The 56756-nt window shown below is 70.7% G+C and carries 54 protein-coding genes and 1 pseudogene (2 of these 55 only partly in view); 29 read left to right on the top strand and 26 right to left on the bottom strand.

Features of this window, described 5'->3' with window-relative positions:
- A protein-coding gene (locus tag HJD23_RS19110) for a response regulator transcription factor (RefSeq protein ID WP_171109845.1) crosses the window boundary here: on the bottom strand, positions 1–125 show its 5' portion. Its footprint begins 535 nt before the window's first position; the window shows 125 of its 660 coding nt (coding positions 1–125); its start codon is at positions 123–125; its stop codon lies beyond the left edge, outside the window.
- A complete protein-coding gene (locus tag HJD23_RS19105; RefSeq protein WP_171109844.1) occupies positions 122–1318 on the bottom strand; it encodes a histidine kinase in 1197 nt (398 codons plus the stop codon). The genes HJD23_RS19110 and HJD23_RS19105 overlap by 4 nt, the downstream gene beginning before the upstream one ends.
- A gap of 162 nt (positions 1319–1480) precedes the next feature.
- Here HJD23_RS19105 and HJD23_RS19100 point away from each other — a divergent pair, with 162 nt between their 5' ends.
- The 4 genes from HJD23_RS19100 (at position 1481) to HJD23_RS19085 (ending at position 5431) form a co-directional block, all read left to right on the top strand.
- On the top strand, positions 1481–2197 hold the full coding sequence (locus tag HJD23_RS19100; RefSeq protein WP_171109843.1) for an ABC transporter ATP-binding protein: 717 nt from the start codon (positions 1481–1483) through the stop codon (positions 2195–2197).
- Entirely contained in the window at positions 2194–4206 is a 2013-nt protein-coding gene (locus tag HJD23_RS19095) for an ABC transporter permease (protein ID WP_171109842.1), read from the top strand. The genes HJD23_RS19100 and HJD23_RS19095 overlap by 4 nt, the downstream gene beginning before the upstream one ends.
- A 590-nt stretch (positions 4207–4796) precedes the next feature.
- The gene (locus HJD23_RS19090) at positions 4797–5012 is read left to right on the top strand and encodes a type II toxin-antitoxin system VapB family antitoxin (protein WP_020113663.1); all 216 of its coding nucleotides are present in this window, start codon (positions 4797–4799) and stop codon (positions 5010–5012) included.
- Positions 5009–5431, top strand: coding sequence for a PIN domain nuclease (locus HJD23_RS19085; protein ID WP_171109841.1), 423 nt, complete (start codon positions 5009–5011; stop codon positions 5429–5431). Before HJD23_RS19090 ends, HJD23_RS19085 begins: the two co-directional genes overlap by 4 nt.
- A gap of 1000 nt (positions 5432–6431) precedes the next feature.
- Here HJD23_RS19085 and HJD23_RS19080 read toward each other — a convergent pair.
- Both HJD23_RS19080 and HJD23_RS19075 read right to left on the bottom strand, forming a co-directional pair.
- On the bottom strand, positions 6432–7361 hold the full coding sequence (locus tag HJD23_RS19080) for a M48 family metalloprotease (RefSeq protein ID WP_171109840.1): 930 nt from the start codon (positions 7359–7361) through the stop codon (positions 6432–6434).
- Positions 7358–7729: a BlaI/MecI/CopY family transcriptional regulator gene (locus HJD23_RS19075; protein WP_171109839.1), complete on the bottom strand. Its 372-nt coding sequence runs from the start codon at positions 7727–7729 to the stop codon at positions 7358–7360. Before HJD23_RS19075 ends, HJD23_RS19080 begins: the two co-directional genes overlap by 4 nt.
- Positions 7730–7844: 115 nt before the next feature.
- Here HJD23_RS19075 and HJD23_RS19070 point away from each other — a divergent pair, with 115 nt between their 5' ends.
- The 4 genes and pseudogenes from HJD23_RS19070 to HJD23_RS43905 all read left to right on the top strand — a co-directional run.
- Positions 7845–8462 carry a DedA family protein gene (locus tag HJD23_RS19070; RefSeq protein WP_171109838.1) on the top strand — a complete coding sequence of 206 codons (618 nt, stop codon included), beginning with the start codon at positions 7845–7847 and terminating at the stop codon, positions 8460–8462.
- An 8-nt stretch (positions 8463–8470) separates the two neighbouring features.
- Positions 8471–9085 carry a phosphatase PAP2 family protein gene (locus HJD23_RS19065; protein WP_171109837.1) on the top strand — a complete coding sequence of 205 codons (615 nt, stop codon included), beginning with the start codon at positions 8471–8473 and terminating at the stop codon, positions 9083–9085.
- Positions 9082–9828, top strand: a complete 747-nt coding sequence (locus tag HJD23_RS19060; RefSeq protein WP_171109836.1) for a phosphatase PAP2 family protein — start codon at positions 9082–9084, stop codon at positions 9826–9828. The genes HJD23_RS19065 and HJD23_RS19060 overlap by 4 nt, the downstream gene beginning before the upstream one ends.
- Positions 9822–10009: pseudogene (locus tag HJD23_RS43905) on the top strand (DNA-binding response regulator); the annotation flags it as partial. The gene HJD23_RS19060 and the pseudogene HJD23_RS43905, both read left to right, overlap by 7 nt.
- Before the next feature lie 81 nt (positions 10010–10090).
- Here the strand turns inward: HJD23_RS43905 and HJD23_RS19055 are convergent.
- A complete protein-coding gene (locus HJD23_RS19055; protein ID WP_171109835.1) occupies positions 10091–11023 on the bottom strand; it encodes an alpha/beta hydrolase in 933 nt (310 codons plus the stop codon).
- Positions 11024–11119: 96 nt separating this feature from the next.
- Between HJD23_RS19055 and HJD23_RS19050 the strand changes: the two genes are divergently transcribed.
- Positions 11120–11734, top strand: a complete 615-nt coding sequence (locus HJD23_RS19050) for a TetR/AcrR family transcriptional regulator (protein ID WP_171109834.1) — start codon at positions 11120–11122, stop codon at positions 11732–11734.
- A 257-nt stretch (positions 11735–11991) separates the two neighbouring features.
- Here the strand turns inward: HJD23_RS19050 and HJD23_RS43900 are convergent, their stop codons facing one another.
- The 4 genes from HJD23_RS43900 to HJD23_RS19030 form a co-directional block, all read right to left on the bottom strand.
- Entirely contained in the window at positions 11992–12192 is a 201-nt protein-coding gene (locus tag HJD23_RS43900) for a DUF3105 domain-containing protein (protein ID WP_277347806.1), read from the bottom strand.
- A 601-nt stretch (positions 12193–12793) separates the two neighbouring features.
- Entirely contained in the window at positions 12794–13003 is a 210-nt protein-coding gene (locus HJD23_RS19040) for a hypothetical protein (protein ID WP_171109833.1), read from the bottom strand.
- 1057 nt (positions 13004–14060) lie between these two features.
- Complete coding sequence (locus HJD23_RS19035) at positions 14061–14546, bottom strand: MSMEG_6728 family protein (protein ID WP_171109832.1); 486 nt, start codon at positions 14544–14546, stop codon at positions 14061–14063.
- Positions 14547–14609: 63 nt separating this feature from the next.
- A complete protein-coding gene (locus HJD23_RS19030; protein WP_171109831.1) occupies positions 14610–15062 on the bottom strand; it encodes a DUF4383 domain-containing protein in 453 nt (150 codons plus the stop codon).
- 426 nt (positions 15063–15488) lie between these two features.
- Here HJD23_RS19030 and HJD23_RS19025 point away from each other — a divergent pair, with 426 nt between their 5' ends.
- On the top strand, positions 15489–15764 hold the full coding sequence (locus tag HJD23_RS19025) for a hypothetical protein (RefSeq protein ID WP_171109830.1): 276 nt from the start codon (positions 15489–15491) through the stop codon (positions 15762–15764).
- Between the two features lie 1000 nt (positions 15765–16764).
- Here HJD23_RS19025 and HJD23_RS19020 read toward each other — a convergent pair.
- The 6 genes from HJD23_RS19020 to HJD23_RS18995 all read right to left on the bottom strand — a co-directional run bounded on the left by HJD23_RS19020 (position 16765) and on the right by HJD23_RS18995 (position 20805).
- Entirely contained in the window at positions 16765–17187 is a 423-nt protein-coding gene (locus HJD23_RS19020) for a nuclear transport factor 2 family protein (RefSeq protein WP_171109829.1), read from the bottom strand.
- 5 nt (positions 17188–17192) lie between these two features.
- The gene (locus HJD23_RS19015) at positions 17193–17999 is read right to left on the bottom strand and encodes an MBL fold metallo-hydrolase (protein ID WP_171109828.1); all 807 of its coding nucleotides are present in this window, start codon (positions 17997–17999) and stop codon (positions 17193–17195) included.
- A 59-nt stretch (positions 18000–18058) separates the two neighbouring features.
- Positions 18059–18679, bottom strand: a complete 621-nt coding sequence (locus HJD23_RS19010; RefSeq protein ID WP_171109827.1) for a DsbA family protein — start codon at positions 18677–18679, stop codon at positions 18059–18061.
- A 165-nt stretch (positions 18680–18844) separates the two neighbouring features.
- Positions 18845–19375: a MarR family transcriptional regulator gene (locus HJD23_RS19005; protein WP_171109826.1), complete on the bottom strand. Its 531-nt coding sequence runs from the start codon at positions 19373–19375 to the stop codon at positions 18845–18847.
- A gap of 183 nt (positions 19376–19558) precedes the next feature.
- On the bottom strand, positions 19559–20212 hold the full coding sequence (locus HJD23_RS19000; protein WP_171109825.1) for an NAD(P)-dependent oxidoreductase: 654 nt from the start codon (positions 20210–20212) through the stop codon (positions 19559–19561).
- 83 nt (positions 20213–20295) lie between these two features.
- Complete coding sequence (locus HJD23_RS18995; protein WP_171109824.1) at positions 20296–20805, bottom strand: hypothetical protein; 510 nt, start codon at positions 20803–20805, stop codon at positions 20296–20298.
- A 125-nt stretch (positions 20806–20930) separates the two neighbouring features.
- Here HJD23_RS18995 and HJD23_RS18990 point away from each other — a divergent pair, with 125 nt between their 5' ends.
- Complete coding sequence (locus HJD23_RS18990) at positions 20931–21368, top strand: MarR family transcriptional regulator (protein WP_171109823.1); 438 nt, start codon at positions 20931–20933, stop codon at positions 21366–21368.
- A gap of 287 nt (positions 21369–21655) precedes the next feature.
- On the opposite strand, the gene HJD23_RS18985 is transcribed toward HJD23_RS18990, so the two are convergent.
- Together HJD23_RS18985 and HJD23_RS18980 are read right to left on the bottom strand one after the other, a co-directional pair.
- The gene (locus HJD23_RS18985) at positions 21656–22537 is read right to left on the bottom strand and encodes an aldo/keto reductase (RefSeq protein WP_240980746.1); all 882 of its coding nucleotides are present in this window, start codon (positions 22535–22537) and stop codon (positions 21656–21658) included.
- Between the two features lie 338 nt (positions 22538–22875).
- A complete protein-coding gene (locus tag HJD23_RS18980; RefSeq protein WP_240980745.1) occupies positions 22876–23529 on the bottom strand; it encodes a TetR/AcrR family transcriptional regulator in 654 nt (217 codons plus the stop codon).
- 157 nt (positions 23530–23686) lie between these two features.
- Between HJD23_RS18980 and HJD23_RS18975 the strand changes: the two genes are divergently transcribed.
- Entirely contained in the window at positions 23687–24760 is a 1074-nt protein-coding gene (locus HJD23_RS18975) for an alpha/beta fold hydrolase (protein ID WP_171109822.1), read from the top strand.
- A gap of 324 nt (positions 24761–25084) precedes the next feature.
- On the opposite strand, the gene HJD23_RS18970 is transcribed toward HJD23_RS18975, so the two are convergent.
- Positions 25085–26500: an aminotransferase class I/II-fold pyridoxal phosphate-dependent enzyme gene (locus HJD23_RS18970; protein WP_171109821.1), complete on the bottom strand. Its 1416-nt coding sequence runs from the start codon at positions 26498–26500 to the stop codon at positions 25085–25087.
- Positions 26501–26658: 158 nt separating this feature from the next.
- On the opposite strand from HJD23_RS18970, the gene HJD23_RS18965 reads away from it, so the two are divergent.
- From HJD23_RS18965 to moaA, 7 genes are all read left to right on the top strand, one after another.
- On the top strand, positions 26659–27147 hold the full coding sequence (locus HJD23_RS18965; protein ID WP_171109820.1) for a MarR family transcriptional regulator: 489 nt from the start codon (positions 26659–26661) through the stop codon (positions 27145–27147).
- A 1029-nt stretch (positions 27148–28176) separates the two neighbouring features.
- Entirely contained in the window at positions 28177–31335 is a 3159-nt protein-coding gene (locus tag HJD23_RS44740; protein ID WP_171109819.1) for a S8 family serine peptidase, read from the top strand.
- A 408-nt stretch (positions 31336–31743) separates the two neighbouring features.
- Positions 31744–32421 (top strand): (2Fe-2S)-binding protein, encoded by a 678-nt coding sequence (locus HJD23_RS18955; protein ID WP_171109818.1) that lies wholly within the window; start codon positions 31744–31746, stop codon positions 32419–32421.
- Between the two features lie 12 nt (positions 32422–32433).
- A complete protein-coding gene (locus tag HJD23_RS18950; RefSeq protein ID WP_171109817.1) occupies positions 32434–33414 on the top strand; it encodes a xanthine dehydrogenase family protein subunit M in 981 nt (326 codons plus the stop codon).
- Complete coding sequence (locus HJD23_RS18945) at positions 33411–35621, top strand: xanthine dehydrogenase family protein molybdopterin-binding subunit (RefSeq protein WP_171109816.1); 2211 nt, start codon at positions 33411–33413, stop codon at positions 35619–35621. Before HJD23_RS18950 ends, HJD23_RS18945 begins: the two co-directional genes overlap by 4 nt.
- Before the next feature lie 139 nt (positions 35622–35760).
- Positions 35761–36912: an XdhC/CoxI family protein gene (locus HJD23_RS18940; RefSeq protein ID WP_171109815.1), complete on the top strand. Its 1152-nt coding sequence runs from the start codon at positions 35761–35763 to the stop codon at positions 36910–36912.
- A 29-nt stretch (positions 36913–36941) separates the two neighbouring features.
- On the top strand, positions 36942–37931 hold the full coding sequence (moaA, locus tag HJD23_RS18935; protein ID WP_206352701.1) for a GTP 3',8-cyclase MoaA: 990 nt from the start codon (positions 36942–36944) through the stop codon (positions 37929–37931).
- A 175-nt stretch (positions 37932–38106) separates the two neighbouring features.
- Here moaA and HJD23_RS18930 read toward each other — a convergent pair whose 3' ends face one another.
- Complete coding sequence (locus HJD23_RS18930; RefSeq protein WP_171109813.1) at positions 38107–38994, bottom strand: helix-turn-helix transcriptional regulator; 888 nt, start codon at positions 38992–38994, stop codon at positions 38107–38109.
- A 22-nt stretch (positions 38995–39016) separates the two neighbouring features.
- On the opposite strand from HJD23_RS18930, the gene HJD23_RS18925 reads away from it, so the two are divergent.
- Positions 39017–39664, top strand: coding sequence for an SDR family NAD(P)-dependent oxidoreductase (locus HJD23_RS18925; protein ID WP_240980987.1), 648 nt, complete (start codon positions 39017–39019; stop codon positions 39662–39664).
- A gap of 83 nt (positions 39665–39747) precedes the next feature.
- On the opposite strand, the gene HJD23_RS18920 is transcribed toward HJD23_RS18925, so the two are convergent.
- Entirely contained in the window at positions 39748–40311 is a 564-nt protein-coding gene (locus tag HJD23_RS18920) for a hypothetical protein (protein ID WP_171109812.1), read from the bottom strand.
- 34 nt (positions 40312–40345) lie between these two features.
- Entirely contained in the window at positions 40346–40798 is a 453-nt protein-coding gene (locus HJD23_RS18915; RefSeq protein ID WP_171109811.1) for a hypothetical protein, read from the bottom strand.
- 598 nt (positions 40799–41396) lie between these two features.
- On the opposite strand from HJD23_RS18915, the gene HJD23_RS18910 reads away from it, so the two are divergent.
- Positions 41397–42110, top strand: coding sequence for a hypothetical protein (locus HJD23_RS18910; RefSeq protein WP_171109810.1), 714 nt, complete (start codon positions 41397–41399; stop codon positions 42108–42110).
- Between the two features lie 84 nt (positions 42111–42194).
- On the opposite strand, the gene HJD23_RS18905 is transcribed toward HJD23_RS18910, so the two are convergent.
- Positions 42195–42548, bottom strand: a complete 354-nt coding sequence (locus tag HJD23_RS18905; protein WP_171109809.1) for a hypothetical protein — start codon at positions 42546–42548, stop codon at positions 42195–42197.
- A gap of 485 nt (positions 42549–43033) precedes the next feature.
- On the opposite strand from HJD23_RS18905, the gene HJD23_RS18900 reads away from it, so the two are divergent.
- From HJD23_RS18900 to HJD23_RS43875, 3 genes are all read left to right on the top strand, one after another.
- A complete protein-coding gene (locus tag HJD23_RS18900; protein WP_171111620.1) occupies positions 43034–45091 on the top strand; it encodes a SpoIIE family protein phosphatase in 2058 nt (685 codons plus the stop codon).
- A gap of 156 nt (positions 45092–45247) precedes the next feature.
- Positions 45248–46360: a substrate-binding domain-containing protein gene (locus tag HJD23_RS18895; RefSeq protein ID WP_171109808.1), complete on the top strand. Its 1113-nt coding sequence runs from the start codon at positions 45248–45250 to the stop codon at positions 46358–46360.
- Between the two features lie 183 nt (positions 46361–46543).
- On the top strand, positions 46544–47011 hold the full coding sequence (locus tag HJD23_RS43875) for a hypothetical protein (protein ID WP_197973597.1): 468 nt from the start codon (positions 46544–46546) through the stop codon (positions 47009–47011).
- A 310-nt stretch (positions 47012–47321) separates the two neighbouring features.
- On the opposite strand, the gene HJD23_RS45030 is transcribed toward HJD23_RS43875, so the two are convergent.
- Positions 47322–47780: a DUF4232 domain-containing protein gene (locus tag HJD23_RS45030; RefSeq protein WP_332112403.1), complete on the bottom strand. Its 459-nt coding sequence runs from the start codon at positions 47778–47780 to the stop codon at positions 47322–47324.
- Between HJD23_RS45030 and HJD23_RS45025 the strand changes: the two genes are divergently transcribed.
- Both HJD23_RS45025 and HJD23_RS18880 read left to right on the top strand, forming a co-directional pair.
- A complete protein-coding gene (locus tag HJD23_RS45025; RefSeq protein ID WP_332112402.1) occupies positions 47770–48093 on the top strand; it encodes a hypothetical protein in 324 nt (107 codons plus the stop codon). The genes HJD23_RS45030 and HJD23_RS45025 overlap by 11 nt on opposite strands.
- Positions 48094–48314: 221 nt before the next feature.
- The gene (locus tag HJD23_RS18880) at positions 48315–49694 is read left to right on the top strand and encodes a helix-turn-helix transcriptional regulator (protein ID WP_232108225.1); all 1380 of its coding nucleotides are present in this window, start codon (positions 48315–48317) and stop codon (positions 49692–49694) included.
- Between the two features lie 80 nt (positions 49695–49774).
- Here the strand turns inward: HJD23_RS18880 and HJD23_RS45020 are convergent, their stop codons facing one another.
- Together HJD23_RS45020 and HJD23_RS18870 are read right to left on the bottom strand one after the other, a co-directional pair.
- Positions 49775–49960 carry a transcriptional regulator gene (locus HJD23_RS45020; RefSeq protein ID WP_332112405.1) on the bottom strand — a complete coding sequence of 62 codons (186 nt, stop codon included), beginning with the start codon at positions 49958–49960 and terminating at the stop codon, positions 49775–49777.
- Positions 49961–50220: 260 nt separating this feature from the next.
- Positions 50221–51186 carry a CPBP family intramembrane glutamic endopeptidase gene (locus tag HJD23_RS18870; RefSeq protein WP_171109805.1) on the bottom strand — a complete coding sequence of 322 codons (966 nt, stop codon included), beginning with the start codon at positions 51184–51186 and terminating at the stop codon, positions 50221–50223.
- 101 nt (positions 51187–51287) lie between these two features.
- Between HJD23_RS18870 and HJD23_RS18865 the strand changes: the two genes are divergently transcribed.
- From HJD23_RS18865 to HJD23_RS18855, 3 genes are all read left to right on the top strand, one after another.
- On the top strand, positions 51288–53327 hold the full coding sequence (locus HJD23_RS18865; protein ID WP_206352700.1) for a histidine kinase: 2040 nt from the start codon (positions 51288–51290) through the stop codon (positions 53325–53327).
- A 61-nt stretch (positions 53328–53388) separates the two neighbouring features.
- On the top strand, positions 53389–54030 hold the full coding sequence (locus HJD23_RS18860) for a response regulator transcription factor (protein ID WP_171109803.1): 642 nt from the start codon (positions 53389–53391) through the stop codon (positions 54028–54030).
- Positions 54031–54499: 469 nt separating this feature from the next.
- Complete coding sequence (locus HJD23_RS18855; protein ID WP_171109802.1) at positions 54500–55687, top strand: type III polyketide synthase; 1188 nt, start codon at positions 54500–54502, stop codon at positions 55685–55687.
- Between the two features lie 57 nt (positions 55688–55744).
- Here the strand turns inward: HJD23_RS18855 and HJD23_RS18850 are convergent, their stop codons facing one another.
- Positions 55745–56756 carry the 3' end of a SpoIIE family protein phosphatase gene (locus tag HJD23_RS18850; protein ID WP_171109801.1) on the bottom strand. Its footprint extends 1148 nt past the window's final position, so the window shows 1012 of its 2160 coding nt (coding positions 1149–2160); its start codon lies beyond the right edge, outside the window — the gene reads right to left on this strand; the stop codon is at positions 55745–55747.

Here is a 56756-nt window from a genome sequence, read left to right as displayed (position 1 = left end):
GCGGCGCCGTCGGCGGCCTCGCCGACCACCTCGATGCCGGGCTGGGCGCCGAGGATCAGCCGGAAGCCCATGCGGACCAGTTCCTGGTCGTCCGCGATCAGTACGCGGATCGCCGTGTCGTTCACGCCGGTGATCCTGCCACAGCGGCCAGCACCGGGAAGGCGGCGGTCACTCGCCAGCCACCGTCGTCGGTGGGGGCGGCGGTCAGGTCGCCCTCCACCGCTTCGACGCGTTCGCGCAGGCCGACCAGGCCGAAGCCGCCGCGCCCGCCGACCGGGACGGCATGCCGTGCGGCCGGTGCCGTGTTGTGCACCTCGACCCGCAGCCGGGGCCCGTCCACGTCGACCCGTACGGCGACCGCGGCGCCGGGCGCGTGCCGGCGCACGTTGGTCAGCGCCTCCTGCACCACGCGGTGCACGGAGGTCGCCACCTCGGGGGCGAGCCGTACCTCGCGGGCCGCCGCGGCGACGTGCAGTTGGACGTGCGCTTCGTCTTCGGAGAACACGGCGACGAGGCGGGCGAGTTCTGGCCACACCTCGCCGGGCCGGACGCCCGCGTGGTCGTCCTCGCGCAGGACCCGTACCAGGCGGCGCATCGAGTCCAGCGTCTCCGATCCGGATCGGCTGATGTTCTCCAGCAGTGGTCCGACCTGTTCCGGTGCGGTGTGCTGGAGGGTCAGTGCGGCGTTGGCCTGGACGATGATGCCGGTGACGTGGTGGGCGACGAAGTCGTGCAGGTCGTGGGCGAGCTCCAGGCGCTGGCGCTGGCGTACGGCGGCGATGTCGCGGGCCCGCTGCTCCTCCAGCAGCCGCGCGCGCAGGCCCCAGGCGAGAGCCAGGCCGACGGCGAGCGTCATCAGCAGGGACCCGGTGATGGAGGTTTGGCGGCCGTAATGAATGTCCGTCGGCAGCAAGCGCACCGGGGTCGCGATGGCCGCCACAGCCAGTGCGGCCGCCACGGCCGCCGCGGTCCTCGGGCGCGGCACCGTCCGCACCGCGCGGGAGAGCAGCACCAGCAGAGCGGCACTCTCCAGCACCCCGAACGTACCGTCCCTGTCCGGGCTCGCCCACGTGGCCATCACGGCCGTGAGGACCAGCGAGCCGCCCACGACGAGCACGGCGCGTACCTGCACGCTCGGCCGACGAGCGGGCCACAGCAGCGCCAGGCAGGCAAGCGGGCCGGACACCATCGGCAGCAGGCTCGTCCCGTGGTAGTCGGGCACCCCCTTGACGAACACGTCGAGCAGCCCCAGCAGGCCGAGGAGGACCCAGCCGGCTGCGGTCAGCGTCCGGCGGAGCAGCGGAGTTTCGGAGTTCACGCCCGGCAGGATACGGAAGTGGCGATTCCCGGCGGCCTCGGCCGAATGGCCGATGTCCGGCCCTCACAACCGGTCGTCCGGCCGAGACAGCCGGTCGCCGCGCACCCCGAGAGTGGACGGCATGCACCAGCTGAACACCGCTTCCCCCGGGGAGACCACCCGATGAACACCTCCTCCGCCGTTGTGACCGGCACCGGCCTGTTCAAGTCCTACGGCATGGCCCGCGCCCTGGCCGGCGTCGACATCGACGTGAAGGCCGGCGAGTCGCTGGCCGTCATGGGCCCGTCCGGCTCCGGCAAATCCACCCTGCTGCACTGCCTGGCCGGGATCGAACGGCCCGACTCCGGTGAGGTCCTGCTGGACGGCAAGCGGATCGACCAGCTCCGCGAACCGGCCCGCAGCGAGCTGCGCCGCACCGCCTTCGGCTTCGTCTTCCAGTCCGGCCAGCTGCTGCCGGAACTGCCCGCCGACGAGAACGTCGCCCTGCCGCTGATGCTCGGCGGCACGGCCCGTCGGGCGGCCGTCGAGCAGGCCCGGCAGTGGTTCGGACCGCTGGGCCTGCGGGGCCTGGAGGACCGGCGGCCCGGGCAGCTGTCCGGAGGTCAGGCGCAGCGGGTGGCCATCGCCCGCGCGCTGGTCGGCCACCCGAAAGTGATCTTCGCCGACGAGCCGACCGGCGCGCTCGACCAGGCCACCGGCATGGAGGTGATCCGCCTGCTGGTGGAGGTCAGCCGCCGCCAGGGCGCCGCCCTGGTCGTCATCACCCACGACGCGAACGTAGCCCGTTGGTGCGACCGCACGGTGCACGTCCGCGACGGGCGGCTGGCCCAAGCGCACCCCGAGACGGGCACCGAGGCGAAGGCGGGGTACCGGCGATGAGGGCACTGGACCGCACCACCTGGACGCTGACCTGGCGGCTCACCCGGGCCGGCGGCCGCACCGGCCTGCTCGCCACCGGCCTCGCGGTCGCGGCGGCGGCCGTGTCCACCACCCTGCTCCTGCTGTGCGTCGCGATGAACCTCGGATTGCAGCACCGCGCGGACCGCACCGACTGGCGCACCCCGGTGAAGTCCTCCCACCCGGTGGCCATCGAGGCGGTCGGCACCACGTTCACCCGGGGTGAGCCGGTCACCGTCGTGGACGTCGCACAGCTGCCCGGACGCACCGCTCCCGCCCCGCCCGGCCTCGACCGCTTCCCCGCCCCCGGCGAACTGTGGGTCTCTCCCGCGCTCGGCGCCCTGCTCGACCGGCTGCCCGCCGACCGCCACCCGGTCCCCGGTACACCCGCCGGCACCCTGGGCCGCGCGGCGCTCGCGCACCCCGGCGAACTCGTCGCGGTGATCGGACACCGCCCCGGCGACCCGGCGGTCACCGCCGAGCGCGCGCCCGATCCGCGCCGGGTCGGCGACATCGCCACCCCGACCCGCGTCGCATCCTTCACCGGCAGGCCGCTCACGGACGGCACGGGCATGACGTACGAGTTGCTGGCCCGGGTCGCCACCGTCCTCGTCATCGTTCCGCTGCTGGTGCTGGCGGCCTCCGCCGCGCGGCTGTCGGTCTCCCGCCGCGACCAGCGCCTCGCGGCACTGCGCCTGATCGGCGCCACGCCGGGCCGCATCGCCGGGCTGACGGCCGCCGAAGCGCTGCTGACCGGGACGGCCGGAGCGCTGCTCGGTGCCGTGGGATACGCCGCCCTGCTGCCGGTGGCGGCGAGTCTGCCGCTCGCGGGTGGCTCCTGGTACGCGGCCGACCTGTGGATCGGCGCACTACCACTGCTCGCGGTGACGGCCGGAGTGATCGCGCTGGTCGTCATCAGCGCGCTCGCCGGGCTCCGTCAGGTGGTCGTCGGCCCCCTGGGCGTGGCACGCCGCTCCCGCAGCCGGGGAGCGAGCGCCGTGCGGGCGGTGCTCTTCGTGGCCGCCGTCGCCGTATACGGCTGGGTCACCAGGGAGTACGGCAGCGCCGACGTCGTGGCGCTGTACGCGTTCGCCGCGGTCTTCCTGGCGCTCACCGTGATCGGGCCCTGGGTGGTCCGGACGCTCGGCAGGATCGTCACCGCCCTGGCCAAGCGGCCGGCGACACTGCTGGCCGGGCGTCGGCTGCTGGACGACCCGAAGGCCGCCTGGCGGATCGTCTCCGGCCTCACCCTGGCCGGTTTCGTCGCCGGGTTCTTCGCCCTGCTCACCCTGAACACCGCTCCCCCGTGGGGAGGACGGCCCGACCAGCTCACCATCGCCGCCCCGCCCGGCAAGGTGGCCCAGCTGCGGACGCAGGCCGAACAGCGCCTGCACGCCGCCGGAGTGAGCGCCGTGGTCGGCGTGGACGACGGCTTCGTGGCCACGGCCCCCTACGACGAGAGCCGCCAGATCACCGCCACAGTCTCCGGCGGCACAGCCGAACTGGACCGCGCCCGCACCGCGCTGACCGGCCTGACACCCGACCAGTACCCGCTCACCACCACCGACGTGAACTGGTCCGAGGCACGCTTCACCCGGGACTTCACCACCATCACCCGGGTCGTGCTCGTGGTGACCTTCACCGTCGCCATCACCTCCGCCGGGATCACCGCCGCCGCCAACGTCCTGGACCGCCGCCGCACCTACGCCCTGCTGCACCTGGCCGGGACTCCCCTGCCCGTCCTGGACGCCGCCCGCAACCGGGAGACCCTGATCCCGGTCACCGTGCTGGCGGGCGGGGCCGTCGCGACCGGGCTTTTGTGCGGGGGCTCGATGACGCTGGCAGGCGGCGACTCGTCGTTCGACGCCCGCGGCCTGATCGTTCTCGCCGTGTGCTGCGCCGCCGGGGTCGCCGGAATCCTGGCGGCCGGCGGACTGAGCCGCCCCCTGCTGCGGACCGTCACCCGGCAGGCGGGGGCACGGGGAGAGTGAGCGCTGTGCCCACGACCACTGCCGAAACCATCCCACCGACGGTCTACGCGAACTCGATCCGGACAAGGACCCAGCCGCGACGGCCATCCGCTGACCAGCGCCGCGAAAGTGACGGACAACAGCCCGAACTACCGGTTCCGCGCCTGCGGTGGCGGGGGCGGCCAGGCGGTGCAGTGCACGGACTGGTGGTAGCACGAGCCTTCCTAACCGTCGGTGATCCGAAGGAAACGGCCTGAGCCCGTGTGGCGGCGGCCGTACTCCTGAGAGCATCCGGCCGCCGCCCCTTCCCCCGTTCGGCCGGGTACTACTCGATGGTCCAGCCGACGCTCCCGCCACCCGTGCTGTACCAAGCACAGGTGGCGGCGTCCTACCCCGCGCGCCCTCTACGCGGAGCGAAGCCCTCGCTGGCACACCGTCAAGGCGATCACCATGGCTCTGGCCGGGCTCCGCACTCCGTCCAGGGACGCAGAGGCCGAGGGTCTTTTCGGAACCATAGCCCCATCGCCCAGCACGTCGTGCCATGATGCCGACCCTCATGCATGGACATCGATATACTCGATGGCACTATTGATATCGGTGGAGGTGCACTCATGAGCCGAACCGTGATCGACCTGGATGATCAGCTGGTCGCCGACGTGGCCAAGGCCCTCGGTACCAGCACCAAGAAGGAGACGGTGAACACCGCGCTGCGCGAGGTGCTGGAGAACCGGCGGCGGGCCCTGGCGCTCACCCGTCTTCGGGCGTCGGCGGAAGAGGGCGCCTTCGACCTCGACCTCTTCGAGGACAAGGGGAACTACCGCCGGTGAACGCCGCGCAATTCCTGATCGACACCAGTGCGCTCGCCCGCATGCTGCGCGGCGACGCCGAGCAGTACGGATGGGACCAGGCGGCAGCCGCCGGGCTCATCGCCACCTGCCCCATCACCGAGCTGGAGTTCTTCTACAGCGCGCGTTCCCCTGCCGACCGCGCACAAGGCATCGAAGACATGCGCCTGCTCTTCGGCTGGGTGCCGGTCGACGACCGCGCCTACGACCGCGCCTGGCGGGTCCAGGAGCTTCTCACTCAGCGCGGACAGCACCGCAGCGCCGGGGCCGTCGATTTGGTGGTGGCCGCCACAGCCGAGTTGCAGGGGCTCACTCTGCTGCACCGCGACCGGGACTTCGAGTGCATCGCCGCCGTCACCGGCCAGGCACTCCAGTGGTACGGCCCTGAAGCCGGCAAGTGAGCCGGCCGGGTGCGGGCGGGACGCTTTGCTGGATGGCTCCGCACTCGCGGAAGCGCTCCCCGGGCTGGACTGCGAGCCAATCGAGCCGAGAGAGGAGCCCGTTCACTCTGGCACTCGGCCCGCCGCGCTTCAGAGCCGTGCCCACAGCGTGCCCGTAAGAGCGGACAACCACGGTCAACAGCGGTGCGAACCAGTTCTCGCGAGGCGGCAGCTACGCCACATATGCGCAGGTCAACGATCACATGATCTTCCAAGCGCCGTCGCTTCCCCAGCTGAGAGCGCGAGTTCGATTCTCGTCACCCGCTTCATGAAGAAGGCCCAGGTCAGAGATTTGGGCTCTTTTGCTGTCCGCTGTGATCACTGGCCGCGTGCCAGATCCCTGCCAGAAGGCTTCTCAGCGGCCTTCTGGGTAGCCTCCTCGCGAGCCTTCCGGACAGTGGCGTCGAGGCCAGCGGCAGCCTTCTCCTGGCGCTCCTCGTCGGAGTGCTGATAGATCAGCGGTCCAGAGAGCATGAGCCTCCAGCGAACACCACCGGGGCACCGGCCTGATCATCCGGCGCCGCCGCGACCACGGAGAGGCCGAATCCGCGGCCGGGCCAACTCCCGTCCGTAGTGACGAAGTGCGACCTGAGTGCGGCAGTGTCCCGCGACGGCCACCTCGGCATCCAAGCGTTTTTCAGCCCATGGGGACGCCCAGGAAACCGCAACTGGCATGACCTGCACAGGGATCGACGTAGAAATCGCTTACCGCCTACGGTCCTCCCGGAATCCCGGACACCTTTCGGTATCTCGAACGCCTGGCGTCGGTACGCCCTACGAGAACAAGGAGTCGAAGCGGAATGGCAACGGCGCGCACAAGACGTCCCAGCCCTACCTGAGGTCGCGCGGCAACCAGCCGCGCTACATGGTCGACCAGACCGGCGCCTGGGAGGTCGGTGAGGACGCGAGCGGCGACAACAAGTTCCCTTTGGTACCTGAGGTTCTGAATGTGATGGCATGGTCAGCGTGGCGCCTCGCCCTGTGCCACCTCCACCTCGTGGTGGAACGTGATCACTCCGGTCACCGCGGCACAGGCCGAGAACGCCGTGCAGGCGGCGAGGAGCAGGGCGATCCAGGAGGTGGTGCGGGGGCGGTGTGCGGGAGGCGCGAGGAGGGCAGCGACGCGCTGAGGGACGGGGCCGCTGGTCGCTGCTGCGGCGAAGTCCGGGCGGGCGGAGGGCGAGGAGTGGGTCGCGAGGGCGGCGCGGGCGATGGCCCGCGCGGTCAGGTGCCGGTCGCCGACGGCGGCGGCAGCGGCCTCGTCCGCGGCGCGTTCCGCGGCGAGCCGGATGGCGTCGCGGACGCGGCGCAGGCCGGGGTGGCAGTGGGGCGCGAGTTCCGCGGCGAGCAGGAAGCGGTGGTGGCCGCCCGCGATGTGGGCCCGCTCGTGGGCGAAGAGGACCTCGCGCTCGGCGGGGGCGAGGGCGCGCAGCATCGCGGTCGTGACGACGATGCGGTGCGGCCGGCCCGGCAGGGCGTACGCGTCCGGGTGGGGCGAGTCGACCACGCACAGGTCGCCCGCGGTGAGGCTGCGGTCGGTCTGTGCGCGGGCGATGCGGAAGGCACGGATCTGGCGCAGGCCCGAGCGAAGCAGGGTCCAGGCGCTGACGGTGAGGGCACCGGTGGCCGCCGCGGCCGCGGGCAGGGTCAGGATGTCCGGCGGCGTGGGCAGGGGGTGGACGAGCTCGCCGAGCGCGGCGAACAGGGGCAGCTTGAGCAGGCCGGTCAGCACGAGTGCGCCGAGCGCGGACACGGATGCGCCGGCCAGCACGAGCGCGGCGAGGGTGAGCGCCCACAGCGCGGCGAGGGGGTCCAGGCGGTCGAGTGCGCGCCCGGCCAGCGGAGGGGCCGCGAACGGCAGCAGGAGCGGGACCAGCAGCACGGCGGTCATCGCTCACCCGATTCCAGCAGTTCCCGCAGGATCCGCTCGTCGTCCGAGCTGAGCCGGGCGACGAAGCGGGCCAGGACCGTCTCACGGTCGGTGTCCCGGTCGAGTTCGCTGTACATGCGGCGGGCGGTGAGGCCGGGGGCGTCCTCGACGGGAAAGTACGCGTAGCCACGCCCCTGCCACTCGCGCCCCACGACACCCTTGTCGTGCAGGCGGGTCAGGATCGTCGTCACCGTGGTGCGGGCCAGGTCCACGGCGAGGTCGGCCTGCACCTGCCCCGGTGTGCGCGGCCCGTCGGCGGTCCACAGGGCGGCCATGACACTGGCCTCCAGCTCGCCCGCCGGTCGGCGTTCGTCCTTCTTTTCGGTCATGGGAACGATCCTCACCCCTTCGTCGTCTACAGTGCAGTAGACCGTCTACAGGATTGTAGTCATCCGGGAGTCGTGTCCGCGTGCTTCCGTCCGTTCAGTATGAGAGGACTCGCCCATGACAGGGCTGACAGGGCTGACAGGGCTCGCGACCATGGACGCGCCCGCGGCATCGCAGCCGGCGGTGCATGTCCTCTTCTTCCTGCCTGGTGACTCCCTGCTGTGCACAGCCGGTTTGCTGTGCGCAGGTACGGCCGGCGGCGTGCGCCTGTCCCTGGTGCCGCTGCTGCTGGTCGCCGCGGCGGATGCGCTGGCCGGATCGCATTACGGCTACCTGATCGGGCGGAGAGCGGGTGGGGCGCTGCTCGACAGCAGCTGCCCGGACCGACTGCACGGGGGAGTCCGGCGTGCGGAGCAGCTACTGGAGCGGTACGGGCACGCCAAGGCGATCGTGCCGGCCCGCTTCGTGCCGGTGGTGCGTACGGTGCTCAATCCCCTGGCGGGCGCGCTGCGGGTGCCGATACGGACGTACACCGTGTGGCAGGCGGTCGGCGGTCTCGTCTGGAGCCTGGGCCTCGTCCTCGCCGGATACGCCCTCGGCTCGTCCGTCCCGAACATCGACCGCTACCTGCTCCCGATGGTCGCGGTGGTCGTCGCCCTGTCGCTGGCCCCCCTCGGCGCCGAGCTGTACCGCTCCCGCCGGGCGGCCACCGGGCAGAAGGGAGCTCAGGGGTGAGGCCGGGGATGACGCCTGCTCACGGGCTCGACGGTGCCGCGCTCGACGGCTCCGCCTACCTCCACGTCGTCGGCCTGGCCCACCGCTCCCCCGCGTGGCTGGACGGCCTGGTGTCCGCCTGGTCGACGTACGGACTGGCGGTGTTCGCCGTGCTCATGGCCGTCGCCTGGTGGCGGGCGCGGCAGGTCGGCGCCGCCGGTACGGCAGTGGTCGCGCTGGCCGTGCCGGTGACCGTCGTCGTGGCGTACGTGGTGAACGACGCGCTGAAGCTGGTGGTCCGCGAGGACCGTCCCTGTCAGAGCCTGCGCGTGACGACACTGGAGGCGTGTCCGGCGCCGGGTGACTGGTCGTTCCCCAGCAACCACGCGGCCATCGCCGCCGCGGCCGCCGTCGCGCTCCTGTTCGTCTCCCAGCGTCTCTGTGCGGTCGCGGCGGTGGCCGCCTTCGCGATGGCCGCATCCCGGGTCTGGGTCGGCGCGCACTACCCCCACGACGTCGTGGCCGGCGTCGCGGTCGGAACTCTCGTCGCGCTGCTGATGATGTCGGCGGTGCGCCGCCGGCCCGACGCACTGGCGCGGCGGCTTACGGCGACGCGGCTGCGACCGCTGGTGGTGGCGCCGTGAACCGCGGGGAGGTCGCCGACCTGGCCGGCTGCACCGGGGTGGGCGCCCTGACCGCGTTCGGTGTCCTGGCCCTGGTCGTTGTCGGCGGCGACGGCGCCGTACTGTTCACCGACGAGGACCTCCATTCCTGGCCCTTGACGCACCGCCCGGCCGTCGCGGTGGCGCTGGCCCGTGGCCTCACTGCCACCGGTACCGGGGTGATCCCGTACGTGCTGGCCGTACTGGCGGGCGTCGTCGCCGCACGCGCCTTACGGAGCCGCCTGATCACCGTCGCCCTCTGCGTCACCTGCCTCGGGGCCGGACAGGCCGCCCGGTACGGCGTGATGCAGCTGATCGCCCGGGCCCGCCCGCCGCACGCGGACTGGGCGACGCACGCCTCGGGGTGGTCGTTCCCCTCCGGCCACGCCACCACCGTCACGGTCACGGTCGGGCTGCTCGTCATCGCGGTGTCCGTGCGCGCCCCGCGCGGCCGAACCCCGCTCGCCGTCGTCATCGGCTGCTGGGGGGCGCTGGTCGGACTGACCCGCGTCTACCTCGGGGTGCACTGGTTCACCGACGTCCTCGCCGGCTGGTTGTTCGGCGTCGGCTGGCTGGGGCTGTGCCTCGGCGCCGTGGCCAGGTGGGCGCCCCAGCAGGTCATCGCCGGTCCGCGCGACACGGCAGGAATCGGCACCAGACCCACGACAGCAACCGGTACGAGGAACACGACGGAGGAGGTGGCGGGCCATGCTCCAAGATCTTGATCGTCGAGGACGAGCACGCCGAGCGTGACGTACTGCTGCGCGACTGTGCGACGGAGGAGTTCGACCCCGTGCCCGCGCGGACGGTGCCACCGGCCTGCGGCTGGCCACCGCCGAACTCGCCGCGGCCGTACTCGACGTCGGCCTGCCCGACGCGGACGGGCGGACGCGTGCACGCGCGGTGCCCCGCGCTGATCACGCCCCCTGCTCGGCCGCGAAGCGGCGGACCCGGGAACGCCGAGCCCGCCGGCGTGCGTCCGGCGTCCTATGCGCCCCCCGTGTGGTGCAGGATCTCGTCGGCCAGGCGGCCGTCCAGTGCCGTGGGCAGGGTGTGGCCCATGCCCTCGATCATGACCAGGCGGGCGCCGGGGACGGCGGCGGCGGTGGCTTCGGCGTGCGCGGGCGGGAACATCGGGTCCTCGGTGCCGTGCAGGACCAGGGTCGGCGCGGTGACGGAGGCCAGGTCCGCTGTGCAGCCCGGGCCGGTGGCTCCGGCCAACGTGTGGTTGAGGGCGGCCCGCAGATCGCGCGCCCGCTCGTACACCCGCTGCTCCATGGCGCGGTACTCGTCCGTGTGGAACGGCAGCAGCGGGCCGTGCAGGATCCGCCACAGCGGCAGCCGGGCGGTGAGGTACGCCTCCAGGCCCGCCTCCGGCTCGGGGAAAGCCGAGGCGAGGGCGGCCAGCAGTTCGGGTGTGGGTGGAGGCAGTTCGCCGGGGAGCGGAGGCGCCCCTTCCAGGACACGCTGCACGGCCGCCGCCGTGTCCGTGCCGAGGGGCTGGGACGACAGGCTCGTCAGGGTCAGTACCCGGTGTGGGTGTGTGACAGCCAGCCGCTGGGCGATGACGCCGCCGAGGGACGCGCCCACCAGGTGAGCCTCTCCGGCCCCGAACGCGTCCAGGACGGCGAGCGCGTCGGAGGCCATGTCGGCGACGGTGTAGGGCTGGGCGGCGAAGTCGACGGTGGAGGAGCGTCCGGTGTCGCGGTGGTCGTAGCGGATGACCCGGCGGCCCCCGTCGACCAGGCGGCGGACGAGGCCGTCGTTCCACTGGATGCCCTGTGCCTGCGCGCCCATCACCAGCAGTACCGCCGGGTGGCCCGGATCCCCGAAATCCTCTGCCCACAGATCCAGGTCGTCCGCACGGACGATCCGCTCGCGGCCCGTCAGGTCCGCGCTCTTCGATTCATTTTCCTGCATAGTCATTCAAGATAATGGTTCGGTGCGGGTCCCGCACGGGTTTTCCCGACAGGTGCGAGTTGGACGCCGCGGCACCCGCCGGGCACCCTGATCTCCATGGCCGGAGTCAAGGGACAGGTGCAGAAGCGGGGCGTCGAGCGCCGCCGAGCCATGGTCGACGCGGCGATCGAGCTGTTCGCGCGGCAGGGGGTGCGTGGCACTGGAGTGGCCGCTATCGCCGAGCGCGCCGGTGCCACCCCCTCCGCCGTCATCCACCACTTCGGCAGCAAGGACGGACTCGTACAGGCCGTGTTGGAGGAGGCCGACCGGCGTGCCCTGGAACGGCTGTCCATCCCACCGGGCGTTGAACCCACCCTGGACCAGGCGTTCGGCTGGTTCGTGCGGGACGCCGTGCACACCGCCACCACCGAGCGCGAGCTGGCTGCCCTGCACACCACGCTCACCGCAGAGAACCTGGAGCCCGGTTCCGTGCTTCACACCTGGTTCCGGGACCGTGGCCGGTTTCTGCGGGCTCGTCTGGTCTCCCTGTTCACGCGCGCCATGGCCGAGGGTTCGGCCCGTGCCGACCTGGACCCGGCAGTACTGGCCGCGGAGACGGCCGCGTTCATCGAGGGAGCCCACCTGCTGTGGCTGCTGGACCCCGAACAGGTGGACCTGACGGTCATCCACCGCAGCTACTTCGAGGGCCTGGCCTGTCGGCTTCGGCCATGACCAGGGCGGCTTCGGCGACAGAAGTCGTCGCGCGCCGAGCCGGGTTCGCGTCCGGTTGAGTCGGCGAATCCTCTTTGATCTGCGCTGATGTCGTCACGCTGATGCCTCGCCATGGTTTGGGCAAGCCACTGTTAAAGGCCCAGGTCACAGACCCGGGTCCTTGTGCTGTCCGCGGTGATCACTCACCGCGTGCCGGATTTCGTGCGCTTCACGACGGCCTCCGGACAGCGGCGGCTCGAGCCTTTTGGACCGTGGCGTCAGTCCACGTAGCTTCGAGAACGCGGACCGCTACCGGGGATGGGCATGGCCACGTACCGTTTGAACTGGCCATGGCGGCTGCGCTGGACGTAGGCGGTGATGAACTGCTCGACGCGCGGGTCGGAGGCCGTGTCGACACTGAGTGGGTGGTCCCATGCGGACAGCGTGATCGTCCAGGATTGTCGTGTGACGGGGTTGATCAGGCGTGCAGGGCTTCCGGGCCACGGCGTTCTCGTTGCGGATCGTCTGGAGGCAGACGGTTCTGCTGAGCGGAGCAGTTCCTGTGTGCGGGCCTCGCGCGTTGCTGTGGCCGCCCTTGCTGTTGCGGCCTGGTTCAGCTGTTGCAGATGCTCTGTCAGGCCAACGCCCCCTCCACCGGGGGCGGGACCCTACCCTCGTGATCGGGTCGCTCCCTACGGCGCGCACCACGGATCTGGTGTGTCACACCTGAGCCGCCAGGCGGGACATGCAGCCATGTGGAGGCGGTTACTGCCTCTCGGGCTGGTCGGCTTCTCGGCCTTGCCTGCTTGTCTCCTGCGGTCTGCGCCAACTGCTCGGCGCAGTACGCGGCGACGCCCCTTCTCCCCGCCCGCGACCTCGACGAGCCGCTGCCGGGCCGTCGCGTCCAGCACCCTGCCCGGCCCGGTGAACAAGCACTCGAAGCTCCTGGCGTCGGCGTGATCTTGGTCAACACTCCGTGGACGCCAGGAGCTTTCACCTTCCGTAGCGCCTGTTTCCGCCAACTCCCCAGTCATATCACCAGGTTGGCGGGGAGCCACCGACTAGCGGTCGGACTGCAGGTCAGAGGGAGGCGCTGATGCTGACGTGGTTGTACTGGCCGGCGGCGCCCAGGACCTCGTTCTGGGCAGCGCCGAGCTGGGCCAGGACATCCGTGCTGCTGACCGCCGTGGGGCCGACGACGAGGCCGGCGTGCGGGTTCAGGCCGCCGGAGACGTTGTCGAGCTCGGCGTCGGAGATCTCAACGGTCTCAACCTGGGGAGCGGAGTTCATGATGAAACTTCCCTTCGTATGGATGATCCACAAGGGGGGGTCCGCCGGGGACGGACAGCGGGCCTCAGCCGCAGGCACGCGACACCCGTTTTGGTGGCTTTCGCGCGGCCTCCTGCGGTGTAGAGGATCAAAGCACGGAGCACACCGGGCGACCAATCAACCGGGATACGCATCCAGGAAGTTGAACCAACAGGCTGCGCATCCGTGCAGGCATGTGCACGACTTGGGGGCGATTTCTCTACATCCCGCGCGACAGGATGCGACCGATATTGCTACGAGGATTCCGAACCGGACACTCCGCACCAACACGGCGGCATCCGGCATGCCCTTGCATAGATGCCCCGCACTCCGTGAGGCGGTTGCGCATCCGACGTGCAGATTCACTGAAGTCGGATTGCCACTCCGCCTCGGACACTGACCGGTCCCATCGGGTGACAGACAGTGGGACCGACTGCAGGGCGGGGTGGCGTGCCGCCGCCTCGCGGGAGTTGTCCCGCGCCTGCTCCCGGCGGTGGTGTGCTGCCCATCGCCGAGGTGTCGGGCTTCCCCGGCTGTGACCTGCGGAGTCGCGAACTACGCTCGCCTACACCTGTTCGCGGGACGCGACCCAGGGCGGCGTGCGACGAGTGCGATGACGGGCCCTGCGGCGGAACAAGGTGGCCTGTTCCGAAGCACTTCCCAGGTGAAGAAGAGTGTCGGGTCCTACCCGCGTGTCCGCGTCGAGGGCGGCGGCCGTTCGGTGGTCTCCCAGGCCGGGGCCGCGCTGCTGGTGGAGAGGCTCCGCAAGAGCGGTCTGGATCAAGCGATATCCGGGGCCCCCGCGGCTGCCCAGGCTGGTCACCACCGGCCGCCGCCGCATCCTCCGCCTCGCCGAGCACTGGCCCTGGGCGCATGTGATCAGCAGCGCGCTCGCCCGGCTCGATGCCCTGCCGAACCCTGGCTGACGAGCAGCGTCCCGTCCCTACGAAATCGCCGCCGACGCGCCGGAAGCTTGTGGGGCCGTGATCACTCGCGCCGAGCAGCTCCAGCCCAAAGCCGCTCCACCGACCTTCCCCTTTCACGCCTCGGAAAGTGGGTCGCCCGAACGGTCCGACGTCGGCCAAATATACGGCAGATCGTTCGGCACATCGGGGAAGAGTGGGGCGTAGCTGTTCGGGTCCTTGCGCACCAGCGCCGACCGGTGGCTGCGGTGAAAGGCATCGTCGCCGAGCCAAGGAGGCAGTTCCCCGGCGGCCGCGAGTAGCACCTGATGGCGAACTGATGCACCGGGACGGAATGCGAGGAGATCAGCGACCAGTGTGGCCGCACAGCCGTCCTGATGGCCCCGTTCACGCCACACCTTGCAGACTTCCAGGCCATATCGGACCAGCGCTTCCTCGTATCCCGCCCACATCCGCACTGCTGGATGGTGGCGCCACCCGTAACCCGGCACGACGAGGCCACGAAGGACCTGCAATGCCTCGACCCGCTGTTTTCCGAGTCGGCGACGGTCCAGGACCAGCGCCGAGGATCTGAAGTCGGGGTAGGGCAGGAAAGTCTGCATGCCGTCGCCCCTGTCAGGCAGGGACCTCCCTGTAGGGCGAAAAGTCGCTGCCCGACTCGGCCTTTATCGATCTTCGGTGCCAGGGGTACGTCGGCCGAGGAGGAGCGCAAGACCGACCATGGCGACGCCCAGCACGAAATGGAGCCAGTCATCGGCGGTGTTGAGGGGCACGAAGTTGGCGTCACTGTCCTGGCTGACGGCCAAGCCGTAGATCCACAACACTAGGTAGATGGCCCCGCCGACCAGCAGATAGTTATATGCAGCGGAAGCGGTACGGGCCAGTGCCAGACCGGCAACGCCGAAAGCCAGGTGGACCAGATTGTGCAGGATGGAAATCTGGAAGATCCCGAACAGCTTGGCACCCGACTCGTGGGAGGCGAATTCCATCGCGCTGTAACTCGTGGTGATCCCGGGGATGAAGCCCAGTATGCCCACCAACAGGAATACGGCACCCATCAGCCGGGCGGCCTGCTGCACGGGGGTGCGGGCGGTCACGTGGCGTGTATGTGTGGTCATGATTTGTCGATCCTCACTGTCTTTCGGAGACGAGCAGGAAAAAGTCGAGTACCACGCCTGGTGCAGGAACCACCTGGTTGAGACAGGCATCGGCGCGCGCAGCCGCTCCGGCCCGGTCGAGCTGCTCGGCATGTTGAGCCGCAAACAAAGACGTGGCTGCCGATTCGTCGGAGTGCGGTGTTGCTCAAGAAAATGGGCACTCTGGTGTAGTCAGCGTCTGCTGAGGTTCTGGCCACTGCTGGGATCACGAGCACGTTCTCATCGTCATCGCCTCTGCCACTGCCCGGCACGTGCAGGCGAGAGGACGACGATGGCGACGTCTCTGGCATTGTCGACGGGCTCAGGCGCGCCCCGGCGTAAGACACCCCATAGCCAGACCGCAGGAAACAGACCCCACTACCGACCTAGAAAGAGCGGGAGAACACCGTGATCGTCAAAAAAATGCACGAGGCGGGCATCCGCAGCGAGCACGCCTACATGGCCGCCTTCACCTCCATCGGCCTGACCGTTGCCGCCTGGATGACCAGCCTCAAAGCCGAACCCGGCACCGGGCTCGCCCGCGCCGACCGGTGGGGCATCTTCGTAGGCGAGTGGGCCCCCACGTTCTTCGGCCTCGGCCTCGCCCTGTCCCACTACGAACAGCACGACGGCACCCTCACGGCCAGCGTCCATGAATTCCGGGAGCGCAAGGCAGCTGGCTGAAAAGGGCCTCCCCGGTGGTGCCTGCCCGGGCGGGCGCCACCGCCCTGCCATCAGCCACTCTGGAAGATCATGAACGCTTACAACAATGGGCCCGACCCGGCCCATCTGCGCCTCGAGGGCCTTGCTCTGATCACATTGGACAGGGCCTGTTGCCTTTATCATCAAAAGCGGCCTTGACGTTGGCGGGGCACCCGTGGACACACCGCAATGCCGCACTACTCCATTCCCGAGTGCATTCACCGAGTTGCGCGCGTGCGCAGGAACTCTCGCTCTGCCCTGCCCAGCGAGGTCACGAAGGACGTGAAGGCGTCGGAAAAGGGCTTTTGTCGGCACTGTCCCGCTGGCCGTGCTGCTCGACCGGGCGATGGGTGCGTTGGGAAGTAACCGCGCCCGCCGCCCCGTCGGCGCCTTTCCATGCTCGCTCTGCCACGGCGGAAAGTGGCTGCTACCGCACCGAGTGCGCGCGCAGCCCTCGCGGCAGCCCGTCCATCACGACTGAGAGCATCGTCTGGCTGATGGCTGTGTCCGTGAGTCCCACAGAGCCGTGGAACCCCGGGTATAGGTGGAACTCGGTGGTGACCCCCGCCGTCGTCCGGCTCGTCCCGAACGCCACCCACTGCGCCATGCAGAAGGCCCAGGAAATCGTCCCCTGGAGCCTGCGGTGGCTCCGCGACCAGCTGGTCTGACCGCGCCCACCACCAGGTGTTCCCCTGACCGGAGCACCAGCCCCTGCCTAAGCAGCACCAACCGCCGTCGGCGTCCGCCTCCGTGCCGAAACCCCGGAGCCGATCCGGCGAACGGGACGCGCACCTGGTGGATATCGTGCGCGGCGGGCGTCCCGACGAAGAGACGCGGGAAGGATCACAGCGTCCGGGTCCCTGGGAAATCCTGCAACACCTCCACTCAGCGCGGAGATGGAATCGCGCTGCCAGGCCAATGCCCGGTGGCGACGCCCATGAATAGAGTCGCGGCCCGTCCCGGGGAAGGGTTGGACGGACGCCTAGCCGCGCATGGCGTCGCGGACGAGGGCGGTGTCGGCGAACTGCTCGAAGCGGACGATCAGGCCGCCGCGGACCACGAAGTGGTGGGCGACGCGTACGTCGATCGGCTTGCCGGTGGCCTTGTTGGTCGCGGTGTAGCGGGCGAGGACGACGACGTTCTCCCCCTCGACGACATAGGTGTCGTCGTGCGCGGTCCAGTCGTCCCACTCCTTGCCCAGCTGCTCCATGACATGGGAGGTGACCCCGTCGGGGGTGCGGTAGGTGCCGGCGAGAGGGAAGCCTGCCATCTCCTTCCACTCCACGTCCGGGGCGAGGGTGGCGCGCAGGGCCTTCAGGTGGCCGGCCGCGGAGGCCAGGTACTGGCGGCGGACCACGTCGGCCGGGGCCGTGGAGGTCGCGAAGTCGGTGTGTTCGTACGTCATGGCACTCAGCCCCACTTCATCTCGCCCTTGGCGACCTTCGCCCCGATCTGGGCGGCGATCAGCATGCCGTTGTCCGGGTAGCGCTGGACGAGTGCCTCGGTCAGGGCGGCGCCGTCGGCCGCCTTGCCGAGTTCCTCCTCGAAGGCGACGAGGTAGTCGCGGGTGGCGGTGATGGCTGAGGCGTCGGCCGCCGTGCCGGGCAGGCGGTGGCCGGGGACGACCAGCTGCGGGTCGAGGGCGGCCATCTCGTCCAGGAGGTCGATCCAGGCGGAGCGGTCGTCGGGGGTGGGGGTGTCGGCGACCCAGACGTGCTCCTGCTGGAAGAGCAGGACGCCGCCGAGGAGGGCGCGATGCTCGGCCTGCCACAGGTAGTGGCGGTCGGGCAGGCCGGCCGGGCCGCCCTTGAGCTCGAAGCGGTGGCCTTCGAGGGTGAGGTCGCCGGTCAGCGGGGTGAGATCGACCAGGCGGGTGGGCAGGTTGGGGCCGAGGGCCGCCCACGCCTTGAGTTTGCCCTCGTAGGAGTGCTGGATGTGCTCGATGACGATCGGCGTGGCGACGAAGGTGGCGTCGGGGAAGGCGTCGGCGATGACCTCGGCGCCGAAGTAGAAGTCGGGGTCGCCGTGGCTGACGAACACGGTGGTCAGCTGCTTGCCGGAGTCGAGGATCTCGGCGGTCAGGCGGTGGCCGTCGGCGCGGGTGAAGGCGGCGTCGACCAGCAGCGCCTCCTGCTCACCGGTGACGAGCGTGGCGGTCTTGTTCTTGCTGCCGGCCGGGAAGTCGAGGTCGATGACCTTGAAGGAGAGGGTGCTCATGCGGGGCCTCCTGGGGGGACGGGGATTCCGTGGGTGGGGCGGTGGTCAGGGCGCGGTGATCAGGGCGCGGTGGTCAGGGCGGCCAGTCGCCGGTCGATCTCGTCGGCGGTGGCGTGGCCATGGGCCAGGGAGACGACTCGGTCGCCGTCGATGGCGAGCAGGGTGGGGAAGCCGGTGACCCCCAGCTCGGCGGAGCGGTGGAAGTCGTCCGCCGCCGCGTTGTGCGCCTCGGGCGCGTCGAAGGCGGCGACGACGGCGTCGGCGTCCAGACCGGCCTCCTCGGCGACCTTCCGGTAGGTCGCGGGGTCGGAGAGGCTGAGGCCGTCGACGTAGAAGGCCCGCTGGAGGGCGCCGGCCAGTTCCGCCGCGCGGTCGGGGGCCACCCGGCGCAGGGCGACGACGCCGCGCGCGGCGGCCTCGGAGTCCATCACGAACGATCCGTCGGCGATCAGCCGCTCGTAGCCCTCGCCGAACTCGGCGCCGGTCAGCTCGGCGATCTGGGCGTTGGCGCCCTGGACGTAGCCGAACTCGCGGATCGGCACCCGGCGTGGCCCGGTGAACAGCCCGCCGGAGACCACCTCGACCGGCAGTTCGGGATGACGGGAGACGGTCTCGCGCAGAGTTCCGGAGAACCCGTGCGACCAGCCGCAGTAGGCGTCGAAGACGTAGACGAGCTTCATCGAAGACCCCAGCAAAGGTGTGGCGCCCGCCGAACGCGAGCGGTTCGTCTGAGAAAACAGTAACTGACGCCTCAGATATTTCTTCGTTCGTGTGACGACGGCCACACCGGCAAGCGTCATGTCAGTGCATCAGTGAAGCCGCACGGCCGCAGCAGGAGGGGCCGTTCAGGGCAGGCGGGGCAGCTCGTCCCGGGCGGAGTGGCTCAGGATCCGCAGGTCCTCGGCGAACCGCTCCCGGTCCTCGGGAGGCAGGGGCGCCAGGAAGTAACGCCGGATGTTCTCCACGTGCACCCGGGACGCCCGCACGGTCGTCTCTTCCCCCAGCCGGGTCAGCCGTACCAGCCGCCCGCGCCTGTCACCGGGATCCTCGGCGCGCTCCACCAGTCCGGCCGCCTCCATCCGGTCCACCAGACGCGTCGCCCCGCCTGTGGTCAGCACCTGCTCCTGGGCGATGGCCCGCATCGACAGCCCGGGATCGCCCGCCCGTCCGAGGATGAGCAGCACCTCGAACATCAGATGGCTGATGCCGCACTCCAGCTCCAGCGACCGCCCGAGGATGTACTCCAGCCGGTTCGCCGCCCCCTGCAACCGCCCGAACGCCAGCACCAGAGCATTGTCCGCGGCCTCCTTCGGCGACGAGATCTCCGTCGGCTCTTCCACGTTCCCACCGCCCGACTGGTCCTCCACACCATGCATCCACTGATCATGCCTGGTGCGGCCTTGGGCGCTCACCTTGCCCACAGTGAAGGGGCTAAGTGCCTGCCGCGCAGAGGACCCGGCCGAGCGAGAGCGGCGGGCGCTTCACATCGGCCTTGCTCGCGTCGCCTTGGCACTGCCGGTCGGCCTGACGTCGAAACGGACGTCCTCGAGCGACGTCCGTCAGTACGCGACGGTGATGCGGCGGCGGATCGCCGTGCTCTTCTCGGCCTCGTCGACCAGGGCGACCGCGTAGTCCTCGGCGCTGATGAAGCTGGTGCCGTCCTCCGCGATCAGCAGGTCGTCGCCGCCGAGGCGGAAGGTGCCGGTGCGCTCGCCGGGGGCGATCTCGTCGGCCGGGGAGACATACGTCCAGTCCAGGTCGTCGCCCACTTCGCCGCGCAGCAGGCGCAGCACCTCACGCTGGGCGAGCGACTCGGCCTTGTACATCGCGGGGAAGTCCGGGGTGTCGACCCGGTCCTGGCCCGAGGCGGTCTTCAGGCTGCCCGCCCCTCCGACCACCAGCAGGCGGTGTACGCCCGCTGTGCGCAGCCCCTCGACCAGGGACTTGTACGTCGCCAGCAGCGGGGCGGCCGGGTCGGAGCCGTCGCGGGGCGGGGAGACGGCGCAGATGACGGCGTCGTGTCCGGCAGCGGCCTGGGCGACCTCGCCCGGCGCGGTGGCGTCCAGGGCGAGGGCGGTCAGCGCCTGGTGCTCCGGCAGCCCGTCCGCACGGCCCGAGCGGGTGGCAGCGGTGACTTCGTGGCCGCGGCCGAGCGCTTCCGCCGTGATGCGGGAGCCGATCATGCCGGTGGCGCCGATCAGGAGGAACTTCACAGGTGACTCCGTTCGTACTCGTTCTCGTTGCGTGTGCGTGTGCGTGTGCGTGTGCGTGTGCGTGTGCGTATGCGTGGGTGTGGTCAGCGCTGGATCTCGAAGGTGACCTTCGCCCGCTCCACCGTCTCCTGCAGGACGCGCACCTCTCCGGAGGCGTTCTGGTACTTGCCGGTGCCGCCCGTGATGGCGAACCGCTCGTCGAAGACGGGTCCGGAGGCGGAGAGCTTGGCCGTGCCGGCCGTGGTGATCTTGCCGCCGGGCAGCTCGTAGACGAAGGTCAGCAGCTCTGCGGTGCGCGGCTTGGCGTCGGTGGAGACGCCCACGAAGCTGCTGGTGCCCAGCTTGCGGCCGTCGCGGCCGATGAGGTCGCCGGTCCCGATCAGCTGGTCGCCGAGGGCGGAGTCGGCCGGGGCGACGTCGACCATGTTGATCGCGGTGCCCTTCTCGACGGCCTCGATGGTGATCGTGCGGTGCCCGCGCGAGGCGGGGGCGGCGTCCGCCGAAGCGGGCGCCAGGGACAGGCCGAGGGTGAGGGCGCCGGCCGTGGCGGCGGCGACACCGAACGCGGGGAGGGTGCGCTTGCGCTTGCGCATGATCGGGCTCCACATCTGTGGGGGCGTACAGAGAAAAGTATCTGCCGAGGCAGACAATATATCTGCCGATGCAGATACTGCAACAGAAGCTTCTTCCGCTCTCGGCTTTCTGCCATCCTCGTGGGGTGAACGAGCAACTGCTGAATGACGACGACGTGACGCTCTACGGACTGTTCGTGGAGGCGTTCGCTCGCCTCAAGCCCCTCGTGCACCGCGATCTGGGAGTTCCGGACACGTGGTTCGAGGTGCTGCTGCGGCTGGGCCGCACGCCCGGGCACCGGCTGCGCATGACGGACCTGGCGGAGGCCGTGTCCTTCAGCTCGGGCGGCTTCACGCGGCTCGCCGACCGCATGGCGAAGGAGGGGCTGATCCGCCGCGACCCCGACCCCGCCGACCGGCGGGCCGCACTCGCCGCGCTGACCGACCAGGGCGCCGAGGCGCTCGACCGCGCCCTGACCGCCCATGTCCGCCATCTCCGCAGCCACGTCACCGGACCGCTCTCGTCCGAGGACCGCCGCCACCTGGAGCGCATCCTGCGCACGCTCCGCGACGCGAACGAATGAAGTTCCGTGCGGACGCGCATGCCCTCAGCGCAGGATGGGCCGGGTCATCAGTCACCTGCCCAGTCACCGAGCGGGTTCTTCTACAGCGCACGCTCCGCCGCCGACTGTGCACAGGGCATCGAGGACCTTGCAGCGCAGAACGGGCTTCACCCAAGCTCTGTGCACGCGCGAAGTCATCCCAACCGGACGTCCGACCGGGCCCAGCCGAACACAGTGCCCGTTCGTGTGCGCGCTCTGCCCACCGGCCTTCGTCGCCCTGCGCACGATCACGCCCGCGCCGGACAGGCTCAGACGGCGTCGGCGAGGGACTGATAGGCGCTGTCGGAGAGCCCGATCCGAGCGGCGCCGATGTTCTCCTCCACGTGGGCCACCGAGGACGTGCCGGGGATCGGCAGCAGCACCGGCGAGCGGCGCAGCAGCCAGGCCAGCGCGAGCTGCGACGGCGTCGCCTCGTACTCCTTGGCAACGGCATCGAGAGGGCCGCCCGGCCTGGCCAGCTGTCCGGTGGCGATGGGGAACCACGGGATGAACCCGATGCCGTTTGCCTCCGCGTATGCCAGCACGTCCTCGGACCTGCGCTCGGCGAGGTTGTACATGTTCTGCACCGACACGATCTCGGTGATCGCCCGGGCCTCCTCCAGTTCGGCCACGGAGACTTCCGACAGGCCGATGTGCCGGATCTTGCCGGCGTCCCGCAGCTCGGCCAGCGCGCCGAGCTGGTCGGCGAGTGGCACCTGCGGGTCGATCCGGTGCAACTGGTAGAGGTCGATCCGCTCCAGGCCGAGGTGACGCAGGCTCAGTTCGACCTGCTGGCGCAGGTACTCCGGGCGGCCCACCGGCAGCCACGCGCCGGGGCCCGGCCGGGTCAGGCCGCCCTTGGTGGCGATGACCAGGTCGTCCGCGTAGGGGTGCAGTGCCTCGCGGATGAGTTGCTCGGCGGTGAACGGGCCGTAGGAGTCGGCGGTGTCGATGAAGGTGACGCCCAGTTCGACCGCACGGCGCAGCACGCGCACGGCCTCGGCACGGTCGGCAGGCTCCCCCCAGACTCCGGGGCCGGTCAGGCGCATGGTGCCGAAGCCGAGGCGATTGACCGGCAGGTCGCCGCCGATCCGGAAGACTCCGCTTTCGACTGCGGGACGGACGGCGGTTCCGTTCGTGTTCGTGATCACGCGCGGGTCCTCTCAAGGCTGAACTGGTTGCGAAAGTGAAGTGTTCGTGTCTGCCGAAAAACGCCGGACCCTGCCCTGACTTGACGGAGGCGAAGCGGATGGGCGTTGCAGACGTGGAGGGATGGATCAGAGGGCGCCTGTCGGCCGATCGCGCCGGTGATCTCGGATCATTTATAGCGCCGCCAGTACATGCATGCACCGGCGGTGCACATTCTTTGCTCGGCCTTGACGTGCGGGCGCGCGGCCCGGTCGGCATGCCGGCCGCGGCGGGAGGCGGATGTGACGTGTCGTCGGCCTGAGGTCCCCCAGTCCTGAGGTCCCCCAGTCCTGAGGCGCCGTCAGCCCTGCGGTGCCGTCAGGCCGTCAAGAAGGAGGTCGAGTTTTGCCCGAAGGGCCGGGCCGAGAGGGAACGGCTGGTCGGTGTGCTGCTGCGCCTGGAGCCAGCGGTGGAGGGTTTCGGTGTACACCGCACTGAGGATTTCCGCGACGGTTTCCGGGGCCACGGAGGGACGGAAGTCGCCGTTCTCCTGGCCGAGGCGGACGCTGTCGAGGAACGAGTCGAAGACCGGGAAGGGGCTCTCGAGAGTCCCCAGCTCGCTCAGCCAGCCCAGCGAGAGGACACGGGCCATTCTGGGGTTCTCCTCGTTCACCTTGGCCAGGGCCTCCATCTGGAGCTCGAGCCGGCGGCGGGCGGGGGCCCGGCGGACGCCGCCGTCTACCAGCCGGGCGGCCACGAGATCCCGGCGCTCGACCCTCCAGGCATCCAGCATGTCGCGCTTACGAGGGAAGTGATTGAAGACGGTTCGGCGGGCAAGGTCGGCACGCTCCGCGATCTGGTCGATGGTCGTCGCGGCGTAGCCCTGTTCGGCGAACAACTCCAGGGCGGCATCCAGGATCGCGGAACGGATCCTCTGCCGCTGCCGCTCCCTGCGGCCCATCGGCTGCTCGGTCGGGCCTGCGGGGCTCTTGGCTGCCGCGGGTGAACGGGTCACGTGTGTTCCCTCGCCTGGACGTCACGGTTGGTGTACTCGATTGCCACTGACGCCATTCTATAGATGCATCGCTGGTGCATACATGCATCATGGTGCACGCTTGTGCGGGGAGAGGGGACTCACTGTCCCGCCGTCACGCTCACTGGAGGACCGCACCATGCCGTTCACCTTCGCCGTAGACCCCGCCGAACTCATCGAGGAGCGCGCGCCCCAGTGGCGGTTCGGGGGTATCGAGGACGCTGTCCTGGAGGAGATGTCCCGTCGCATCAGCGACCTCTGGGCCGAGGGCCCCGGGGGCTGGGCGCACGAGTGGTCGATCCTTGCCGAGCAGGCCGAGAAGGACGGTGATCTGCTGAAGGCCAGCCACCTGTACGGGATCGCCAAGTTCCCGGTCCTGGGCGGCAACGCGGCGCACACCCGGGCTTATGAGAACCACATGCGCACCTTCCTGGACGCCTCGTCCGGCTTCGAGGTGCCCTTCGAGCGTCATGTGATCGATGTGGACTTCCGCGGAGAGACCGTGCAGGTGCCCCTTCACCTCTACGTCCCCGGGAACCTGCCTGCGGACGCCCCGATCGTGCTGGTCTTCAGCGGCGTGGACACCTGGAAGGTCGAGGTGCATGCCACCGCGCTCGCGACGGCTCGTCTGGTCGGCGCGCGGGTGGCCACCGTCGACATGGCCGGCACCGGGGAATCGCCGGTCGCCAACGGACCCGACGGAGAGCTGTACGTCGGCGACGTCCTCGGCTGGCTGCGCCGCCGCTTTCCCGAGGCGCTCAAGGTGGGCACCGTCGGCTTCAGCTTCGGCGGGCACTGGACGATCAAGCTGGCCCTGCGCCGGATGGTCGACGCCGCGGTGAGCATCGGTGGGCTCATCGACACCGCCTTCACCCCCGAGGCCGTCGCCCGGCTCCGATTCGGCATGCCCGGCATCTTCGGCAACTCCCTGCGGCTGGACGCCGAGCCGAGCCTCGCCGAACTCCAGGCCGCCATGGCCGCCTTCTCGCTGCGTACCCAAGGGCTCCTCGACGACTGGGGCAGCGACCCCGTGCCGCTGCTGTACGCCAACGGAGACCGGGACCAGCACGTCCCGGCCGACGACTCCAGGCCCCTCGAGTCCCGCCCGAACACCGTCGTCCGGCTCGTCCCGAACGCCACCCACTGCGCCATGCAGAAGGCCCAGGAGATCGTCCCCTGGAGCCTGCGGTGGCTCCGCGACCAACTGGCCTGACCGTGCCCACCACGCCGATCAGGTGCACCGCAAGCCGAACTGGAGACGGCCGCCGAGAAAGGCTTCACCGCCGAGGTCGTGATCAGCAACGGCATCGCGACCACCATCCGCGACGGCCACTGAGCCGCAGGCCGGCCGGAATGCGCCGCGCTGGATGCGGCGCAAGAAAGTCCGGGGTGTCGACCCGGCCCTGGCCCGAGGCCGTACGTCGTCACAGCGGGGCGGCCGGGTCGGAGCCGTCGTGGCTGAGAGCGCGAGTTCGCTCCTTGTCACCCGCTCTGCAACTTCAACGGCGATCGCCCGATGCGCGGGCGGTCATCGCCCTCAGGATCGGGTAAGCCGTTCCACTTGGTGGTGGATGTGCTCCACGTGGTGCTCGGATTCCGGTTTCATCAGCACGCTGCGGAGGATGCGCGCGCTGTCGGCGTCCGCGGTGATTTTGGGGTGGCGCGCGGTGAACGCCTCGCGGTCGGCTTTGAGGGTGCTCAGGAACACCGGGTCGGGGCTCGTCATGCCGTCCGCCAGGATGCGGGCGGAGGCCGTGTCGATGCCGCTGAGGGTGGCGGGGTCGACGACGGGGAAGTAGCTGACGATGTCCAGTTCCGGCTGTTGGTAGAGCTCCAGGTGGTCGGAGGCGGTGATCAGCTGTGCCCACTTCAAAGCGGCCCGGCGGCCCGCCGCCAGCACCCGGCCCAGGCCGTCGGCGGTGGGCGGGAGGAGCTGGAAGGTGAGCCACAGGGCGGCGGCCGAGGCTCCGGCGCGTGAGCATTCCAGGCTGATCTCGCCGAGGTGGAGCTCGCTGGAGGTGAAGTAGGTGTAGGGCGAGTCGTGGAGGTAGAAGCGCCCCACCTCGGGGTCGCGGAAGAGCACGGCTCCGCAGCCGTAGGGCTGGAGCCCGTGTTTGTGCGGGTCGACGACCACCGAGTCGCACCCGGCGATCGCCTGCCAGGGCTCGGGCGCGAGTCCCTCGGGCCCGTCGACACCGGCCAGCAGGGTGAAGAAGCCGCCGTAGGCGGCGTCGACGTGGAGGCGGACGCCGTAACGCTCTTTGAGGAGCAGGGCTTCGTGGATCGGGTCGATGGCGCCCAGCCCGGTGGTTCCGGCGGTGAGTACGACCGTGCCCACCCGGCCGTCGCGCAGCAGGTCCTCCAGCGCGTCGAGCTCCATACGTCCCCGGTTGTCCGTGGGGACCGCGTGTCCCTCCATCCCCAGCACACGGCACATGCGGCCGTGGGTGTAGTGGGCGTCCGCGCTGTACGCGACACCTCGACCGGGGTGGAGTTCGCGGGCGACGAAGAGGGCCTCGAGGTTGGCGATCGTGCCGCTGGTGGTGAGGTGGCCGAGCGGAGCGTAGTCGGAGCGAATGGGGGCACCGCCCGCGCCCGAAGGGCTGTGGGGGAGGGTGTCGTAGCCGAACATGGCGGCCAGCTGAGCGACGGCCTCGCGTTCCATCCGGGCGGTGGCGGGGCCGCCGTCCAGGGCGTGGTTGTTGGGGTTGATCAGCATGGCGGTGAGGTAGCCGACCGTCGCGGCGGGGTGCGGGGGCTTGAGCATCTGCCCCGCGTAGTGCGGGTGGAAGAACGGGTAGTTCTCCCGCAATCTCCCCGTGAACTCCTCGAAGGCTGTGGCGAAGCGGTCGTCGTCGACCTGGAGTGATGGGTGCGGCTGGTAGGGGCCGAAGGTGTCGGCCCAGTCCTGTATCGCGCGGGTGGCTCGGCCGAGCCAGTGCTGCAGGTCCATGGATGTCCCTCTCTCCGATGGGGCCGCCTGCGGGATGGGCGTCCACCATAGGATTTCGTTGAGCAGTCAGCAATTGCGTGCTCAGTAATTGAGACATCAGTAGGTGATGTAGCAGTAAACTTGAGGTCAGGACCGTCAGGATGGGAGGACCTGGGCAGGTGAATGCCGCGACCCGGCGGGGCGACCAGGCCGCCCGTGCCGCCAACAGCCAGTTCGTTCACGACTTCGGACTGCTGATCAAAGCCGCGACCCGCCTGGAGCAGCGGATCGACACCGCCCTGCGACGGGAGTGCGGGATCAGTCACACGATGTTGGAGGTCCTCATCAGGCTGTGCCGCAAGCCGGGCGAGGAGGTCTCCCAGCGCCGGCTCGCCGACGACCTCACCCTCACCAGCAGTGGCACCACCCGGCTGATCGACCGGATGGAAGAAGCCGGCCTGGTCCGCCGCGTCCCGTCACCGGAGGACCGCAGAAGCGTCCTGGTGGAACCGACCGATCACGGCCGTACCGTGTTCCTTCAGGCCGCGACGGTTCACTCTCATGTCGTCGAGCGGTACTTCGTCACGCCCGTGGCCCGCGACGACTACACCCGGCTGACCGGCGCGCTGAGCGATATCAACGAGGCGCTGCGCGACGCCACCGACTGACATCGCTGCCCCATGGCGGTTTCCGCTGCGGGTGGTGCGCCGACAGCGCTGCGCCGGGGCGGAACCCGGTGGCCGGGCGACCGCGGTGACCGGCGCTCCGCCCGCGTACGTCGGGGTCCGGCACCGGATGGCGGTGCTGTGCCGGTGGGGAGCCGGGTGCGACAGGCGGTGCGGTCGGTACGGTGGCTGAGCCCTGCCGGAGGGCGAGCAGTACCAGCGCGCGGAGGACCGCACCTGAGGCGGACATCGCCCACCTTCCTCGCGGGATCCCGCGCGCCTCGGCCATTCGGCCACTGTTGAGGCGGCCCGCGCTCGGGCGGCGATGGCCGTTCGGCCGATCCCGCCGGCCGCAGGACGCCTACTCCGGCGCCGTGAACCTTTTGCCCGTGATCGACGGACCGGCCGTGCCAGGCGGCCGACGGCGCAGAGGGCTGCGCGCGGTCGGCGTGGCCCTGACGATCCTGGCGGCCGGCACGGACCTGCTGGAAGCGGGCCTGTTGGCGGCACTGGGACCGCAGGACGGGTACAGCGTGACGCCGTGGCTGCAGCCCGCCACCGTGCTGCCGCTGTGCCTGGCCGCAGCTGCGCCCCGTGCTGCGGAACATCGGGTCGGCCGGATCCAGAGCGTGCGGTCACCGACTCGGCTCTCTCTGCACCCCGCCATGGCTCCACCGACCCGACGGGTCGACCGCTCTGGCTGCTACTGCCGGACGTACCAACGGCAGTTGTACTCACCCGAGTCGTACGAATACTGCCCGCTCGTTCGATCGTCCCGCGTACCTCACAGTGAATGCCGTGCCGCACCGAAGACCTGGTGAGCCGGCTGCCGACCGAATGCAGCCAGGAACGCCACACTCCTGGGCCGACGGCTCGTCTGCCCGGTCCCGCGGATCAACTGCTCCAGCCGCCGCAGCAGTAGCGGCGCTGCGCATCAGCCATGCCATGCAGTCCGCTTTGCCATGCAGTCCGCGAATGGCGCCGGTGAGAAGCAGCACCTCACCCCCGACACCCCCCACCGTAGGAAGAAGCATGAAAGTGCCCAGAAAAGGCAGAAGTCATGGCTCCGGCCGCAGAGCAGTCGCCTCCCTGCTGGTCCCGGCGCTCGTCTCAGGCCTGACCCTCGCCTACGGCGTGTCCGCGCAGGCCGCTCCCGCCGCCCCGCCACCGGAGCAGCCTACGGGCGCGGCTCGGCAGACCTATTCCGCCGGCACCTACCTCATCCAGCTCTCCGGCGACCCCGTCGCCGCGCAGCCCGAAACCGCGCCGGAGCCCGGAAAGAGGCTGAACACGCGGTCCGAGGCCGTACGCGACCACGTCCGCCGCCTGGAGCGGGCGCGTGACCAGGTGCTGGCCGAGGTGCCGGGTGTCCGGCCGCTGTACAGCTACCAGTACGTACTCAACGGATTCGCCGCTGAACTGACGGCGAGTCAGGCCACGAAGCTCGCTCGCGCCCCGGGCGTCGCCTCGCTGGTGCGCAACGAGATGATCCGGCCGACCGGCACGGACGAAGCCGTTGGTGCCGGCAGTGGTGGCGCGACCGCTGCCCGTGCCGCCGTCTCCGGCCCCGGCAGGGCGTACGGTGCGACCGGCGTGCTGCCCGCCGCCGACACCGCCAAGTTCCTGGGCCTGAAGGAGCGCGGGGGCCTGTACTCCAAGTTCCGCGGTGGGCAGCGGAACGCGGGGGCAGGCGTGATCATCGGTGTCGTCGACTTCGGGATCGACAACACCAACCCGTCCCTGCGGGCCCTCCCGGAGCCCCGTCCCGACGCCGAGGCCATCGCCAGGAAATGGAAGGGCGTCTGCGACCCCGGTGAGGACCGTGCGCACCCGTACACCTGCAACAACAAGCTGATCGGCGCCCGGTACTTCAACAAGTCGGTACCCGAGCTCGCGGAAGACGACACGCCGTCCCCGGTCGACGACGAGGGGCACGGCACCCACACCTCGACCACCGCGGCCGGAAACTACGGTGTGCCCGCGTCCGTGCCCGGCACCGGCATTTCCCGCACCCGGATATCCGGGATCGCCCCGGCCGCCCGCGTCGCCGCCTACAAGGCCTGCTGGAAGGGCTCCGGCTGCTGGACGGCGGACGTCGCCGCGGCCATCGACCAGGCTGTGGCGGACGGCGTGGACGTCATCAACATCTCCCTCGGCACGGGTGGCGATCCCGCCGACCTCACCCGTCCCACCTACACGGCCATGTTCAACGCCGCCAAGGCCGGCGTCTTCGTCTCCGGCTCAGCGGGCAACGACGGGCCGTCCAGGGTCGTCAACAACGCTCCGTGGATCAGCACCGCGGCCGCTTCCACCCACGATCTCGGCTACCGCACGAGGGTCGTCCTGGGCGACGGCACCTCGTACACCGGAACCGGCCTGAACGCCTCGCCCGTTCCGTCCGCACGGTTCGTCGACGCGGCCGGGGCGGCCCGCAGCGGCGTGGACGCCGCCCAGGCGGCGCTGTGCCGGCCCGGCACCCTGGACCCGGCGAAGGTCAAGGGCGCCATCGTGCTGTGCGAGACGAACGGCGACGGCACGGGCGCCCGCGCCGGCAAGAGCGCGCAGGTCGAGGCGGCCGGCGGCGTCGGCATGGTGCTGTACAACTCCCGGGCGCTGCTGGACACACGGGGCGACGTCCACTCCGTCCCCGCCGTCCACGTCGACAACGTCACCGGCCGGGCGGTGAAGGCGTACCTCGACCGAGCCGGCGACCGCGCCACGGCCCGGCTCGGCGCGGCGCGCGCCGTACGCCAGGAGGCACCGGCGATCGCCGCCTTCTCCTCGGGCGGCCCGGACGTGGCAAGCGGCGGCGACCTGCTCAAGCCCGACATCGCGGCCCCTGGCGTGGATGTCGTCGCCGGTGCCGTCCCCGGCGGCAACGGCGGCACCTTCAGGGGCCCGCAGGGCATCGCGTCCGGCACCTCGATGGCCGCCCCGCACATCACCGGACTGGCCGCGCTCCTGCGCTCCCTGCACCCGGACTGGTCGCCCATGGAGGTCAAGTCGGCCCTGATGACCACCGCGGCGACCAAGACCGACGAGGGCAAGGAGATCCGGCGCATCGGCGCCGACGGGCCCGCCACCCCGCTCGACTACGGCGCCGGGCAGGTCGCCCCGAACGCCGCCGACGACCCCGGCCTGGTCTACGACGCCACCTCCGCCGACTGGACCGCGTACCTGTGTGCCCTCGGTCAGCGCCCGGTGACCGGCGACGGCGGTGACGCCTGCGCCACCGCCCGGAAGATCGATCCGAGCGACCTCAACTACCCGACGATCTCCATCGGTGACCTGGCAGGCAAGCAGACCGTGACCCGCACCGTCACCAACGTCGGCGACACCACCGGCGTCTACACCGCCACGCTGCGGACACCGCGCGGCTACCGGGCGACGGTCTCACCGAAGCGGCTGATCGTGCCGCCCGGCCGGTCGGCCACGTACCGGGTGACCTTCACCCGCACGGACGCGGACTACGGCAAGTGGGCCTTCGGATCGGTGAGTTGGGGCGACAGGGACGGACACCGGGTGCGCAGCGCCATCGCCCTGCGTGCCACGCAGATCGCCGTCCCCTCGCAGGCCGACGGCACGGGCGCCACAGGATCCCTCACCCTCCAGGCGAAGACGGGCTGGGACGGCAACCTCACCACGACCCTGAACGGCCTGTACTCGGGCACGGTCAGGACCGGGACCCTGACGGGCACCTGGACCGACAGCTTCACACCACCGCCGTCGCCGCTCCCGGCCTCCGCGGCCCGGACCGAGATCACCGTTCCCGAGGGCACCGCGCTGGCCCGGGTCGCGATCCGCTCGTCCGACTTCCTCGCCGGCAGCGACATCGACCTGTGGGTGTACGACAAGGACGGCAACCGGATCTCCTCCCCCACCGGCAGCAGCGACGAGTACCTCGACCTCACCGAGCCGGGTACATACGAGGTGTACGTGAACCAGTTCGCCCTGCCGGAGGGCGCCACCAGCCAGACGTACACCCTCCACACCTGGCTGATCGGCCCGGACTCCCGTCCCGACCGGCCGGCCACCGTCACCCCGGCCGAACAGCGCGTGGCCCTGGGCGGCACCGCGGACGTCACCGTCTCCTGGCGCGACCTCCCGACCGGCCGTACCTATCTCGGCCTGGTCGGCTACGACGACGGCACCGGAACCGTCGGCACCACCCTCCTGACCGTCACGCCGTAGTTTCCCGTTCCGCCACTCGATTCCGGACCACGGCGGCCGTACGCGAACGTACGGCCGCCGTGTCGGCATGCCCGGCTGCCGGCGATGACGTCGTGAAGACCACCACCGACGGTCGGACCGCTCTGCCTGCTACTGCCAGACGTACCAACGGCAGTCGTAGCTACCGGAGTCGTCCCAAAACTGCTTGCTCGTTGGATCGCGCCGCATGCAGCACAGTGGATGCCATGCCACACCGACGGCCTGGTGAGGCGGCTGCCGACCGTGTTCGACCTCCGGTCGCCGCCATCCTCGCGGGCCGAGGGCCCGGCTCGTCCACCGCGGCGTGAACCGTCTCCCGTGCTCACGCCGATTCGTGCACATGACGGTGGTCGGTACGCCATCCGTCTTCCGTCGACCAAGAGAGTGGGCATGTCCATCGAACCCCCCGAGACAACTGTTTCTCCCTCCGAGAGTTTTCCCGAGAGTTTTCCCGAGGGATTTCCCGAGGGATCTGCGTCCGACCCGTCCCGGCGCACGTTCATCGCGACCACGGCCGTCGGCGGTGCTGTCGTGGCGGGTGGCCTGATAGGCGGGCCGTCCGTGTTCGGCGCCGAGCCGGTGGACGCCGCCACCCAGGCGCCGCCCAGCAGCCGCGTCTCCGTGACCGTCAACGGCGAACGCCGCACCGTCACGGTCGACAACCGGACCTCGCTGCTGGACCTGCTGCGCGAACACCTGGGGCTGACCGGCTCGAAGAAGGGCTGCAACGCCGGTGCCTGCGGTGCCTGCACCGTCCTGGTCGACGGCCACCGGGTCAACTCCTGCCTGACGCTGGCGGTCCGGCTGGACGGCGCCGAGGTCACCACCATCGAGGGCCTGGCCAAGGGCGAACGGCTGCACCCGCTGCAGCAGGCGTTCATCGACCAGGACGCCTTCCAGTGCGGCTACTGCACCTCCGGTCAGATCATGTCCGGCGTCGGCTGCATCGACGAGGGTCACACCGGCTCACCGGAGGAGATCCGGGAGTTCATGAGCGGCAACATCTGCCGCTGCGGCTGCTACGTGAAGATCGTGCGGGCGGTCGAGCAGGCCGCGCACGGGAAATGAGGCACAGCCCCCATGTATCCCTTCTCCTACACCAGGGCCACCGACACCCGGCAAGCCCTCCACGCCGGCCGTGACGGCGGCCGTTACATCGCCGGCGGCACCACCCTGGTCGACCTGATGCGTGAGACCGTCGAACGACCCCGCACGCTGGTCGACATCAGTGCCCTGCCGCTGCGCGACATCATGGTCACCCGGCGCGGGGGCCTGCGCATCGGCGCGCTGGTCCGGATGTCCGAGGCCGCCGCCCACCGGGGGGTGCGCGCCCTGTACCCGGTGATCTCGCAGGCGCTGGAGCTGAGCGCGTCGGCGCAGCTGCGGAACATGGCGACCATCGGCGGCAACATCATGCAGCGCACCCGCTGCACGTACTTCCGCGATGTGACGGCCGCCTGCAACAAGCGTGAGCCGGGCTCCGGTTGCGCGGCCCTGCACGGCGTCAACCGCACCCACGCGATCCTCGGCACCTCCGACGACTGCGTGGCCACCCATCCCTCCGACGTGGCCGTGGCCTTCGCCGCCCTGGAAGCGACCGTGCATCTGCTGGGGCCGGACGGCGAGCGCACCGTGCCCTTCGCCGACTTCCTGCTCAAGCCGGGCAGCACCCCGAATCGCGAACAGGCCCTGCGTCCGGGCGAGTTGATCACCGCTGTCGAAATCCCGGCCCCTCCGCGCCCGCTGAAGTCGGGCTATCTGAAGGTGCGCGACCGGCAGTCCTACGAGTTCGCGCTCACCTCGGCAGCCGTCGCCCTGCACATCCGGCACGGGGTGATCCGTGAGGCGAAGGTGGCTGCCGGAGGCGTGGGCACCGTGCCCTGGAAGCTCACCGCCGTCGAGCGGCAGTTGATCGGGCGGCGGCCGTCCGACGCCCTGTGGACCACGGCTGCCGAACACGCCGCCGACGGGGCCCGGCCGCTCCAGCACAACCGTTTCAAGGTCGAGTTGCTCAAACGGACCGTCGAGCGCCAACTGCGCGTCGTAGGAGGTGGCAAGTGAGCCCGCAGCCGCAGGCAGCCGTCGGAGCGCCGCTGTCCCGGGTGGACGGACGGCTGAAGGTGACCGGCCAGGCCAAGTACGCCGCCGAGCACGACATCGACGGGGTGGTGCACGCCGTCGTCGTCGACAGCAGTATCAGCCGCGGCCGTATCACCGGTATGGACACCCGCGACGCCGAAGCCCAGCGCGGCGTGCTGAAGGTCATCAGCCACCGCAACGCGCCCGAGCTGGCCTACCGCGAGTTCCCCTTCATCCCCTTCCCGGGCGAGCGGCTGCACGTCTTCCAGGACGACCGTGTCCGGTTCTTCGGCCAGCCGGTCGCGGTCGTGGTGGCCACCACACTGGAGGCCGCGGAGCACGCCGCGAGCCTGGTGAAAGTCACCTACGACGCCGAGAAGGCCTCGACCGACCTGACCGACGCCCCGGCCGAAGCCGGACCTCTGCCCTTCGCGCGGCCCTACTCGCGGGGTGACGCCGAGGCAGCGCTGGGCTCCGCGGACGTCCGGATGGAGATGACCTACCGTCTCTCCCGCAACCACCACAATCCGATGGAGCTGCACTCCACCATCGCCCGCTGGGAGGGCAACAAGCTCACCCTGTGGGACAAGACCCAGCACGTGATCGGTGTACAGAACGAGCTCGCGTCCGTGTTCGGCATTCCACCGGCGGACGTGCGTGTCCTCACGCCGTTCATCGGCGGCGCCTTCGGCAACGGACTGCGGCGGTGGCCGAACACCACCATCGCCGCGCTCGCCGCACGTGAGGTGAAACGCCCGGTCAAACTCGTCCTGACCCGCAGGCAGATGTACTTCAGCGTGGGGTTCCGGCCCGCGTACGAGTACAAGCTGCGGCTGGGCAGCAACCGGCGCGGGCGGCTGACCGCGATGACCCACGACTTCAAGTACGAGACCTCCAGCTACGAGCGGTTCTGGGAGGCCAACCTGGCGCTGGGGCGGATGCTCTACGCCGTGCCGAACGTCAGCCAGACGCCCCAGACCGTACCGCTGGATGTCGTCACCCCGATCTGGATGCGCGGCCCCGGTTACTCCACTGCCAGCTTCGCCATCGAGTCGGCGATGGACGAACTCGCCTACAAACTGGGCATGGACCCGATCGAGCTGCGGCTGCGCAACGAACCCGACGAAGACCTGTCGAGCGGACACCCCTTCTCCACCCGGCGGCTGCGCGAGTGCTTCAGCGTCGGCGCCCGCGAGTTCGGCTGGCACCGGCGCAACCCCAGGCCGCGCTCCACGCGTGACGGCGACTGGCTCATCGGCACCGGCGTGGCCACCGGCTGCTACGACGTCTTCCAGAGCGAGGCCCATGCCCACGCCCGGCTCGACGCCGACGGCACCGTGGTGGTCCAGTCCGCGACCCATGACGTGGGCACGGGCACGTACACCTCCATGAGCCAGGTCGCCGCCGACGCCCTCGGCCTGGCGGTGCGCCACGTCACCTTCCAGCTCGGCGACTCCAGGATGCCGCCGGCCCCGCCGCAGGGCGCCTCGCAGACCATGGCCAGCGTGGGCTCCGCCGTCCAGGACACCTGTGACAAGCTGCGGCAGCAGGCCATCAAGCTCGCGGTCGAGGACGAGCGCTCACCGCTGCACGGCGTCGACGCTGACACCATCGTGGTCCGCGGCGGCCGGATGCATGTGAAGGGCAGCCCCGCGCGGGGTGAGACCTACCGGCAGCTCCTCGCCCGCAACAACCGCACCCACCTGGAGGCACGCGGGTCCTACTCCCCGGTGCCGGAGCAGGACAGGCGGTTCTCGATGTACGGCTACGGCTCGGTGTTCGCCGAGGTCGCCGTCGACGCCCGCCTGGGTCTTGTCCGGGTGCGGCGGATGCTCGGCGTCTACGACGCGGGCCGGATCATCAGCCCCAAGCTCGCCGACAGCCAGGCCTTGGGCGGGATGATCGGCGGCATGGGCCAGGCCCTGCTGGAGCACACGGTCACCGACCACCGCGACGGCCGGATCACCAACGCCAACCTCGCCGACTACCTCGTGCCGACCCATGCCGACATGCCCGACCTGAAGGCCATCTACCTCGACGGAGAGGACTACAAGGCCGACCCCATCGGCGTGAAGAGCCTGGGCGAGCTCGTGATGGTCGGCGTGGCGCCCGCCATCGCCAACGCGGTCTTCCACGCCACCGGACGCCGCGTCCGCGACCTGCCCATCACCGCCGAAGCCCTGCTCTGAACCCCGGGCGGCAGGGGCCCCTCCCGCCACCCGGGCGGGGCCCTGAGAGCCGTCCCCCTGATCGGCCCGCCGCCGTGCCTCCGGTCCCCCATCCGGCGCGGCGGCGGGCTTCCCAACCACTCACCGAAGGACACCTCTCATGCTGAACATCGCGGACACGCTGTACCGCTGGTGCCGCGAGGACCGCCCCTTCGCCCTCGCCACCGTGACCCGGGTCAGCGGCAGCGCACCTCTGCCGCCCGGCACCGCGCTGGCCGTGGGCACGGACGGCGAGGCGGTCGGCAGCATCTCCGGAGGATGCGTGGAAGGCGCCGTCTACGAGCTGTGCAGGCAGGTGCTGGAGACGGGCGAACCCCCGATACGGGCCTCGTTCGGCTACTCCGACGACGACGCCTTCGCCGCGGGCCTGACCTGCGGCGGGGAGCTGGAGGTCCTGGTGCAGCGGGTCGACCCCGCCGACCAGCCCCACCTCGCCACCGCCCTGGAACAGGTGTCGGCCGGTGTGCCCGTCGCCGTGGCACAGGTGATCGACGGGCCGCAGCACCTACTCGGCCGCACCCTGTCCGTCCTCGGGGACGGCAGCGCGTACGACGGGACACTGGGCAACCGGCAGCAGGACCGTACGGTGGCCACCCGGGCCGGCGCGCTGCTGCGAGCGGGCCGGACCGCCCGCGTCGAGGTGGGCGGGGACGCCGACACCTGCCCGGAGAAGCTGACGCTCCTGGTCCACACCCACGCGGCCCCGCCCCGCATGCTGATCTTCGGTGCCGTCGACTTCGCCGCCGCCCTCAGCCAGGCCGGACGGTTCCTCGGCTACCACGTCACCGTCTGCGACGCCCGCCCTGTGTTCGCCACGCCCGCCCGCTTCCCGCACGCCGACGAGGTCGTCGTCGACTGGCCCCACCGCTACCTGGAGGCCACGGAAGTCGACGCCCGTACCGCGATCTGCGTCCTCACCCACGACGCCAAGTTCGACATCCCGCTGCTGCGCCTGGCCCTCGGCCTCCCGGTCGGCTACATCGGCGCGATGGGCTCCCGGCGCACGCACGAACACCGCCTGGAACGTCTGCGTGAGACCGGCGTTCCCGAAGAGCACCTCGCGCTCCTGCACTCGCCGATCGGACTGGACCTCGGCGCCCACACCCCCGAAGAGACGGCGATCTCCATCACCGCCGAGATCATCGCCCACATCAACAACGGCACCGGCCTGCCCTTGTTCCGTGTCCCCGGTCCCATCCACGGTTCCGTCCCGGTGGCCCCGATGTCACCGGCCTCGGTCCTGGCCGCATGACGGCGCGACATGCAGGGAGGAGAGGCCCCGTGCTCATCGACACCCACGGCCGGGTGGCCACCGACCTGAGGGTCTCACTGACCGACCGCTGCAATCTGCGCTGCACGTACTGCATGCCCGAGGAGGGCCTGCGGTGGCTGGCCAAGCCCGACCTGCTCACCGATGACGAGATCGTCCGCCTCGTCGGCATCGCGGTCCGTGTCCTCGGCGTCACAGAGGTCCGTTTCACCGGCGGCGAGCCGCTGCTCCGTCCCGGCCTGGTCGGCATCGTCGAGCGCGTCGCGGCCCTGGCCCCCCGCCCCCAGATGTCGCTGACGACGAACGGCATCGGCCTCAAGCGCACCGCGTCCGCCCTGAAGGCGGCGGGCCTGGACCGGGTCAACGTCTCCCTGGACACCCTCCGCCCGGACGTCTTCAAGACCCTTACCCGCCGCGACCGCCACAAGGACGTCATCGAGGGCCTGCACGCCGCCCGCGAGGCGGGCCTGACCCCGGTGAAGGTCAACTCGGTCCTGATGCCGGGCCTGAACGACGACGAGGCCCCGGACCTGCTGGCCTGGGCGGTGGAGCACGACTACGAACTGCGCTTCATCGAGCAGATGCCCCTCGACGCCCAGCACGGCTGGAAGCGCGACGGCATGATCACCGCGGGCGACATCCTGACGTCCCTCCGCACCTGCTTCGACCTGACCTCCGAGGGCGAGGAGAAGCGCGGTTCCGCCCCGGCCGAGCGCTGGCTCGTGAACGGCGGCCCGCACCGCGTCGGCGTGATCGCCTCGGTCACCCGCCCCTTCTGCTCGGTCTGCGACCGCACCCGCCTCACGGCCGACGGCCAGGTACGCACCTGCCTGTTCGCCCGCGAGGAGACCGACCTGCGTGCCGCGCTCCGCTCGGGCGCTCCCGACGAGGAGATCGCCCGGATCTGGCGTGCGGCGATGTGGGGCAAGAAGGCGGGTTCGGGCCTGGACGATCCCTTGTTCGTACGGCCGGAGAGGCCGATGTCGGCCATCGGGGGCTGACCCGGTGGCAGCCCACGAGCACCCCGGTGAGCAGCGCACCCGCAGCCGATCGGGCTGATCGCGATACGACGGACACGGATCTGCCTGGACGAGGTGTTCCAGGCCGTCGGCGACGAGGCGGCGGGCGGGCGGGTCGGCGCGCAGCTCCGTCATCGGCTCCGGCCGGCTCCACGTCTCAGCGCAGCCGCTCCGTCTCCCAACCGGCCAGCATCCGCAGAGCATCCTCCGAGCGGGAGCCCGGCTCGGCGTGGTAGGTCATCAGCCGCATCGGGGCACCGCCGGGCAGTGCCATGGGTTCGTGGACGAGGTCGAACTCTCCCACCAGCGGGTGCCGCATCCACACGGTCTCGCCGACGGTCCCGCAGCTCACCTCGTGCCGTGCCCACAACTGCCGGAACTCCTCGCTCTTCTGCGACAATTCCTGGATCAGGGAAGAGAGGTGCGAATCCGCGGGGCTTTTGGCGGCGTTCACGCGCAGAACGCCGACGACCCTCAGCGCCACGCGCTCGGGGTCGGCGAAGCAGTCGCGCGCCGCGGGCGAGAGGAAGATCAGCCGGGCCACGTTGCGCTCCTCGGGCGGCAGCAGGGCCCAGTCCCCGAAGACGGCGGTGGCGAGCCGGTTCCACCCCAGGATGTCCAGGCGCCGGCCGACGACGTAGGCGGGCACGCCGATCGTGTCGAGGAGGTGCTGGACGGTGGGCCGCAGCCGCTGCGGCGGGGGCACGGCCTGCGTCGTGCTCTGCCGCTCGGGCTGGGCCAGCCGGATCAGATGGTCACGCTCCTCCTCGTTCAGGCGCAGGACGCGGGCGACGGCGTCCAGCACCTCGGCCGACATGGTTTCGCCGTATCCCTGCTCCAGGCGTGCGTAGTAGGCGTACGACACCCCCGCCAACTGCGCCAGTTCCTCGCGCCGCAACCCGGGAACCCGCCGTCGCCCGTGCGAGAGCATGCCCACGTCCTCGGGCCTGAGCCGGGCCCTGCGAGAACGCAGGAACTCTCTCAGCTCGCTGCGCCGGTCGAGTCCTGACGTCGCTTGGTCACCGGCCGCCACATGTGAAGACATCTCTGTCCTCCAGTTGTCAAACGTGCCTCGCTGGTGCGGGGCAGCGTACAGCATCGAATCCGCAACTCATCTTGATACTGAGTATCAGCTCGATCTAGAGTCTCTTCATAGAGTCACCGCCAAGGCCGCCGCCACCGAGGCCGTCAAGCGGGCGCACGAACACTTCGGCCGCCTCGACGTCGTCGTCAACAACGCCGGCTACGGCCTGTTCGGCGCGGTCGAGGAGCTGACGGAGCAGCAGGTCCGCGATCAGATGGAGACCAACTTCTACGGCGCCCTCGGTGTTTACAACGCCTCCAAGTGGGCCCTGGAGGCCTTCAGCGAAGCTCTCGCCCAGGAGGTCGCCGGATTCGGCATCAAGGTCACCCTCGTCGAGCCCGGCGGCTTCGCCACCGACTGGGCCGGCTCCTCCGCCACCTTCGCCGAGCAACTGCCCGCCTACGACGACGTGCGCGCGGCCGCCGCCGCCAACTGGCGCACCATCGAGCGTGGTGATCCCACCGCCACCGGTGCGGCCCTGCTGAAGATCGTGGACGCCGAGAACCCGCCCCTGCGGGTCTTCTTCGGCACCTCCCCGCTCCACCTCGTCCCGCAGGTCTACACCGAGCGACTGAAGACCTGGGAGGAGTGGGCCGACGTCGCCACGCAGGCCCAGGGCGACGCCGCGTAACCGCACGCGGGCCTGGGGGCGGGCCACGACATCCGCGGCACCGACCCGCAAGATCACCGGCGCCATCGACGCCGCTTGACCGCTCAAGGTTGCTGCTCGACGTCCTGCACCGAGGTCGGCCCCAACTGCTTGGCGCTGGCGTACTCCGGCATCGTCATGGGCTCGTCGAACAGGAAGAACGACTGGTTGGTGCCGACCGTGAACTCCATGTACGAGCCCGTCGTGGCGTCGAAACCGTAGTAGGCGTTGCAGGTGGAACCCGACGAGTACGTACCGTCCATGCCGGGCTGCGCGAGGACCGCGACGCCGTTGGTGGAGGACTCCACCTTCTCCGTCGGAGTGAGCATCTTGCAGCGCGGCACCGGCAGGCCCTTCATGATGAAGTACCCGTACTCGCCATTGGCGTTCTGGATGTAGACGTACGAGAGTTTGCCCCGCTTACCCCACGTCTTGATCCACTGGTTGATCGCTTCGCGGGTCGGCGAGTACTCCATGCGGCCCGCCGGCTGCTGGGCCACGAGATGGTCGTAGTTCTCCTGCTTGGCCTTGTTCTCCTTGTCCTGGCTGGAGTCGGTGCAGGACGTCAGGGCAAGGCCCACAACGAGCGCGACAACGGTGGCCAGGGCCATGCGTGCGAACTTCTTCATGCGGTGCTGCCCTCTTCCCGGGATGAGATGCGGATCAGTTGGTGCACGTCGTGCGCTCGGCGGTGGCATCCAGCCGGTACGGCAGATCCTTGTCACGGAAGGGCGCGCGGTGCTCCTGGGCGGCCTTCGAGTTGTAGGCGTTGACCGACTCGATCCGCGTGGCCTTCAGCGCGGTGATCGACTGGTCGATCTGCGTCGTTCGAGTCTCCGAAGCGGCCTTCCGCTCCTCCTGGAGCGCCTGGATCGTCCCTTCGGCGTTCTGCACGGCCTCGCACAGATCGAAGAACTCCTCGTACGTGGTCCGACGGAACTCGCCCGAGCCGACGGTGTTCTCGCGCTTGTCCGCCTCACCGCGGAACGGGGCGGTGATCCACGACGCGCCGCCGAAGGCGAACACCCCGATCACGTACAACACCGCCAGACCGATGACCCCGCCGACGGCCCAAGCCCCTAACCGTGCCCCCTCGCGTACCTGCCCCATGGCCATCCCCCTTCACAGATATCTCCAGCACACCCTGCATCTGTAATGAAGGCCGCGCTTGCGCGTACTGGACCCGAATCGCTGGTTGCACGCGAGGCACTTGACTCCCATGGAGGCCGGTCGTGGGTGCTGCGTGCAGCTGCTGTCATCCGCCGAGGCTAGGACGAGCATCCGGGGACCGGTCCCGCGAGCCGCAGGCCCAGGTGGTGATCAGAGGCCCGACATGCCGGGTCACCGGCATTGGCGAGAGACCGGTCGCCGCCGCCGCGCCCGTGTCGAGGTCGCCTCGAAATCCTGCTCGGCGAACAACTCCAGCGCCACCTCGCGCAGCACACGGCGACAACCTCATCGTGCCATCGGCGAACCCGCGACCACCGGCCGCACCTTCCAGGAACTGATGCGCGCCATCACGCCGCACCTGTAGAGCGGGTCACTCCGCACATCCTTGCGGTGGCCCGCGCTGCGGAGGGCGGCGCTGACACTCCAACCGAGAGGCCACAGATCGGAAGATCTGTCCAACACACCACGCCCGGGCTGAGTACGAGGTGCCGACGGAGGACACGTTCGTAGCCGTTCGGTGACGTGGGCTTGTGAAGATCTGGGCATGGCGAGAACAGCGACACCACAACAGCGGCGGCACCGTGCAGTCGGTACGGCAATCGTGGTGGCGGTGCTGACCGTCTTCCTGGCCACGGCCTGGTCGTTCGGCTACGTGCGGGTGCGGGGGGTGCCGATGGCCTCCCTGTCGCGAAGTGGTGAGGTCGACACGGCGAGCCGCCAGGCGAAGGCGCAGGCCGAACACCGTCTGCAGGAGGTCGTCGGCGCTCTGCCGGGGGCACCGCGGCCGCTCGGTGCCGCTGCCGCGGACCACTGCCTCCGCAACCTCCCCTTCGAGGGGGAGCCCTCCGGTCCGCTGAGCTGCCAGTGGCGGCTGGAGCGGTACGTAGTCATCGACGGTGACCTACGGACGGTCGGCGACGCATGGGGAGAGGTGCTCGGCAACGGCCGGTGGATCGGTATGCGGGCGTCGTTCCCTTCCGATGAGGGTTCCACCGCCGAACGGTACGAGTACCGCGACGCGGGGACGCACGACCGTCTCGTCGTCACGCTGGTCCGGGACAGAGAGGCGCTGCGCCTTCTCGATGTCGCGCCCCGTTTTGAGGGCGTCGAGGTGTATGAGCGAGAACGCCGGAGTTTCGCGTCGTGGGAGGCCGCGGGGCGGGCAGTGGCAGAAGGCCGTACTGTTGCCCGCATCTCGTTGGTACGCGCCTACTACAGCGAGAACGGCAGCGCTCCCTTCGAGCCTCAGTACTGGTGAAGGCGGCAAGCGCCGTTGCTTCCCAGGCTGAGAGCGCGAATTCGGGCGGCGGCCCGCACCTCGGTTCCCGCAGCGCAGCGCCCGTCACGGCGAGCGCGACGTCCACCGGTGCGCGTACTTCGCTTTCACCTGGCGCCGTCCGAACCAGTCGGAGAGGGCCGCGCCGCCCTGCAGTCCCAGGCTCAGGAACAGCAGGTGGGGTGTGGTCGCGGACTGCAGGATGTCGGCGGCTTCGCGGGACATGCCCGCCAAATCGGCCACCGCCGGTACCAGGCCACCCACGTACAGCACGAGCGTGGAGACTCCCTGCACCCGGATCCGCGCCGGGGACCACCGTGCGCGGGCTCTCTTCGGTGCCCAGCCGCGGAGCATGGCGATGCCGAGAGGCAGCAGTACCGCAGTGAACAGGCCGATCCAGCACCATAGGAAAACCGCCATGTCCCACTCCCTTTCCGCGCTTCCTCGGCGCGAAGTCTGCCCCCGCGCGCGGTCCGCCGTCACTGCCGGGACCCGGAAGTCTTCAGGCGCCCGGACTGCGCGGGCACCGCAGCCCGCCACCGCGCCGACTCGCCTGGTCATTCGAGGCCCGGGCCCGGCGCGACGGGCCCGGCCCCGTCGCGGGGGGTCTCCTTCAGGACTCCGGCGAAGAGCAGGGAACTCGGCGGCGTCGGCATCCTCGACCGGTGCACCGCCCCTTCCACCGCCACGGCATCGAGGTGCCGCCGCCATCCCGCGGACGTATCGTCCGTTTATGGATCCCAGGCGTGGCTGGGGTGCTGCCTCGCGGTGGGGACGGGTGACTCTCGCTCCACCGGTGCGGAACGCCGGGGACGTCGTCGCCGTCAGGGGGTGAGGGTGTGCGGGACCCCACCCGCTCCGTGGCCGGCCCGGACTCCGGTCCGGAGCTGCTGGGACCTGCCCTGATGCAGGGCATGCGGGACACCGGTGCCAGCGTGGGCGCCGTGTATCTGCCGACCCCGAGCGGACAGGCACTGAGGCTCGCGGTGCTGAGTGGAGTGCCGTGGGAGATCGCCGTGCCGTGGGCCCGGGTCGCGCTGAGCGCTCCGACTCCGGTTGCCGACGCCTTGCGGGAGCATCGGCTGGTGTGGCTCGGTGGCCAGGAGGAGCTGGCGCGCCGTTATCCGCAACTGGCCCTCGTACTGCCGTACGCCTTCACGCTGGCCGCCGCCCCGATCACGGCCGACGGCACGGAGTGGGGCGGACTCGTGCTCCACTGGCCCGCCTCGCACCCCGCGGAGCTGAGCCCGAAGGAACGCGAGGCGATGGGCGACGTCTGCCACAGCCTGGGCCTGCTCCTGCGGACGGCCGCCGACAGCGGCCACCCCGTGCTGCCCAGCGCCGAACCGCGCCTGGTGCCCCCACCCGAAACCCGCGCTTCTGAACCGTCCGGGGCATCGGCGGCGGTGAGCTTCGCCGAGCGCCTTCCCGGCGGGTGCTGCGCACTCGACCCCGACGGCCGGACGACCTTCGTCACCACCACCGCCGCCGACCTCCTCGGCGCCGGCGTGTCCGACCTGCTGGGGGCCCGGCCCTGGGAGGCGCTGCCGTGGCTCGACGCCCCCGTCGCCCAGGACCACTACCGAGCCGCGGTGCTCAGCCGCCGCCCCACGTCGTTCACTGCCCTGCGCCCGCCCGACCGATGGCTGTCCTTCCGCCTCTACCCGGACGCCTCGGGCATCAGCGTGCGCATCGCCCCTGTCCCGGCGGCGGGGGCCCCGGACAGTCCGCTGTCGCCGCCCCCCGCGCCGGTCTCCGCCACGGGCCGGGCCGCCCCCGTTTACCACCTGATGCATCTGGCGGCGACCCTCACGGAAGCGGTCGGAGTGCGGGACGTGGTCGACCGGGTCGCCGACCAGGTGCTGTCCGCAACCGGAGCCCAGGCCCTGGCCCTGATGACCGCGGAAGAGGGCCGACTGCGGATCATCGGCTACCGCGGCTACACCGCCGAACTCATGGACCGCTTCGACGCCGCGCCCCTGACCTCGGACACTCCGGCCGTGCACTGCCTGACCACCGGAGTTCCCAGCTTCTTCGCCACGTTCGCCGAACTGAAGCGCGCCCATCCCCCCGCGGTCCTCCAGGACGACATGGCCGCCTGGGCCTTCCTGCCACTGATCACCTCCGGACGCCCCGTCGGCTCGCTCGTCCTCGCCTACGACCGTCCCCACACGTTCGCCCCCGAGGAGCGCGCCGTCCTCACCTCCCTCGCCGGCCTGATCGCCCAGGCCCTGGACCGCGCCCGCCTCTACGACGCCAAACACCGACTCGCCCACAGCCTGCAAGCCGGCTTGCTCCCCCACGCCCTGCCCCGCATGTCGGGGCTCGATGTGGCCGCCCGATACCTCCCCGCCGGGCACGGCACCGGAATCGGCGGCGACTTCTACGACCTCATCCGCCTCGACGACACGACCGCCGCCGCCACCATCGGCGACGTCCAGGGCCACAACGTGCAGGCGGCCACTCTGATGGGTCAGGTCCGCACCGCGGTCCACGCCACGGCCGGCGCACCCCCCGAGGAGGTGCTCGCCCGTACCAACCGCCTGCTCACCGACCTCGACCCCGGCCTGTTCACCAGCTGCCTCTACGCCCATCTCGACCTCGCGCACCACCGCGTGTGCCTGGCCTCCGCGGGCCACCCGCCCCCCATCCTGCGGCACCCCGAGGGACGCACCGAAGTCCTCCACCTGCCCCCCGGAATCCTGCTCGGCATCGACCCCACCGCCACCTACCCGGCCACCGAGATCGCCCTGATGCCGGGCGCGGTGCTCGTCCTGTACACCGACGGCCTCGTCGAAGTCCCCGGCATCGACTTCGACGAGGTCACCGAGGCCCTCGCCGACCGAGTCGCACGGGCCGGCGACCTGGACGCGGAAGCCCTCGCCGACACCCTCGTCCACGACACCCAGCAGCGCGCACACCGTAGCGACGACGTCGCCCTGCTCCTCATCCACGCGCGGTGAGGGGCGCTGTCCACCCTCCGTGAGGGACAGCAGCACCCCGACCTCGCGAGCTGCACAAATGCTGCATATCAACGCTTCACACCGCCCGACCTATCCTGACAGTGAGTGGCCGGCGTGGACGGCCAGGGGTTTCTCGGACGATCCAGGGAGCACCCCATGAGTGCGTGTCGGGGCCGTACGACCATCGCCGCAGCCGCATTGTCGCTGACCATGGCCGTGTCCCTGGCCGCCTGCGGCGAGGCCGGGGAATCCACCGGCTCGGGTGGGACCGCCCCCGGCGAGGGCGGCTTCACGATCGGCCTGCTGCTCAGCCAGAACGTCCAGACTCGCTGGGATGCGTTCGACAGGCCCCTGATCGAAGAGAAGATCAAGGAGCTGTGCGAAGACTGCACGATGGAGTACGCCAACGCCGAGGGGGACGTGGCCACCCAGCAGCAACTGGCGGACAACTTGATCAACAAGGGCGTCGACGTCCTGATCCTCAGTGCCGTGAACTTCAGATCTCTCCACTCCTCGGTCGAGAGGGCACACGACGCGGGCGTCCCGGTTGTCGCCTACGACGGGCTCGTCGAGGGCCCGATCTCGGCCTACGTCTCCTTCGACAACGAACGGGTCGGGAAGATTCAGGCCGAGGCGCTCCTCAAGGCCCTGGGAGACAAGGCGGACAGTGGCCAGATCGTCATGATGAACGGTCCTCAGACCTCCCCGACCAACGTCGCCTTCAAGAAGGGCGCACTGTCCGTGCTCAAGGGCGAGGTCAAGATCGGCAAGACGTACGACATCCAGGGCTGGAGCCAGGAGAAGGCCCACACCAACATGGACGGCGCCATCGCCGCCCTGGGCGCCGACAGCATCGACGGCGTCTACGCCGCCAACGACGGTCTCGCCTCCGGCGTCATCTCCGCCCTCAAGGCGGCCGGCATCGAGCCGCTGCCTCCCGTCACCGGCCAGGACGCCGACCTCGCGGCTGTACAGCGCATCATCAGGGGCGAGCAGTACATGAGCGTCTACAAGCCCTTCAAGGCCGAGGCCGACGCGGCCGCGGAGATCGCTGTCGCCCTGGGCCGCGGCGAAAAACTCGACGCAATCGCCGAGGCCACGGTGGACACGGCCACCGCCAAGAACGTCCCCGCCGTCCTGCTCGACCCCATCCCGGTGACCGTGGACAACGTCAAGGGCACCGTGGTCAAGGACGGCGTGTACACGATCGACCAGATCTGCACGCCGAACGTCGCATCCGCCTACGAGAAGGCCGGCCTCACCGATTGACAGCAGCGATGCTCGCTACGGCGTCCACCGCCTCAAGTCCAAGGGCTACAGTCAGTACGTGTTCGTGAACTGCACGCGAGGCGTGAAGCACAACGTCATCACCCTTTACACCCGCCGCGCGGGCTGGTACCTGTGGGAGAACTGACGACCCGTCGGGGTGGCGCCGTCTGGGCCATCCTGCTGATGGCAGCCGCCGCCTGCACATCACCGGAGGCCGACAGCGACGAACGGTCCGGCACTCCGTCCACCTCCTCGGCCCCCTCGGCTGCCGGCGCCTCACCCACGCCGCAGGCCGGCGCTCCCACACCGCCGGAACTCGATGCGGGAATCGGTGAAACCCTCGCTGGGCAGCGGGCGGCCACCCGCGGCAACGCCAGCCTTGAGTACTCTGGTGGCGCCGAGGGCAAGGCACTCATCGTTGCTGTGAGCTGCAAGGGAGACGGTTCGATCACCGTCAACGTGCCTGTTGTGAAGGCGTCCTTCCCCCTTCAATGCAGCGTTGGCGAGCCAGCCGTCACTTACAACCAGCTTGCTCTCAGTGCTGCGGACAAGCCCGGCACCGTATCGGTGTCCGCACCGCCGACCGTCACCTGGTCGGTGACCGTCGGCCGAGGTGATCCCGCCTCAGAGGAAGCCCCGTCAACAGGCTGACCCGTTGACCCGCGGAGAGGCTGCGCGGCTGCCCGCATGATGTGCAGCTCGTATCCCATGCCTTCACGGCCGTTGAGACGCCATCCAGGGAGACCAGCGCACGAGGTGTCGGGCGGTCCAGGTGGGTCACCACCGTTTTTTCGGCAGCATGTCCGCGGGCTCCGGGCGCAGCCGTTCCAGAACGTCGGGTCCGCGCCCTGGCGCTCACCCGTCTGCGGGAAGAAGGCCCAGGTCATGGACCTGGGCCTTCTTGCCGTCCGCTGTGATCAGTAGTCGCGTGCCGGTGCCGTGGCGTCAGTGAGCCGGTGTGTCACCAGGCCAGGGCGTCGGCCATGGTCGACTGCCAGTACGAGACGCGGATCGAGTCGTCGACGTACACGCCCTTGGCGGGGAGGGACGGGTGGGCGGCGGCGCTCGCGCTGTCGTCGAAGTAGACCGCGAGGGACTTGGCCGTGTAGCCGCCTGCGCCACTGCCGTCGGCGGCCGAGAGAAGGACGCTCGCATAGCCCGACTCGCCGGGGGCCAGCGTGACCACCGCCTGCGGCTTGGAGTCCTCGAAGGCCGGCGGGACGGACTGGGCCTCGGCGAATCGGACCGCCGGATAGCCGGTGAGGTTGCAGTTCTTCGAGCCGGTGTTGGTGACGGTGAGGAGAAGGTGGTTCAGGGGGCGGGAGACCTCCGTCGCGGTCGTCCGGGTGGAGGTGGGGGAGCAGGGGGTCCTGGTGGGCTCCGAGTCCTTGGAGGCAGAGGAGCCGCCCGTGGAACCCAATGAGCCCGACGAGCCCGTGGAACCCGACGAGCCCGTGGAGCCCGTTGTGCCGTTCGCGCCGGCCGCGCCCTCGGTCGAGCCGCCGGAGGTCAAGCCCGCCGAGTCGGTCCGACCCGTTCCGGTGGCGGTTCCCCCGCTCGGCTTGGGCGAGGGCGTGGAGGAGGCCGTGGGCGCCGCCGTGGGCGCCGATCCTGCCGATGCCCCCTCGTCCTGGACGCCCTCTCCGCTGTTGCACGCCGTCAACGTCAGCGTGGCGGCCGTGAGCGCGGCGGCGACGAGCATGCGGGTGCGGTGGGTGCGTGTGGACATGTGATCCCCCTTGTGCGGTACGGGTGTTGGCATGCGCCGTTCGACCGGGTGCCGGAAACGGCGTGCCGGGAGCGGCGTGCTTGGATGGCCCAAGCTTGTGCGGTGATCCGTCCCGGCTGCCACGACTGCCGGGGTATCCGGGACGCTGGAACGCTTGCGATGGCTCTGACCTGGGGGAATGACCTCCCCCTGGAATGGGGGTCCGGGACGTGGGGAGAGGCAGGAATGGTGGCGGGGGACGAGTTCTCGGAGCTGTTGGGCCGGTTGAAGGAGCGGTCCGGGCTCAGTTACGGGGTGCTCGGGAAGCGGCTGCACACGAGTGCGTCCACGCTTCACCGGTACGTCAACGGGGACGCCGTACCGACGGACTACGCGCCCGTGGAACGGTTCGCGCGGGTGTGCAAGGCGACGCCCGAGGAACTGGTGGAACTGCATCGGCGGTGGGTGCTCGCGGATGCCCGGCGGAGGCAGAAGGCGGGCGGGGCCCCTGCGGAGGAGGAACCGCGGGCGCGGACAGCGACGGAGGCCGGGAACGGCGCAGCCGCTGCCGGGAACGGGGCGGCGGAAGCCGGGAACGGGGCGGCGGAGGCCGGGAACGAGACGTCGGGGACCGAAGGAGCAGCAGCAGCCGAGGCCGGTCCCGAGGGTGGGCGGCGGCCCTTGGCGGAGGCTCCCGTGGCGCGGCGGCGTACCCTCGTTCTCGCCGGGACCGCCGTGGCCGCCGTCCTCGTGTCGGCCGCGCTCGTGGTGAATCTTGTGCCCGGCGAGGGGGATGACGACCGGGGCGGGAAGCAGTCCATGGGGGCCGCCTCCCAGTCCGCCGGTTCCGTCGGTTCCGTCGACGAAAGCCCCGGTGCCTCCGGGTCGGCCGCCGCGAAGGACAGGTCGGCCTCGCCGTCCACCTCACGCAGCGGCACTCCCACGGCACCCGCCTCCGCCTCCCGGAGCAGCGGGGCCGGGGCGGCCCAGGGCGGCGGTTCCGGGAACGGGGCCGCCGCGCCCTCCGTCGCCGTCAATCCGTACAAGTGGGAAGACCCGTGCAGCCAGCACTACCTGGTCGACCGGCAGCCCGAGCAGGTGCCTCCGCCGCCGAGTGAGCAGGACGCGCGCGGGTGGGTCACCGCGCTCGGCGGGGTCGCCGCCGGGCAGCAGATGCTCGCAGTGACCGTGCAGGGCACCGGGAAGGCAACGGTCGTCCTGGAGGAACTGCATGTGCGGGTGGTGGAGAAGAGCGCGCCGCTCGCCTGGAACGACTTCGAGATGGGCGTCGGGTGCGGTGGTGGCGTGGAGACGACGTCGTTCGGGGTGGACCTCGATGCCGGGCGGCCCGCGCTCTCTCCCAAGGCCGGTCAGCGCGACTTCCCGTACAAGGTGAGTGAGTCCGATCCCGAGGTCTTCTACATCTTCGCGGACGCGCGGGCGCACAACGTGAGCTGGTACCTGGAGCTGGACTGGTCCAGCGGGGACCAGCGGGGCACCGTACGCGTCGACGACAACGGCAAGCCCTTCCGGACGAGCGGGAACGTGGGACGGCCCGCGTACAACTATCCGCTCGGTTCCTCCGAGTGGGGGCGGAACGAGTACACCCCCGACATTCCCGGCTGAACGCCCGGAATCGGCACGGTCGCCGCTGCCGCGCTCCTCATCCGGGTACGGTCGCGGTCAGAGAGCCGGATCCGACGGCCCTACGATCGCCCGGAGCGCGGCAAGGCGCCCTGATACGCGTCCCGGCCTCGCCGGGTCAGCCGGAGCCACACCCGCTGCCGGGTGTCGCGGACGGCCTTGCGCTGCTCGACGTAGCCGGCGTCCATCAGCACGGTGACGTGCTTGCTCAGCGCGGAGGCGGAGAGGTCGAGTTGCTTGTGGACCAGGCCGAACTCCGCCTCGCCCGCGGCGTCCGGGAGGGCGCAGACGCGCAGCCGGTTCGGGGCGTGGATGGCGGTGTCGAAACCTTCCAGCGGGTCGTGGATCTCGGCGCGCTCACGCGGTCTTCCGGTGCAGGCGGACGAAGGCGGTGTGGCCGACAGCGCTGCGGTGGAGGCCCGGATGTGCTCGGTGTCGGCCAGGGCGGAACGGCCTGTTCCGGCGTCAGTCGTACCCCGTACGTTTCCATGTCGGAAAGGAGTAGCGGCTAGTTTCCACTACGGAAAGAGACGGGACGGCGGTGAGTGAGCCACAGGACGGCTGCCGCGTAGAGGGAGACCATCGGGACGTCGACGGCCAGCGTCATCCAGTTCATGTCGGCGGCCGTCTCTTCGGATTCGAGCCCTCCGGCGATCGCCGACAGGATGCCCAGGGGCAGGAGGTTGTTGAGGACGTGCAGCGCGATCGCTGCTTCGAGTCCGCCCGTACGTATGGTCAGTGCGCCCGTGATGAGGCCGAACACCACCAAGTCGGCGAATCCCCATGGCGTCCCCCAGCCGTGCGCGGCGGCGAAGAGCACCGCCTGCGGTGTCACCGCGACCCACGGTGAGCGGCACCAGGCTCCGACCGCCTGCAACAGCCAGCCACGGAACACGTACTCCTCGGCCGCGGCCTGGAACGGCACGAGCAGGCAGACGGTCGCGAGGCCGAGCAGGAACGGCGACAGCCCGGCCCACGTCAATTCCGGCCCGCTGCCCTCGGGTTCGGGCAGGAGCATGGAGATGCCCAGGGATGCCGCGGACACGGGCAGAGCCACCGCGAGGCACAGTCCCAGCCGGCGCCACCGCAACCCGCCCGCCACCGACGAGACCGTGCCCGCCGCGCGGCGCTGCACCCATCGCGCGGCCAGCAGTACCACCGGAATGGACAGGGAAATACCCAGCAACGCCAGGGCGGTATCACCGATTCCGCCCCATATGACGTTGCCGTCGGCGTCGCGGGGACGGCCGACGACCGCACCGGCGATCTCGCCGGCGATGATCACGGCCAGCATGACGAGGATCGCGCCGGCCAGCACCACGCCGGTCCCCACCAGCGGTCGCCACCACCGGTGATTCCCGGTCGTCAGAGCCAGCCGGTGGTAGGGGAGCGGCTGCGGAGGTGGAGTGGCGGTCCGCTGAAAGGGCACGTCGGGGGGCTGATACGGCTCGGTGATGGAGTGCGTCGTCGTCATGTGCATCAGCATCTCGGCGGCCCACGGCCGCGGCGTCGGCCGTGGGCACGATCGACGTCTCCAACCTGGGATAGGGCCGCCCGGGCAGAGGGCCCGAAAGTATGATCGCCGCCATCATGGAGTACGTACGGAACTGGCTGCTGCCCGCGCTGCTGGCGGTTGTGCAGGTGTCCGTCTGGCCGGGTCTCACGCTGCTGCGCGGTGCGGTGGTGGAGGCGCCGCAGCTCACCGTGGGCCTGGCCGTGACCGCGTCGGCCGTTGCCGTACTGGGGGTGCGCCGGCGCTTCCCGGTCGCCGCGGCGCTCACCATCGAGGGCACGCTGGCCGCGGGGCTCGTCGTGCCGGACGAAGCGCTGTTGGCCGCCATGGTGGCGGGCGTGGTCGCGCTGTACTCGGTCGCGGTGCGGCGTCCGGCCGGGACGGCCGTCCTCGTCGCGACCGTACTGACCGGATCGGCGGTGCTCAGGTCCCTGCTGGTGTACGACTCCCCGGTCGACATCGGCGGTGAGGCTCTGGCGAGCTTCGCGCTCTTCGCGGGCACCGTGGGCGCCGGCCGCAGCCGCCGCCGCTGGCTCGCCGGACGCCGCTCCGCCGAACGCGAACTGGCGCGGGCCGAGGCCGTACGGGTCACCGCGGCCACCACGGAACGGCACCGCCTCGCCCGTGAACTGCACGACGTCAGCGCGCACCACCTCACCTCCGTCGTGGTCACCGCGGACGCCGCACGCCGCCTCGGCGACCGCAGGCCGGAACTGACCGCCGACGCCCTGCGGTTGGCGGCGGAAGGCGGGCGCGAGACCGTGGCGGCGCTGCACCGGCTCGTGACGGTGATGCGGAGTTCGGCGGCCGACGAGGAGAGCCCGCTCGAAGAGCGCATCGCCGAACTCGCCGCGGGGTTCGTACGCCTGGGCCAGCGCGTGAGCCTGGATGTGGCCCCCGGCCCGGCCGGCCTGACGGGTCCGGTGGCCGAGGCGGCCTTCGGCATCGTGCGCGAGTCCCTCACCAATGCGCTGCGCTACGCCCCCGGCGCCGCCGTACGCGTCGTGGTCCGGGAGGACGGTGACGCAGCGCTGGACCTCCTCGTGGAGGACGACGGAGCGGCCCAAGCGGCTTCGGGCCCGGTGGCCGACGCGGCGGCCCCCGCACCGGAGGCGCGGCAGGGGCTCGGCTCCGGTCGTGGTACCGCGGGCATGCGGGACAGGGCGACCGGGCTCGGCGGCACCCTCGAAGCGGGCCCTCGCTCGGACGTTCCTGGATGGTCCGTGCACGCGCGGCTGCCACACCCCTCGTCAGCGGTGCGCCGCCACCCGGCTCTCCCGAGCGCGAGTTGGGCCGATGCGGCGTCGGTGCTCGCCGTCGCCGCGCTCCCGGTCATCGCCGTCCTCATCGAGCGGCCCGCCGCCACCGCCACGGCCTGTCTGCCGGCTGTCCTCCACGCCCTGCCGCTGCTGTGGCGGCGGCGGGCTCCCTGGACCGTCCTGCTCGTGGTGTTGGCCAGTGCCTGGATCCCGCCGGTCGCGCTGGCTCAGGGGCTGCTGCCGTCGGACGTGGCCTGGGCCCTGACTGTGGCAGGGGCCTGCGCGGAATGTGTCGCCCTGCACGCGGTGGCGGCTTTTGCGGGACCCGTCGGCCGCACCTGGCCGGCGATCCTGGTGACGGCGGGCGGTCTCGCGTCGACGACGGTCGTGCTGGAGGTGTCCGGCGGCAGTTCCCTTGAGAGCGGGACAGGAGGCGGTGGTCTCCCGTTCCTCGTCTTCTTCGCCGTCTTCCTCGCGACGTTGCTGGCCCTGCCGATGGCCGGGGTCTGGGGTCTGGGCGTGTTCGTCCGAAGGCGCCGCGAGAGGGTCACACAGCGTGAGGACAGCGCGTTGACGGCGGCGGTGTGGTCCGCCGTGGCAGAGGCGTACCGGGAGCGGCAGCGCATCGCCGCGGAGCTGCGCCAAGCCGTGCTCCACCACGCGAACGAGGTGGTGGCACACGCCGAACGCGGCGATCTCGACGGCGCCGCGGAGCAGGCCAGAGCGGGCCTTGCCGCCATGCGCGAGCTGCTGGCCGTACTGAGACACGGGGCAGGGACCGACAGATCCGCCACCGACACGGCGGAGACCACGGAAACGGCCAAGTGCCTGGCCAGCCCATGAATCTCACGAACCTCCAGGAGGTGCCCTCATCGCAGCCCCAACAGATCCGACTGTCCGAGTGATGGTGGTCGACGACCAGGCCGTGGTCCGTGCCGGGTTCGCCGCCATCATCGACGCGGAGCCCGGCCTCGCCGTCGTCGCCGAGGCCGGAGACGGCGCCCACGCCGTGGAACTGGCGCGGCACCTCACGCCCGATGTCGTCCTGATGGACATCCGGATGCCCGGCATGGACGGGCTGACCGCCACCCGGCTGCTCACGGCGTGGGACGACGCCCCGCGCGTCCTCGTCCTGACCACCTTCGACCAGGACTCGCACGTCCACGACGCGCTGCGCGCGGGTGCCTCCGGGTTTCTCCTCAAGGACGCCCAGCCGGAGGAACTGCTCACCGGCATCCGGGCCGTGGCATCCGGGGACGGCATCCTCGCCCCAGCCGTCACCCGCCGACTGATCGAAGCCTTCGCGCACTTGGCGCCGGCGCCGGACCCCGCACCCCTCGATACGCTCACCCCGCGTGAGCGCGAGATCCTGACGCTGGTGGCGGCGGGACTCACCAACGCGGAGATCGCGGACGCCCTCGGTGTGACGACGGGAACCGTGAAGTCCCATGTCAACGCCCTGCTGCGCAAGTTGGGCCTGCGCGACCGGGTGCAGGCCACGATCTTCGCGTACGACACCGGCCTGACGCGGCCACGCGGCGCGTGACCCCGCCGCGCCTCGGATCAGGCGGCGAGCGTGATCGGTGATCCGGGCGTGAGCCGGCCAGTCGGGTGACGGCGGGCGTCGGTCAGGGGTACTGGTTGGGCCGAGCGCCAGATCAGCTGCCATGTCCGGAGTCGTCAGTGGTGGTTCCTGTCCTGGCCGATGGTGCCAGTTCGCGCCGGTCGTCCGTGCCCGCGACCTCATGGTCGGCCGCCCCACAGCAGCCCGCCGCGCCCCCACAACTTCTCGTCCTCGTGTGCGCCGTGTCACATACATTGCGGACTACCCAAGTTGCCCAGATCACAGCGCAAATGTCCATTTGGCCTTCATGCTCGAAACGGATGCCGACGCCCTAAGTGGGGCGCAGTGGCATCGACTTGGACGTGAAGTGCTGAAGTGATTCATGGCACATGGCCCATGACGCGGCATTTATGACGTTCGTCCCCTTGTTCCCCGTAGAAAGGTGCCAGTTGTGACCGCTTACCTGTGCCCTCCTGCCGTGATACATGGCAAGCACACCGTGGAGACCAGCCAGATCGTGGCGGAAGTGCGCGGCCGGCACCCGCACGCGGTGTGGGCGCCGCGGATCGACGGCATCGCGGCCAGTACGGGCATCGAAACCCGCGGGTGGATGCTGCCGCTGGAGACCGCCGTCGCGCCTGGCAACGGGAACGGCCTGCGGGCCGCCGGCATCGGGCCGGCCCGAGAGGCGCTGGCCCGCGACGGGTTCACCGAGCAGGACGTGGACCGCGTGATCGCCGCCCTTGAGGCGATACCCGCGCCGCAGACCGTCCAGGAGCGCACCGCGCCGGCCTGGGCGGCCGTGCAGTCCTACGGGGAGCACGCGGCGCGCGGGGCCTTGCAGATCGCCGGGCTGGACGCCGCAGACGTGGACTGCCTGATCACCAGTCACTCCACCACTCCGGCGCTGCCGGGGCTGGACGTCGCCCTGGCCAACAAGCTCCCGCTCCGGGGCGACGTGATGCTGCTGCCGGCCACGCAGTGGGCCTGCATCGCCGGGACCCGCTCCCTGGCGCTGGCGGCGGATCTCGTGGCCGCGGACCCCGACCGGGTGGTCCTGGTCGTGATCGCGGAGGCGCTGAGCACGACGTACCAGCCCGCGGACGACACCCTGGAGTCCTTGATCGTCCGGTTGCTGTTCGCGGACACCGCGGTCGCCGCGGTGGTCACGGGCCGCCCGAGGCCCGAGTCGATGCTGCGGCTGGACGCCGCCTGGCACCACACGCTGCCCGGCACCCAGGACCTGCACCGCCTGGAGACACGGGCGGACGGCACCCACTTCGTGATGGACCGGCGCGGGCCGCGCGCCGTACAGGAGACGGTCGCCGCGATGTGGGAGTGGTTGCGCGTCCGTTACCAGGACGACCCCGACTCCTGGCACCCCGACGTTCTGCTCGCGCACCCCGGCGGGACCCGGGTGCTGGAGTACATGGAGCAGACGATGCCCGACGGGTGGCCGTCGGGGCTGCTGGACTACAGCCGGGACAGCTACACCAGCGGCAACCGCGGAGGCGCCGCCGTGTTCGACATCCTGCGGAGGGCGCACGACGCCGGGCGGCAGGAACCGGGCGATCGTGCCGTCCTGTACGCGGCGGCCCCCGGCCTCACGGCCACCGCCCTGGAAGGGGAGTGGCTGTAGCGCGAGCTCGCGCCACCCGTCTGGTGAGCGCGCGCAACCGTCCCACCCGCAGCCGCGTCACTTCGCGACTGCCGCCCAGACCACTTTGCCGGTGTCCGTCCACCGCACCCCCCACCGGGTGGTGAGGCTGTGCACGACGTGCAGGCCACGACCACGGTCGTCGAGGAGCCCGTTGCGGCCCAGCCGCGGCCTGCCGTTGCCGGTGTCCCCCACCTCGCACAGCAGCCCGTGACCGGCCCTGATCAGCCGTACCGTGATGGGTCCACCGGCGAAACGGACCGCGTTGGCGACCAGCTCGCTGACCACCAGCAGCACGTTGTCCCGGGTGTCGTCCCTGGTGCGCCACTGCACCAGCAGCGCGGAGACCAGCGTGCGGGCCCGGGCGGCCGCGTCGGAGCGGGCGGGCAGACGCCAGGTCGCGGTGTCCCCCTTGCGGTAGCCGATCATGCGCGCGAGCAGCAGGGTCACGTCGTCGCGCCGGCGCTCAGGCGCCAGCGTGGAGACCACGCGCCGCGCGGCCTCCCCCAGGGCATCCCAGGGGTGCACCCTGGACACGGTGTCCGCCAGCCTGCCGATGCCCTCGTCGATCGATACGGCGGGATCCTCCACCAGGCCGTCCGTGTAGAGGGCGAGCAGCGAGCCCGGGGGTGCGGCGAACGCGTGCACGCCGAACGGTTCCCGCAGCGCGAACTCGGCGCCCAGGCCGGGGTGGGGGCGGACCGCGAGCGGGCCGGCGGGCCCGTCGGGGGGCACCAGGACCGGGGGGAGATGGCCGGCGCTGGACAGCGCCACGTGGTGGCTGACCGGGTCGTACACGGCGATGCAGCAGGTCGACCCGAGGGCGCTGTAGCCGGCCGCCAGCCCGGAGTCCGCGTCGTCCAGCAGCGCCACGGTCGCGTCCAGGTGCTCCAGCACCTCGTCGGGCGCCAGCCCCGCGGACAGCAGCGCGCGGGCCTCCATACTCAGCTGTCCCATGGTCGCCGCGGCTCCCAGGCCGTGCCCGACGACGTCACCGACCACGAGCGCGGTACGGCCGTCCGGCAGCGGAAAGCTGTTCACCCAGTCACCG

Source organism: Streptomyces sp. Z423-1 (assembly GCF_013009255.1).
GTDB lineage: Bacteria > Actinomycetota > Actinomycetes > Streptomycetales > Streptomycetaceae > Streptomyces > Streptomyces gossypiisoli.
This window is presented reverse-complemented; position numbering and strand designations above follow the sequence as displayed.

Bases quoted from the DNA above. Each gene is read 5' to 3' on its own strand.
- HJD23_RS18865 (WP_206352700.1), top strand. From the start codon at position 51,288: ATGATCGCCGCCATCATGGAGTACGTACGGAACTGGCTGCTGCCCGCG.
- HJD23_RS18930 (WP_171109813.1), bottom strand. From the start codon at position 38,994: ATGTCTTCACATGTGGCGGCCGGTGACCAAGCGACGTCAGGACTCGAC.
- HJD23_RS19070 (WP_171109838.1), top strand. From the start codon at position 7,845: ATGACAGGGCTGACAGGGCTGACAGGGCTCGCGACCATGGACGCGCCC.
- HJD23_RS18920 (WP_171109812.1), bottom strand. From the start codon at position 40,311: ATGAAGAAGTTCGCACGCATGGCCCTGGCCACCGTTGTCGCGCTCGTT.
- HJD23_RS19090 (WP_020113663.1), top strand. From the start codon at position 4,797: ATGAGCCGAACCGTGATCGACCTGGATGATCAGCTGGTCGCCGACGTG.
- HJD23_RS19015 (WP_171109828.1), bottom strand. From the start codon at position 17,999: ATGAGCACCCTCTCCTTCAAGGTCATCGACCTCGACTTCCCGGCCGGC.
- HJD23_RS18860 (WP_171109803.1), top strand. From the start codon at position 53,389: ATGGTGGTCGACGACCAGGCCGTGGTCCGTGCCGGGTTCGCCGCCATC.
- HJD23_RS18975 (WP_171109822.1), top strand. From the start codon at position 23,687: ATGCCGTTCACCTTCGCCGTAGACCCCGCCGAACTCATCGAGGAGCGC.
- HJD23_RS18905 (WP_171109809.1), bottom strand. From the start codon at position 42,548: ATGGCGGTTTTCCTATGGTGCTGGATCGGCCTGTTCACTGCGGTACTG.
- HJD23_RS19095 (WP_171109842.1), top strand. From the start codon at position 2,194: ATGAGGGCACTGGACCGCACCACCTGGACGCTGACCTGGCGGCTCACC.
- HJD23_RS18940 (WP_171109815.1), top strand. From the start codon at position 35,761: ATGCTGAACATCGCGGACACGCTGTACCGCTGGTGCCGCGAGGACCGC.
- HJD23_RS19080 (WP_171109840.1), bottom strand. From the start codon at position 7,361: ATGACCGCCGTGCTGCTGGTCCCGCTCCTGCTGCCGTTCGCGGCCCCT.
- HJD23_RS19050 (WP_171109834.1), top strand. From the start codon at position 11,120: ATGGCCGGAGTCAAGGGACAGGTGCAGAAGCGGGGCGTCGAGCGCCGC.
- HJD23_RS18915 (WP_171109811.1), bottom strand. From the start codon at position 40,798: ATGGCCATGGGGCAGGTACGCGAGGGGGCACGGTTAGGGGCTTGGGCC.
- HJD23_RS19010 (WP_171109827.1), bottom strand. From the start codon at position 18,679: ATGAAGCTCGTCTACGTCTTCGACGCCTACTGCGGCTGGTCGCACGGG.
- HJD23_RS19065 (WP_171109837.1), top strand. From the start codon at position 8,471: ATGACGCCTGCTCACGGGCTCGACGGTGCCGCGCTCGACGGCTCCGCC.
- HJD23_RS18970 (WP_171109821.1), bottom strand. From the start codon at position 26,500: ATGGACCTGCAGCACTGGCTCGGCCGAGCCACCCGCGCGATACAGGAC.
- HJD23_RS18955 (WP_171109818.1), top strand. From the start codon at position 31,744: ATGTCCATCGAACCCCCCGAGACAACTGTTTCTCCCTCCGAGAGTTTT.
- HJD23_RS19035 (WP_171109832.1), bottom strand. From the start codon at position 14,546: ATGCAGACTTTCCTGCCCTACCCCGACTTCAGATCCTCGGCGCTGGTC.
- HJD23_RS19020 (WP_171109829.1), bottom strand. From the start codon at position 17,187: ATGACGTACGAACACACCGACTTCGCGACCTCCACGGCCCCGGCCGAC.
- HJD23_RS18880 (WP_232108225.1), top strand. From the start codon at position 48,315: ATGGTGGCGGGGGACGAGTTCTCGGAGCTGTTGGGCCGGTTGAAGGAG.
- HJD23_RS18900 (WP_171111620.1), top strand. From the start codon at position 43,034: ATGCAGGGCATGCGGGACACCGGTGCCAGCGTGGGCGCCGTGTATCTG.
- HJD23_RS18995 (WP_171109824.1), bottom strand. From the start codon at position 20,805: ATGCGCAAGCGCAAGCGCACCCTCCCCGCGTTCGGTGTCGCCGCCGCC.
- HJD23_RS43875 (WP_197973597.1), top strand. From the start codon at position 46,544: ATGGCAGCCGCCGCCTGCACATCACCGGAGGCCGACAGCGACGAACGG.
- HJD23_RS18895 (WP_171109808.1), top strand. From the start codon at position 45,248: ATGAGTGCGTGTCGGGGCCGTACGACCATCGCCGCAGCCGCATTGTCG.
- HJD23_RS19100 (WP_171109843.1), top strand. From the start codon at position 1,481: ATGAACACCTCCTCCGCCGTTGTGACCGGCACCGGCCTGTTCAAGTCC.
- HJD23_RS19075 (WP_171109839.1), bottom strand. From the start codon at position 7,729: ATGACCGAAAAGAAGGACGAACGCCGACCGGCGGGCGAGCTGGAGGCC.
- HJD23_RS19005 (WP_171109826.1), bottom strand. From the start codon at position 19,375: ATGCATGGTGTGGAGGACCAGTCGGGCGGTGGGAACGTGGAAGAGCCG.
- HJD23_RS19055 (WP_171109835.1), bottom strand. From the start codon at position 11,023: ATGCAGGAAAATGAATCGAAGAGCGCGGACCTGACGGGCCGCGAGCGG.
- HJD23_RS18950 (WP_171109817.1), top strand. From the start codon at position 32,434: ATGTATCCCTTCTCCTACACCAGGGCCACCGACACCCGGCAAGCCCTC.
- HJD23_RS18870 (WP_171109805.1), bottom strand. From the start codon at position 51,186: ATGACGACGACGCACTCCATCACCGAGCCGTATCAGCCCCCCGACGTG.
- HJD23_RS18910 (WP_171109810.1), top strand. From the start codon at position 41,397: ATGGCGAGAACAGCGACACCACAACAGCGGCGGCACCGTGCAGTCGGT.
- HJD23_RS19030 (WP_171109831.1), bottom strand. From the start codon at position 15,062: ATGACCACACATACACGCCACGTGACCGCCCGCACCCCCGTGCAGCAG.
- HJD23_RS44740 (WP_171109819.1), top strand. From the start codon at position 28,177: ATGAAAGTGCCCAGAAAAGGCAGAAGTCATGGCTCCGGCCGCAGAGCA.
- HJD23_RS19040 (WP_171109833.1), bottom strand. From the start codon at position 13,003: ATGAACTCCGCTCCCCAGGTTGAGACCGTTGAGATCTCCGACGCCGAG.